Source organism: Bradyrhizobium ganzhouense, from assembly GCF_049949285.1.
GTDB lineage: Bacteria > Pseudomonadota > Alphaproteobacteria > Rhizobiales > Xanthobacteraceae > Bradyrhizobium > Bradyrhizobium ganzhouense.
The window spans coordinates 2,083,735-2,141,405 of record NZ_CP181318.1; the positions used below are offsets into that span (position 1 = coordinate 2,083,735).

Below are 57,671 nucleotides of genomic sequence, written 5' to 3' on the forward strand. Positions count from 1 at the left end.
CGTTCGGTGCTGACGGCGCCATTCGCAGTATTGACGCGTTGAACGATCCGGTGAAAGCGAATGGCGTCGGAGTGATGGAATCGTTCAATCGCGAGCCTGTTCAGGAGAAATGATGAAGTTGGTGAAGACCTCTGTAGTCGCATGTGTCCTTTCGGCTTTGCTTGCGGGCCAGGTGCTCGCACAAGACCTTTCGACCGACGCCAAGAGCCGCGGCGGCATGCAAGGCAAGAGCATACAGGGTGGCATGAGCGATGATGAGGGTTCGACTGCTCAGCTCGGCGCTGCGGACCGAAAGGCGGGGATGAAGCCGGTCAAGAGCACAAAGGGTGCAGCCGGCACCACCGGAATCGCCCCGAACAAGGGGGCAGCTGACGATTCCTCAGACAGCGGCACGCCGACTGCTGGCAAGCGCCACTAACGCGGGCGACTCTTATCGGCAAACCTCCGGTCGCGGCAGGCGGCCGGAGGTTTTTTCCGTGCGTAGTTCGATCTCGGCGCGAATGGCCCAGCAGCAAGCAATTAAGTTGATTGCTGCGTCAAGGCTGTCAGCGCCCCCTTGCGGCTCGTCCACTAAAATGAGTTGCGACATAGGGGCGGAAGCATTTGCCGTTGGTCTTGCCGCGGAAGAAAGCTACTTGAGCTGGTCCAGTTTGCGCTCCAACACGGCGTCACTTCAATCCGCGACTTGTCTGGCTTGATTATCAATTAATATTTCTGGTTTCTCCCGGCGCGAGCGCGGATGATATGTGTTGTCAGCCAGCGTTGGGTGCGCCCCCACTGCTGATGCTATCGCCTATCGAGGTCGCGCAGCGCCGAATGGTGCTGTTCGGGGCGACGCCTCAAGCTCTGCAGCGGAGTACGTCGAGCGGCCACCCGCATGGATGAGGTCGTCACAGTACGTTCCGGCAGGATATCGCTAGCTAGGCCGAAGCCATATCTGCCGAGCGGATGGCTTGCCTGGGTCCGCTATGCAACAATAGCGACCGAATTGCAGCGTTGCCGCGAAATGACGCGATGGGCCAAGTCCGGTCATCCGAACTCTCTCAAAACTCGCACATTTTCAGACAGAATCGCCATGAGCCGACTTCTTGAATTATGCACACCGCTCCCGGCCGTGACGTCGCCAAGGAGGCCGAATTGGCCTATATGGTGATGCGTCGGCATCGGGAGGTCTATCGGCAGGTCTAATCAACGCACAAGACACCAAGCGAGCCAATTGACAGCCCGACACGCGCGCCGGATCAGCGCGGGGGAAGGGCGAGCAAGCGTTGGTCAGCGGTGTACTACGCTCAATCCGGCGATCTGACGGCTGTCGTTGCGCAGCCTGCCGGCGAGTCCTGTCAGTGAGTTTTCCGCTGGTTGCGCGTGGGGCGCAGGGTCGAGATTATCGATGCCGGTCGCCACTACCGAGACGCGGACGATACCCTCCAGGCTTTCATCGAACGATGCCCCAATGATGATGGTGGCGTCCTGGTCGGCCTCGTCGCGAATGCGGGTAGCAGCTTCGTCGACCTCGAATAACATCAGGTCCTTGCCGCCAGTGATGGAGATTATGAGGCCGCTGGCACGCTTGATCGACGGGTCATCGATCAATGGATTGGAAATCGCGGCCACGGCGGCGGTGAGCACGCGGTTTGCGCCAGAAGCCTCGCCCCTGCCCATCATGGCTTTGCCCTTCTCGCGCATTACGGCGAGAACGTCGGCAAAATCGAGGTTGATCAGACCTTCCTTGACTATGAGGTCGCTGATGCAGGCCACACCCGAATAAAGCACCTGATCGGCCAACGCGAAGGCATTGGAGAACGTGGTTTTCTCGTTGGCCACCCGGAATAGGTTCTGGTTCGGGATGATCAGCAGAGTGTCCACCACCTTCAGCAGTTCCGCGATGCCGGCCTCGGCAAGGCGCATGCGGCGCTGGCCCTCGAAGTGGAATGGCTTAGTGACTACACCGATGGTGAGAATGCCAAGCTCACGCGCGGTCTTGGCGATAATGGGCGCTGCGCCGGTGCCGGTACCGCCGCCCATGCCCGCAGTAACGAACACCATGTGTGCATCGGTCAAATGATCGCGGATCGCGTCGATCGTGTCTTCAGCTGCGGCGCGCCCGACTTCAGGATGCGAGCCAGCGCCGAGACCTTCCGTCACCCGCGTGCCCATCTGGATGAGACGCTCGGCCTTCGACATGGTAAGCGCCTGTGCATCGGTATTGGCGACGATGAAGTCGACGCCTTGCAGCCCGGCCGCGATCATGTTGTTGACTGCGTTGCCACCGGCACCGCCGACCCCAAACACGGTAATGCGCGCCTTCATCTCGCGAATATCGGTAACGTTAGTCATTTTTGCCTCGCAATTGCTCCACCGAGCTGGGGGATGAGAGGACACGGATTGCCATGCACCCGGACCTTGCTCCGAAAGTCAGCGCGGCAAGCGCAGTCGCTTGGCAAGCGACGAGCGGCCACTGGCGAGATTTTCAGGCACGCACCTAGCGCGGCATATGTCAGCGTCTCGGCGGACACCGGTTGTTCTCCTAGAACGAACCGAGCGGCAATCGGCTGATGATGACCGGGCAATGATGGCAGGCTAGGCCGCGATGGTTAACGAACTCCTAACGGGCGAGCAGAGGTCTGCCACTTGAGTGTGACCGGCGGGGATTGCGTCCCACCATCTGACCTCATCTCGAAAGTGCGCCGGCCTCGCGTGCTTGCCGAACCAATCTGTAGGCGACTCCGCGCCAATCGGTCCCAAAGGTATGTCCCTTCCGGGTCAATCGCGTCGATTTGGCCCCCGGGGCTATGACTTCTGGTCAACCGCCAGTGAGCGGACATCTTCAGCGCCGACCGGAAAGTCTCAAACGGGCCAAGAGGCGACCTCGTTACTCCGTCTGATAGGCGGACAACTGAACGTCCATCCCTGCCTCACCCGCAGCCGCAGCTAGTTGGGCCGGAATGGTCAAAGTCTTAGACAACGACGAATGGGGCCGTCAACAAGGCGCGTGGGCAAACATTCCGCCGAAACGCAATCGCAAAGACCCGATCTGCTTCAGCCCGTATCTGTATTGCGCGCGCAACCTGATCGAACGGTTCTTCAATAAGATCAGGCAATGTCGGGGTGTTGCCACCCGATACGACAAACTCGCAGCCAACTACCTGGCCTTCGTCAAGCTCGCATCAATCCGCATTTGGCTGCGTGCTAACGAGTCCGCGCCTAGCTCGGCTGCCCGGCTCGGGAGTTGACAACTAGGATATCAGGCGTTCTTCGCGGATTTGCCGTCGAGCCGGATGCAGTGAAGAAGTAATCGCGGTTTTTCGCGCAACGGGGGCTTTTGCCCTTCCTCATGCCAATCCGCTTTGCGAGCTTCATGCCCAGGCTGTCAATCGGCCCTTTAATTGCGGATTGATGTCAACCCTCGTTTTGAAGCCATTCGGCAAGACGGTAGCGCTCGGCCCGTTGGAGCGGGTCGGGGTTGCGGAGACGGGACGAGCGCGGCTGGTAGATCGATAGCCAGCTCGGTAGTATTGGTCGATTAGCCCTCACCTAAATTTCAACAATCCGCTGCCCGTCGCTGAGGTCATGGTCCTTTCCGAGGTCGCAAGCGCCTCATGATGATGTCCGGATCGGGTGCCTCATCGTTTGCAACGGCGTGCGGACGAGCCGCCACCAGCCGATTGACCGAGGTCACCACGACCACCGTCCCAGCGGGACATCGCTGGCCCGGCGGACCGGGCCAGGAGCTTACAAAATAAGGTCAGGCCGGCGCGTGGCCCCAGTCGAACGACGTTCCATCGACCCAAATGCAGTGGAGGATCACTGCGATCTTGCGGGCAATGGCGACCTTTGCCTTTTTCATTCCGATCCGCTTCGCGAGCTTCATTCCCCAGGCCTTGAGGGAAGACCATTTTTTGGTCCGATAGAGAAGGACGGTCGCTGCCTCGAACAAGTAAGTTCGGAGAAGCCTGTCGCCCCATCTGGATATCTTGCCACTAGCGTCTATTTCACCAGACTGGTTGCGCCGAGGTGTGAGGCCGAGATAGGCGCCGACTGCCGAGGCCGATCGGAAGCGAGACGGGTCATCGATCGTATGTCGGAATGTCAAGGCAGTCACCACGCCAACACCAGGGACCGTCATCAGGCGACGCGTCGTCTCGTCAGACTTCGCCAATCGGCGGACCTCGTCGTCGAATTTGCTCTGCTGCTGGCAGATATGCTCGTGAATCGTCAGGAGCGGCCCGATCACGTTGAGGAGTTGATGATCTTCGCCCAATAGCTCGCCGACCTGGTTACGGAACTGTTGGCCAATCGCGCGAGGGAATAGTAACCCACATTCCTTGATCAGACTGCGGACCTGGTTCTCGATATCCCGGCGTATGGACACAAGGCGGAATCGCGCGACAAGGATCGCTCGAACCTTTTGGCTCTCCTCGCTCTTGATTTTGACCTCTCGATACCACCCAACCCGCACCAGTTCGGCAAGGCCCCGAGCATCATTCCGATCGCTCTTGTTTATGCGGACCGACAGTGCCGCGTGCGCATGCCTAGCATCGATGCAAACGACGGGGAGTTCAACCCTACGAAGCTCGTGCCAAAGCCAGCTTGCCATCGCGCCCGTCTCAAAGCCGATGCGCTCTGCCAATGGCGCATGTTTGCGAAGCAGCTTGGACAGATCGCCGGGATCAGACTTGGCCTTTCCTTCAAAAAGCGTTTGACCAGTCTCGTTGACCACGCAAACCGAAGTCTCTCTTTGCGAGACATCCAGGCCGACGTATTGCCTCATGACAGCTCCTCCGAATCGCTTGATTGCGAGAGCTCGACGATAACGGAGCTTTTGTGCCTCGAGCGCTGACCGCAATTACGTCATCGTATTCAAGTTGACCTCCCGCGGATTATTCGCAAGCTTGCGCCGCACTTCCGGATTTCCTCCGCCACGGCCTCGTAGCTCGGGAGCCTTGTCGGCGCATTTCCGACGTGACGGACAATTGCAGCCGAGGGAGTTTACCTGATGCAAGGCGATCCGACATCGCACGGACTCTGGGAACTGACGGCTCCCCAGGCACCTCAGACCGGTCGTCTGGCCGGCAAGATTGACGTCGATATCCTCGTCATCGGTGGCGGATATACCGGGCTTTCGTCGGCTCTCCACCTTGCAGAAGGAGGAGCGCGCGTCGCGGTCCTCGAGGCGTCTGAAATCGGCTTCGGCGGCTCCGGACGCAATGTCGGTCTCGTGAATGCCGGTATGTGGGTCATGCCGGACACTCTCGTAGCGACGCTGGGACAAACCCTCGGGGAGCGCCTGATCGATCTGCTCGGCCATGGGCCGCGACGGGTGTTCGATCTGATCGCGCAACATGACATTGAATGCGAGCAAGAGCCAACGGGAACGTTGCACTGTGCAGTCGGACCCAGGGGATTGGAAGAAATCGAGGCTCGTGCTGAACAATGGCAGCGACGTGGTGCGCCGGTCGAGATTCTCGATGCCGCGGAGACGCGCCGGAGGATCGGCGGTGGCGACTACGCCGGTGCACTGCTGGATAAACGCGCTGGTACAATTCAGCCGCTGGCCTATGTTCGTGGTTTGGCTCGTGCCGCGCTTGCTGCGGGCGCGAAAATATTCACCCAGAGTGCCGCTCTCACCGCCAGCGACGGCGGCTCGCGCTGGAAGGTCAATACGGCAGCCGGATCTGTGCGTGCAGATTGGGTGATTGTTGCCACCGACGCCTACGCGCGAGGACCCTGGTCGCAGGTTCGGCAGGAGCAGATCGAACTGCCTTACTTCAACTTTGCGACCCAACCTCTCTCGGATAATTTGAGAGCATCGATCCTGCCCGAACGCCAGGGAGCCTGGGATACGAAACAGGTGCTCAGTTCATTTCGCTTCGACCGTGCAGGTCGGCTGGTTTATGGCAGCATCGGTGCTCTCGAGCGGAGCAGTGCAGCAGTGCACAGGGCGTGGGCCATCCGCTCGCTGGGCAAGCTGTTTCCTCAGCTCGCCGACATCGAATTCGAGACCGGTTGGTTCGGGATGATCGGTATGACCTCGGACAACCTACCCCGCTTTCACAAGCTGGACCGCAATGTAATTGCGTTCAGTGGATACAACGGCCGCGGAATTGCGCCAGGCACGGTGTTCGGCGGCGTGCTCGCGTCCTACGTGCTGGGGCACCTTGCGGACCAAGACCTTCCGCTTCCGATCACACCGGTGGAGGAGCCGCGCTTCCGCGACACGCGGGAGGCGCTCTATCGCATCGGGGCGCAACTCGTTCATTTGACCGAAGCCCGGCTCTGATCCGTCAGCTCTCGTTTGTCCGCGAGTTTCACGCAAAGCACATTGCTGGCTTCTCGCCGACATATGGCAATTCCGCCGGCCTCGGAGACGGCTATTGCCAATCTCGCTCGATCGCTGACGTAAGATGCCGACAACATGGTCGAACTCCCGACAGCGTTCTCAACGTGCCCACGAGTTTGAAAGAAGGAACCGAGCCGACTCCAGTCGCGATCTCCGCAAGTCAATCAAGCGGATCAGCGATGTTTTCTCCCTCGATGAAACTGGACGTCCGTGCTCACGCGCCATGGATTTGGCGCAGATCGGCACGCTTTGGACAAGCGCAATGCGAGACGCGTCCGGTTTGAGTATGAATTCCAGGCGGCCCTTGCGACAGCGCGTGGTGCGATCATTGTGAGTTTGTCAGCTTTGGTACCATTGTCCATGAGCTGACGCTACGCACACTGATGCGAAGGGTCTATGAACCCAGCTGTTTTCGTCGCGGCACGCAGCTTGCTTTGGTGGGCATACCATCACCATTCCAGGGCTTGGTGATGCAGGGGCGGACCGGACGCATCACCTGCGTTTGAGTCCGTCCCGTCGATCTGCGAGGCGACATGAAACGGCCGCCGGAAGAACAACGCAACAATCAGGGAGTGCCCCAATGGAAATCGTCTTGGGACTTTGCGCCGGGCTCGTTTTCACCGGCATCCTGGTTGCGTGCTACTGGGCAGTGCGGTGACAAGGAGCCGCAACGCGTGTCTTTGCTTTTGAAATTGATCGAACCTGACCCGCGCCATAGCCTCCTGAAGCGAGCCTTGTCGCACGGCTCGCAAGCCTTTGGGCTCGTCAACAATAATCTTTGGTATCGTCTTCCGAATAGAGCGCTGCAAAGTGCGTTTCCTGGCGTTTCTATTCCGGAGGCTACATTGAGGGACCCGCGCGCAGCCAAAGCGCGAAAGATGCCCCGCCACCGCTATCAAGTCGATCATAGCGTACGTTTCCGCCCCGCTTATTCCGACGAGTAATGAGACGCGACAATGTGATGATCCGCTCGGCTTTGGCTGTTCCGCCCAGCTTTGGTCAACGCTGGATTGGAAATCATAGGACCCACGCTGCCCACGGGCATAGCAGGCCAATGTCACCTGGACTGGCCAGTCTTGCTGCTTGCGCCGACTCGCTGCCGCGGATCGCACAAGCGCGGCTAATGGAACGGGATGTCGCATCTCAGTCAGCCGAACGAGCTCTGTGCCGCAATGGGCTATGCTGACGTGCTCATTGCTTCAAAGAAGTAAACCATTGCGGGCCATATGAGTTGCCAGCTTACGGGAATGTCCGATGCCCCGACGATCGGTCGTGGCGTCAGTTCTCCTTGGCAACTCTGGCCGCGCGATCGAGGACATCCCGATGTCCGGAGCACCCTGCCGAGTAGGCTCTGAACGGAGAACGTGGAGAGGCGACTTGCATGGAACGGTACACTGTCTACATGGTCAGACGCGACGGGCATCTCGTAGGCTTTGTCGAGTTTATCTGTTCGGACGAAGGGACCGCCACGGAGCGGGTGCGGAAGCTTGCAAGCGACCACGCGGTTGAGCTTTGGCAGAACGATCGTAGGATCGCAGCATATGAAGGACGCCGGTGGCTCCGCAAAAAGGAGATCGATTGAGATGAGCACGCGACGAAATTATTCGACGTGGGGAGCTGGCCGCCCGCCCCAGAATCGGCAGATGTTCGATATCCGCTAGCTAAGCAGGTTGCTCTCCGCAGAGTTGTCGAACATGCTCGGCACACAAACAAAAACCCCGGCATCGCTGCCGGGGTTTCGCATTCCGTGGTTCGCCTGAGTGGCCGGACTCAGAAGTCCATGCCGCCCATGCCACCCATGCCGCCGCCCGGGGGCATCGCCGGACCGGCGCCGCCCTTCTTGGGCAGCTCGGCGACCATGGCTTCCGTGGTGATCAGCAGCGCCGCCACGGAGGAGGCGTTCTGGATCGCGGTGCGAACGACCTTCGTCGGATCGATGATGCCCTTGGTGACGAGGTTGCCGTACTCGCCGGTCTGCGAGTCGAAGCCATAGGCGTACTGATCTTTCTCCAGGATCTTGCCGACGATCACCGAGCCGTCTTCACCGGCGTTGATCGCGATCTGGCGAGCGGGCGCGGACAGCGCCTTGCGCACGATCTCGACGCCGGTCTTCTGGTCGTCGTTCTTGGTGCGCAGGCCCTTGAGCTGCTCGGAGGCACGGAGCAGCGCGACGCCGCCGCCCGGGACGATGCCTTCCTCGACCGCAGCGCGGGTCGCATGCATCGCGTCATCAACGCGATCCTTGCGCTCCTTCACCTCGACCTCGGTCGCGCCGCCGACGCGGATCACCGCGACACCGCCCGCGAGTTTGGCGAGACGCTCCTGGAGCTTCTCACGGTCATAGTCCGAGGTGGTCTCCTCGATCTGCGCCTTGATCTGGGCCACGCGCGCCTCGATGTCGGCCTTCTTGCCGGCGCCGCTGACGATCGTGGTGTTCTCCTTGTCGATCATCACCTTCTTGGCGCGACCGAGCATGTTGAGCGTGACGTTCTCGAGCTTGATGCCGAGATCTTCCGAGATCGCCTGGCCGCCGGTCAGGATCGCGATGTCCTGCAGCATGGCCTTGCGGCGATCGCCGAAGCCCGGAGCCTTCACGGCCGCGACCTTCAGACCACCGCGCAGACGGTTCACGACGAGGGTGGCGAGCGCTTCGCCTTCGACGTCTTCCGCGATAATCACAAGCGGCTTGCCGCTCTGCACCACGGCTTCCAACAAGGGAAGCAGTTCATTCAACTGAGATAGCTTTTTCTCATTGATCAGGACGTAGGCATCTTCCATTTCAACGCGCATCTTGTCGGCGTTGGTGACGAAGTAGGGCGAGATGTAGCCGCGGTCGAACTGCATGCCCTCGACAACTTCGAGTTCGGTCTCGAGCGACTTGGCTTCCTCGACGGTGATGACACCCTCGTTGCCGACCTTCTTCATAGCGTCAGAGAGGAACTTGCCGATTTCGGCATCGCCATTGGCCGAAATGGTGCCGACCTGGGCGATCTCGTCGTTCGAGGTGACCTTCTTGGAGTTCTTTTGCAGGTCCGCCACGACCGCGTCTACGGCGAGATCGATACCGCGCTTGAGGTCCATCGGGTTCATGCCGGCGGCGACCGCCTTGGCGCCTTCGCGGACGATCGCAGCCGCGAGCACGGTCGCGGTGGTGGTGCCGTCGCCGGCCGCGTCAGCGGACTTGGAGGCGACTTCGCGCACCATCTGCGCGCCCATGTTCTCGAACTTATCGTCGAGCTCGATGTCCTTGGCGACGGTGACGCCGTCCTTGGTGATGCGGGGCGCGCCGAACGACTTGTCGAGCACGACGTTGCGGCCCTTCGGACCGAGCGTGACCTTCACCGCGTTGTTGAGGATGTCGACGCCGCGCAGCATGCGGTCGCGGGCGTCGACGCCGAATTTGACTTCTTTGGCTGACATATTGGTTTCCCTGAGTTGATTGGTCTCATCTCACTCTTGAGGCGCCCGGCAGGCGCTCCTCAGGGGTGAGCGGTGCGAGCAGTCGGATTAGGCGGCCTTCTTCTTGGCCGACGCATCGGTGAGAACGCCCATGATGTCGCTCTCCTTCATGATCAACAGCTCCTGCCCGTCGATCTTGACCTCGGTCCCCGACCACTTGCCGAACAGCGCGCGGTCGCCGACCTGGACGTCGATCGGGATCAGCTTGCCGCTCTCGTCGCGGCCGCCCGGGCCGACGGCGACGACTTCGCCCTGAGACGGCTTTTCCTTGGCCGTGTCGGGAATAATGATGCCGCCAGCGGTCTTCTCTTCGGCGTCGATGCGCTTGACCACGACGCGGTCGTGAAGCGGACGGAATTTCATGGAGTCCTCCTAAGCAATTGCTTGGGTTGGTGATTTAGGTGGTTAGCAGTCGATGCCCACGAGTGCCAATGCGGGCGGAGCACAGGTAGGGCTGGTCTTTTCGGGAAGCAAGGGCTCCTCGTAGAAAAAAGGCGCTCAGGTATTCGCCGGCTGTTCGGGGGGCATACCGACGAATGACCGGACCGGCGATCTGCCCTTGGTGCCTAGGATTTTCCTCACTATCCCGCGCGGACGCGAACTCGTGATGGCTCGCTGGTGCGTGCCGAGCTCGTGGCGGGTTCTGTGGACGCCACCAAGAAGCTGGAAGCAAAGGGCAGGCCAATCGACTTCCAGCAGCTGCTGAGGATGAGCTCGATGGCGGCACGACCAACGTCCGGTAGTGAGCGCGCGCACTGGAAGCGCTGGCTCGATCCGCAGAGCTGCTGCCTGGTGCCGTTCACCTCATTCTCCGAGGACGACACCATCGATGGCAAGAAGGTGTCGGTCCGATTCGCTCCCGACGAGAGCCGGCCTGTTCTCGACGATGGAGTTGCAGCCGGCAAGACGGAATGCATTTCCGCCAACGCCGCTGTGAGGCGTGCCGAGGCGTTGTCCCGCAAGCCCGGCATCATGGGCGCGGTCGCCTTCTCTGTTACCGAAGGACCCATCGCGCGGCGACTTCGGCGACGCCAAGGTGATCCGGAAATGCGGCGACGTACCCGAAGATCTGAGCACGCTGATCGTCCCGACGTCCGACGTCGCCACACCGCGGCGGTGGCATCAGAGCGGAATTAGCCAGCGGACTCGCATTTGAGGCATCGCCGCATCGTGGCTCCCTGCTATCACGATTGGCGGCCAAGTCATGGACTTCCTGCAACAAGAGCAGACGCGAATGATGCTGGAACGTGGCGTTGGGCGACACGAAGAAGGCGAGAGATCAACTGCGAGGATCCGCCGGATGCTCGGCGAAACCAGATGAACCGGGCAAGCTCGAACCCGATCCCGCAGGCTCCTCCGCGGCGAGCTTTTCGACTTGTTCGACGAACTCGGACCGGGTGCGTTGATCGCGTATCCGGAGAAAAGCACGGATCAGCCTAAGTCCCTGCAGATCGCTTCGCGTTGAAGACGCGTTGTCGTTCATTTTCGAGCTCCCTGGCTTTCTGTAGGTGGTTCAAGTCCGCAAGTGCAAGAATGATCCGTATCACGCGTCGGTTGCAACATAAATCCTACCAAAATGGAGGTGTTCCGCCCGGGCCTGAACGCAGGTTCACACGGAGCCCGTGCGGGGTAGGATGCGGGCCACAGTTTGCCCTTCATAGCCTCCCATCCAGGTGCAGAGACGATGAAGCGAAGCGCAACTCAGCGACGAGAGCGGCCATATGCCCATACGTTCCAATACACCAATCTAGTTGTGCGCCTTTCGACATATTCGGATGGGACAACGCGGCGGATGCTAGCCACAAAATGTCGGAAGCCAGCCACAGAACACCGCAATGAAGTCGTAGCGATCAAGTGAAACGAAGGGAGCCAGTACCACGCATATCGAAGGCTCGCTGAGGTGATCGCGTTATCGGTGGGCGCAGGGTAAAATCAGACAGAGAGCATAAGGTCGTAGCCTGTGGCAATTAATCGTCGAGACTTCGCTGCAACCGGGTTTTCTACGCTCGTGTGCGGATCCGCACTGATGCATCCGGGACGGGCCATGCCGTCCAGGAGGACAGTGGTCGCCGGCTATCTCGCCCCGTGGAAGGTCCGGACGGGCGGTCCAAACATCAAGACGATCCCGGCTCGCGAGCTGACCCATTTGATGTACGCGTTCGGCACCGTTTCGGCAGAAGGACTGGCTGGGCTTTCGGATCGTTGCCTCGACGCAGGAGCCTGCGACGGAACCGCGCCGTCGACCCCGTTCGGCGGCAATTTCGCCCAACTCGCCGAATTGAAGCGGAGCAGTCCGGAGCTCCGGATCCTGATTTCGTTCGGCGGCTGGAGCGGGTCGAAATATTTCTCGGCCGCCGCTGCCACGCCGAGGTCGCGCGCGCGGTTCGCACAATCCGTTATCGAGGCGTTCTTTCGACCCTATCCGGGTCTGTTCGATGGTGTGGATGTCGATTGGGAGTTTCCTGTCTCAGGAGGACGTCCAGGGAATCTCGCGCGCCTCGAAGACCGTACGAATTTCACGCTCCTGATTGCGGAGCTTCGCCGAAGACTCACTGAGTTTTCCGCATTGGAGCGCAGGGAGCTGGAGCTCACCATTGCCGTATCGGCCGTCCCCAATAAGATTGTCAATCTGGAAGCGGCCGCTCTCGCCAAGCTGATCGACCGGATTCATCTAATGGCCTACGACTATCATGCGGGCTCGACATTTGCCGGCTTCAATGCTCCGCTGTTCGCCTGTGCCGGCGATCCAAGTCCCAATCTCAATGTCGATGCAAGTGTGAATGCCTTGATCCGGGCCGGGGTGCCGCGGGCCAAGGTCACGCTCGGCGTAGCCTTCTACGGCCGAGCTGTTGCGGGCGTTCCGCAGGAGAACGGGGGGCTCTTGCAAAAGGGGACGACGGCGAGCGAGGAGTGGGGAGGGAGCGACGGCATCGATTATCGCGATCTCGTTGTCCGGCGACCGGAAGAGCAGGGCTTTCGCCGGTATTGGAGTGATGAGGCTCAGGTGCCGTGGCTCTATGACGCCGAACGGCGGATATGGATCAGCTACGACGATCCGCTATCCATCGCACGCAAGACGATGTACGCGCGCGCCCATGGACTCGCCGGGATCATGATCTGGGACCTGTTCGCCGACGACGGTTCGCTGCTGCTGGCGGCGCTCCGCATCCTTCCTGTGCGAAGATCCGAATAGAAGCGTCGTCATTACGTCGCCTTGAAGCGCGTCATCTGTGTTCGCCTCGAGCGAAATCAGCCGCGAAACGCGTTCGATGCTGTGAGATCAGAGCCACGTCGAATTGAAAACGGCGATGTCGGAAATCTGACAACCGGCAGCGTCGTTCCGGAGGCATGCTGGCGGCAATGCGGGTTTTTCGTCGTGATGCGACGTGCGCACCGGATCCCATCCGGTTGATCGCGAGGCCGGACGACTCTTCGCGACGCCTCACGCGAAGGCTTGAGCAACCCTGACCTGAGCCATGTCTGTGTATCGGTGTGGGGTCCCGACCCCGATCGCGCCATAAGTCACTGATCCATGCAACATAGACGAGGCATGCTTCGGCGCCGATTCACACGTGACCCCCTGCAGTGAAGACGGTGGTCTCGCCAGCCGGCCCCGTTCCTTATCAGGCGAGACATCGGCAGAGTTGCGGCGGATGCTCTATTGGCCTGCTTCAGATGCGCCTCACGATGAAGCCGTCGGCGATAGCAACGTAGATTGTGAGTCTTGAGACAAATGTCAGCAACTTGACGCTAAACACCACTACGAAGTGCCTGCAGAAACCGCCGAATTCAATTGGCTCGCGGTTTGCTTTGCTGACGCCATCATTGCCAATCGCAAGCGGTGATTTTCGAGGCGGACTAGGGCGCGCGTCGCAAGCGTGTGGTCTGGCCCCGACGGCTTGCTGTGGCGACAAGTAAAGGCGCTCGGTTGTGGACGGCGCAGAATGCAGGAAGTGTTTGGAATGCGATCTGGAGTTCTTCTTTCGGGAGTCGCAACAATTGCGCTCGTCGCAAGCGGTGCAGCCAATGCGGTAGACCTTTGGCCAGACGTGAAATTGCCAGCGGCGGTGTGGAGCTGGTCCGGAGGCTATATCGGCGGGAACGTCGGCGGTGGGTATGGCCGAACCTCATTCAGCAATCCCTACGGTCCCCCAATCTATGGCGGCGTGGTTGACACCCCAATGTTCCTCGCAGGTGGCCAGATAGGCTATAACTGGCAGAAGAACAGCTGGGTCTTTGGCGTCGAACTCGATGTCAGCGGTGCTGTCTCCGACGGCACAAATACCTGCCTCGCCTCCTCCGGCTTTGTTGTGAGCGCAAATTGCACGGCAGGTCCCAACGTCTTTGCGACCGGGACCGGCCGGGTCGGTTACACCTTTGGCCCGCATGGCCACACGCTGGCCTATCTCAAGGGAGGCGTGGCTTGGCAAAACAATCGCGGCGATGTCGTCAACAACAACGAGTTCAATGGCCGCGGGACTCAGGAGAACACCAGTTTCGACTATGGTCGGGTCGGCGGCATCATCGGGCTGGGCGTCGAGCAAGCGCTGACGTCTGCATGGTCGCTCAAGGTCGAATATGACTATCTGCATTTCGGTGGGCCGAGTGTCGCAACGCCTCCGACGGTGCAGCTTCCGCCGTTCGCAATCCTTCCGGCGAATACAACGAGCCTGTCCAGCAGCTATCACATCGGAACGATCGGTCTGAATTACCATTTTGACGCCGACCCTTGGGGTGCGCAACCATCCGATGAGCCGTTGTTCACGAAAGCAACGGGCAGCGCGTCGCCGACGGCTGACACAGCCGGTTGGTCGTTCGAGGGCGGCTCGCGGCTCTGGCTCAGCCGCGGACGATTCCAATGGAATGACAGCGCTGTGCCCAATGAAATCCCTGCTGGAGATCCTAACATTCTTGTATCGAGGATCACCCACCACGGTCTCAACGGACTTTCCGGGGAATTATTTGGCCGGGTTGACAGCCCGTGGGGAGTGTTTCTGAAGAGCAACGTTGGCATCGGTCGCTTCGACAAAGGAAGCACCAACGATGAAGATTGGGGAATTGATCGCAGCCTCTCCTATATCAACACGAGATCAGGCCAGGCAAACGGGAGGTTCACCTATTACACCGCCGACGTAGGTTACGATTTCCTGCGCGGCGCCACCTACAAGGTCGGCGGCTTTATCGGCTGGACCTACTACGAACAGAGCTCCGACTCCATCGGATGTGTACAGATTGCCAACCCGATGGGTGGATGCTCGCGGCCAGATCGAGATGGTGACGACACAGTCGTTGGAAGCCAGAATTCCCAGTGGAATGCACCTCGTGCCGGCCTAAGCGCCGAAACTATGCTCACCGAGCGTTGGCGTTTGAGTACCGACGTCGCTTACCTGCCTTGGACCGATTTCAAAGGACGTGACAATCATCTTGTGCGCCCGACGACCACCTTCATTGATCAACGCGGGAACGGAGGCGGGGGTGTCCAACTCGAAGGCGTGTTGTCCTACTTCATTACCAAGAACTTCAGCGTCGGCATCGGCGCGCGCTATTGGGCCATGTGGACCAAAAAAGACAGTGAAATGACATGCACAGGCTGTGATGGCCCGGGAACCACTGGGACTGAGCTTGCGAAGTTCAGCACGGAGCGCTGGGGTACATTCTTTCAGGCCTCTTATAGGCTCGATTGAAAAGATCACCTACAGCCAGCTCCAAGCATTGCAGGGGGCGAATTCGACCAAGCCGCGTTCAACGCCCCTGGAAACCAGATGAGCTCCGAACGAGCCGTCTGGTCTTCATCGGGCGCGACTTCTCCGAGGGCGTCTTGGAGGCATCGTCGCGACCGGCCCCCGACGTTTGCCTTCGGAGGCACACTCGCTCGAGGTTTTTTACCTCCGGCACGCTCCGATACGAAAGCAGGCCTCTGGTGATGGCCAGGGCGATCACGCGATCGCCCGATTCGAGCTGGAGAACACGCTCGGCGGACGGTTCAGTCCATAATGTTCACGCAGCGTCGTGCCAGTGTAGTCGTGACGGAACAGACCGCGCTTGCGCAGGATCGGCACGACTTGCTCGGCGAAGAGATCGAAGCCGCCGGGCAGCCACGGCGGCATGACGTTGAAGCCGTCTGCCGCGCCGTTGTCGAACCAGGTCTGGATACTGTCGGCAATCTTCTCCGGCGGCCCGGCAATCACCCAGTGGCCACGCGCGCCGGCGAGGCGCTGCACGAGCTGTCGGATCGTCGGCTTTTCGCGATCGACGATGTCGACCACGAGCTTGAAACGGCTGGCGACGCCCTGCGCGCCGCTGGTGTCGATCAGATGCCGTTGAAAGGGACCATCGAGGTCGAATCCGGTGAGGTCAAGACCGGTCATCTGGCGAAGCTGGGTCAGCGAGAATTCCGGCTGGATCAGCGCGTTGAACTCCTCCTGCAGGCGGTCAGCCTCAACCTGAGTGCTGGCGATGAAGGGGCTGATGCCGGGCAGGATCTTAATCTGATCCGGACTGCGGTCGAACGCGCGCGCCTGACGCTTGATGTCGGCATAGAATTCCTGGGCGCTCGCCAATGTCTGGTGTGCGGTGAAGATGGCTTCCGCAAAGCGTGCGGCAAAGGCCCGTCCGTCCTCGGATGAGCCAGCCTGGACATAGACCGGCCGCCCCTGCGGCGGCCGTGACACGTTGAGCGGGCCGCGTACGCGAAAATGCTTTCCAATGTGGTCGATCGCGTGGATCTTGCTGGTGTCGGCGAAAATACCGGAGACAGGGTCGTTGACCAGCGCGTCGTCTTCCCAGCTGTCCCACAACTTGGTGATGACATCGAGATATTCCCGCGCCCGCTCATAGCGTTCGTGATGCGGCGGATGCTCAGGCAGCCCGAAATTCTGGGCCGCCTGCGGCGAACTCGTGGTCACGATGTTCCACCCGGCGCGCCCGCCGCTGATGTGATCCAGCGAGGCGAACAGCCGCGCAAGATTATAGGGCTCGGTGTAAGTCGTCGACGCGGTCGCGATCAGGCCGATATGCTTTGTGGCCGATGCGATCGCCGTAAGCAGGGTGATCGGCTCGAGCCGGAACCGCTGCGCGTAGCGGACGTTGTCGGCCAGCGCCGGACCGTCGGCGAAGAACACCGCGTCAAACTTGTGCGCTTCGGCGCGCTGCGCCAGCTCCTGGTAGTAAGTGACATCGAGGATGCGGTCCGTCGTCGCCGCCTTGTGACGCCAGGCTGCCTCGTGGTGACCGTCAGGATAGATGAAGAAGTTGAGAGAAAGTTGCCGGTTGCTCATGGCCTGACTCGCAAATGTTGGACGTTGTCGAATGTTTGCGTCGTGCTTGCGTGTTGGTCCGAATCTATGTCGGGGATCGCGAAGCTGTCGATGAAATGAATTTGCGTTGTTGCGGGCGAAGCGAGCATGAAGCGCGTGAGCTCGTCGCCGATCGGAGACGAGTGCGTTCGTCGTCACGAACAACCGCAGCAATTCGAGCTGTTTCGTACCTCGGCTGGGTTGATTTGGCTGGCTGTCACGCCGGTCACACGGCGTAACGGACCATCACCATCGCAAATATTTCCGTGTCCGCTTGGCGTGCGAAGCGATCATTGCGCGCCGCGCAAAACAAAGCTGGTTTCGTTTCATTGACTGGATCGCGATCGCATTTACGATCTGCACTGTCCAAGCGAGATCGTTCACCATGCGGCAATCCGATCCAACCGTCGTTCGCGAAGCAGCCCAGCTGATCTCGGCTCTGCGTGTGCGGTGCTGCGACGGCGCGATCGCGGAGAGCTGTACCGCCGGGATCCGTGGTGCCGCGGACCATCTAGCCGCCGACGTGATCCCCTAAGACCACATCCAAGACTTCATCATCATTCTTCGCCGCTGCTCGTACGACCGGCGCATGGCGGAGCTTTGTCCAGAACATCACAGGAAAGACCACGATCATGAGCACCACGACCACCACCATCGACAACGTCATCCCGCGCGCCGACATCGTGAAACGCGCGGCACGGCTCGGCGCCGAGATCAGGAACGTCAAGCTGTCGGGCGACCTGCCTGACGACGTCGTTCGCGCCATCAACCAGGTGCTGCTCGAGCACAAGGTCATTTTCTTCAGGGACCAGGGGCATCTCGACGACGCCGAGCAGGAGCGCTTTGCCGTCAGACTCGGAAAACTCGTGCCCCATCCGACGGTCGGTGCGACCAAGGGCACGTCGTCGATTTTGGAGCTCGACTCGGGTCGGGGCGGTGGCCGTGCCGACCAGTGGCACACGGACGTGACTTTCGTCGACGCCTATCCGAAGATTTCGGTTCTGCGAGGCGTGGTGATCCCGCCGTGCGGCGGTGACACCCTATGGTCGAGCACGGCGGCAGCCTATCTCGACCTGCCGGCGCCGCTGCGCAAGCTCGCGGATGAGCTCTGGGCGGTCCACAGCAACGCCTATGACTACGCCGTGAAGACGCGCGCGAGCGAGGCGGATAGAAAGCACTTCGACGAGGTGTTTACCGGCACGATCTACGAGACCGAGCATCCGGTGGTGCGCGTTCATCCCGAGACCAGCGAGCGCACGCTCGTGCTGGGCAATTTCGTGCAGCGCTTCGTCGGCCTGCCGAAATATGACGGGCAGAAGCTGTTCGAGCTGTTCCAATCCCACATCACTGCGCCGGAAAACACCGTGCGCTGGACTTGGCAGACCGGTGACGTAGCGATCTGGGACAACCGCGCAACCCAGCACTACGCCGTCAACGACTATGGCGACCAGCACCGCGTCGTTCGCCGCGCCACCATCGACGGCGAGGTACCGCTCAGTGTCGACGGTCGCCGTAGTGTGACGCGCATCAAAGCGTCGAAACCGCAGACGGCCAAGGCCGCCTGATCCCGCTTCACTGACAGGATTTATCAGGATGAACTCGCTATTTCGATTTGTTCGCGCACGGCATCGCGCCGCACGATTGGCGCTCGCTGGCGCCTTCATGCTGGGCCTCGCGGCTCCGGCCGCCGCCGAACCGCCGCTCGAAAAGACCGAAATCCGCTATCAGGGCTGGGCCGGGCAGGTGACCTTCATCGAGCTTGCCGACGACCTCGGCTATCTCGCGCCGCTCAAGCTCAAATGGGTCGGCAATACCATCAGCGGCCCGCAGGACATCCAGACCGTCGTGACCGGCGATATCGATGTCGGCGGCGCTTTCTACGGCGCGATCCTCAAGCTCATCGCCGCAAAGGCGCCGATCAAGGCCGTAGTCGGGTATTATGGCTCCGACGCCAACACCTATAATGGCTATTATGTGAAGGACGACGGTCTGATCAAGAGCGCACGCGACTTGATCGGCAAGAAGGTTGCCATCAACACGCTGGGCGCGCATCTGGATTTCGTGCTTCGAGAATATCTGGCCAGGGGTGGTCTCGGCGCTAGTGAAGCCAAGCAGGTGACGCTGGTTGCGGTCCCGCCGGTGACCGGCGAGCAGGCGCTGCGCCAAGGGCAAGTCGAAGTGAGCGCGCTCGGCGGCGTGCTGCGCGACAAGGCACTGGAGAGGGGTGGTATTCACTCACTGTTCAACGACACAGATCTATTCGGCCAGTTCACCGGTGGCTCCTATGTACTGCGGGACAAGTTCATCAAGGATAATCCTGAGGCTGCCCGCAGGCTGGTCGAGGGCATTTCGCGCGCGATTGACTGGGCGCAGACGACGCCCGCCGAAGAGGTGCGGGCCCGGTTCGACCGGATCATCGCCGAGCGCAAGCGCAACGAGGATGCCTCTTCGATCAAGTATTGGAAGAGCACCGGCGTCGCATCCAAGGGCGGCGTGATCTCGGACCGCGAAATCCAGCTGTGGATCGACGGGCTCGAGAAGGATGGCCTGTTCAAGCCCGGTCAGATCAAGGCCTCCGACACCTACACCAACGCGTTCAACTATTTCCGTCCGGGAAAGACGGCGGAGGTGCAATGACCCCGGTCAAGATCAGCTTCGAGCAGGTCCGCAAGGAATTCATCACGCGAGGTGAGGGCGCCCGCCCTGCAGGCCGCTTCACGGCCCTTGACGACATCACGCTCGACGTTCGCACCGGCGAGTTCCTGGTCTTGGTCGGCCCAAGCGGCTGCGGGAAATCGACCTTGCTCGATTTGCTGGGCGGACTGACGACGCCGACCAGCGGCCGCATCCTGCTCGACGGGCGCCCCATCGCCGGACCCGGACGCGACCGCGGAATCGTATTTCAGCAGTACGCCCTGTTTCCTTGGCGGACCGCCGCGGAGAACGTCGAATTCGGGCTCGAGATCGCCGGATTCAAGGCCAGGCAGCGGCTTGAGATCGCGCGGCATTTCCTCGACCTGGTCGGCTTGTCGGGCTTTGCCAATCGGTATCCGCACGAGCTGTCCGGCGGCATGAAGCAGCGCGTCGCGATCGCCCGAAGCCTCGCCTACGATCCGGAGGTGCTGCTGATGGATGAACCGTTCGCGGCGCTGGACGCTCAGACTCGCGAGACGCTCCAGGGTGAATTACTGCGGATCTGGCGCGCCACCGGCAAGACCATCGTCTTCATCACCCATGGCATCGACGAAGCCGTCGTGCTCGGCGAGCGCGTAGCCGTCATGACGTCGCGTCCGGGGCGGATCAAGCAAGTCATCGACCTCCCCGAGGTACTGCGCGACGAGGCAGACGATGTGCGCTCACTGCCGGAGTTCGGCCATGTACGCCATGAGGTCTGGAGCCTGTTGCGCGACGAGGTTCAGAAGGCCCAGCGGGGCCAGTTGAACGGAGGTGTCGGTGCGCGACATGTGGACCACGAGGTGAAGGAGATCGCCCATGTCTAGTCTGGAGACGCTGATACTGCTGGAGCTCGCGCACGGACGCCGAGAGGCGCTCACTGGCGTGCAACCTCAACCGTCGCCGGCGGTGAGTGGGGCCCGTGCCGCGATCCGCCAGTTGACTGTCCTTGGACACCGCTCCCTGTTACTGATTGCCCTGTTGTTGCTATGGGAAGCGGCTCCCAGGCTCGGCCTGATCGATGCGGTGTTCCTGCCGCCGTTCTCGGAGGTGATTGCCGCCGGCTGGCAGCTCGCGCAAAGCGGCGAGCTCTATGATGATGTCTCCGCCAGCTTGCTGCGCGCGCTGAGCGGGTTTCTGATATCGGTCGCACTGATTGTGCCGCTTGGCCTGGCGGTCGGCAGGTCAGCCCGGCTCGGTAATCTCCTGAACCAGTTCATCGAGATCTGCCGCAACACCGCGCCGCTCGCGCTGCTGCCGGTGTTCATCCTGCTGCTCGGGATCGGCGAGATGTCGAAGATCACGATGGTGATCTACAGCTGCGCCTGGCCACTCCTGCTGAACACCATCGCCGCGGTGAAGCAAGTCGATCCGCTCCTGATCAAATCGGCGCGGACCATGGGCGCGACACCGCAGCAACTGTTTCGCAAGGTGATTCTGCCGGCTGCGCTTCCGACCATCTTCGTCGGTATTCGCCTCGCGAGCGCATCCGCCATGCTCGTGCTGGTCGCGTCCGAGATGGTCGGCGCCAAGGCTGGTCTTGGCTATCTCATCATCAACAGCCAGTACAGCTTCCTGATCCCGCAGATGTATTTCGGCATCCTCAGCATCACGGTCATCGGGCTCGCGTGCAATGCTGTCCTCGAGGCGCTGGAGCGGCGCTTCATGCGGTGGAAGGCGCCGGTGACGGCATGAGCGTGCAGATATCGTCGCGACGCGAAGCACGATCGCAATCATCTGAACTGCGGACGTGAGTAATGACGACTGAAATCCATCGTGCAGACCAGAGGTCCCGCGGCGTCCGGTTCTGCGAAGTACGATGCCGATTTGGCTGGTGCTTGCCGGCGGCGGACTGGCAGTGATCGGGGCAGCGGCGAGTTGTGGGCGGCAGCAGTTTGCCGTAACGTGGAAACGGCAGGCTGCACTAATCTTACTCCGTCATACCGGTTTATCTCCTGATCCTCAGGAGCTTGCGCAGCAAGCGTCTCGAAGGACGAGGCCACCAGCGGGCTTCTTGGTTCGAGACGCGCTTCGCGCTCCTCACCATGAGGTCTTTCTGACGCAATAAGACTGATCCCTCCCTACGCAGCTGCGGCGACAAACTCGGCACCGCTCACCGCCTGCGCGCGGCGACTTTCCTCACTTTGGTGTCCGACCACGCCAGCGGCTTGCGGCTCTTCGACGGCAGCACGAGTTGCCCGACCGTCTGCCCGTCTGGTCCAGCAGCACCGAATGCGTCTCGCCGCGCGCATAGAGATGTGCCTCGCCCCATTGCCTTAAGGAGACCACGACCAGGAACAAGCCGTGGCCCCGTCTGGTCAGCACATGTTCCTGATAGGCGCTGCCGTCGGAGGCTGGTTTCGACCAGTCGCGCGTCGCGCCGTCAGCATGCCTCGTGCGAACTAGACCGGGCCCGTCGCTTTAAGCCATGTCACTCAGAGCAGTGCTGTGGCGGAAGCGGTTGGCGACCGGCGGCGCCTGAAGGTTAATTCTTCGCAATTGCAGCAGCGCCGTTAATGCCCGAGACACCAAGCACCTTTACGTGTCCTTCGCCTCTCTGTCCTAGCTTTGGAACGGCTGGGGCAATCTAAATGGGCATATTCGCGCGATTCCGTACCGCCTTCTCCGTGGGCGATCTGACCGACCCGCTCGGTCGTTCTCTGCTCGTGGAGCAGTTCCGTGTGCTCCGACAGCAGGTGCCGGTTCTCTACGCCGTGCTGCTCGTCGACAGTATCAGCGTAGGGCTGGTCCTCCCGTCCACGGTGTCGCCATGGCTGAGATTCGCGTTGCCGGCCGCTCTCCTTGCGATCTGTCTCGTCCGGCTGGTTCAGTGGATACGCCTGAGGCGGAGCGATTTCACGCCGGAGGAGGCGTACCGCGAGCTCGTCAGAACCCGCTTGGTGGCGGTGGTGCTCAACGCGGGCTTCGTGTTCTGGATCCTGGCGCTGTTTGGAGTTGTCGAGCCGGGCCTGCGCGCGCCTGTCGCGTTGCTCGTGTTCATGGGATGTATCGGCACCGCTTACTGCCTCGGCAGCTTCCCGCCGGCGTCGCGGCTGACGATGATCATCGCCGGTGCGCCGATCGCGACCGTGCTGCTCTTCTCCGGAGACGGGATGATGATCTCGCTCGGGATCAATCTGCTGCTGCTGCTCGTCTTGCTCGGTCGGATGATCAGCACGAACTTCCGGTCCTTCGTTCAACTGGTGGAGACCCATAGCCGACTGACCGAAGAAGGCGATCGTGCAAGGGTTGCAGAGCAGACCGCCACAGCTCTCGCCGAGCGGTTCGACAGAGCGCTCAACAACATGTCTCAGGGCCTTTGCTTCTTTGACGACGATCAGTGCCTGATCGTCTGCAATCGGCAGTACCTGGAAGTCTACGATCTCGATCCGGAAATCGTCCGGCCAGGCATGAAGTTGAACGATATTGTCGATCTCCGATATTCGGTCGGCAGCGCACCGAAGATGTCCAAGCAGGAATATCTGGTCTGGCGCAACAGCGCCCCGGTGATTGCCAAGAATTCGGATACGACCGTCGAGCTGACGAACGGGCGAATCGTGCGCATCCGGCATAGGCCGATGCAGGGCAACGGCTGGGTCGCCACCCACGAAGACATCACGGAGCGACACCGGACCGAAGTAGCTCTTGCGGAAGCCAAGGCCGCGGCCGAGCAGGCCGAAGCGACCGCGCGGGCCGCCCACACTCACCTGAGGGAAGCGCTGGACGTCGTGCCTGAAGGCCTCGCCATTTTCGGCAAGGACGATCGGCTGGTTCTTTGGAATAGGCAGTACACGGAATTCTACGCTGCCAGCCGGGACGCCCTCGCGGCGGGAGCTCCGTTCGAAGGCATCCTCCGCGCCGGTTTGGCCGCCGGACAGTACCCCGAAGCTGCAGGACGCGAGGAAGAGTGGCTCGCAGAGCGCATGGCCCGACATGCATTGCCCCGGCACTCTCATGAGCAGCATCTCGCCGGCGATCGATGGGTGCGCGTCGAGGAAAGACGGACGGCGGATGGGGGTAGCATAGGCGTTCGGATCGATATCACCGACCTCAAGCGGCGTGAGGCGTCGTTCCGGCTTCTTTTCGAAGAAAATCCGCTTCCGATGTGGGTGTCGGAGGCGAAGACGCGGCAAGTGATCGCGGTAAACGGGGCGATGTGCCGCCACTACGGCTTTTCCCGCGAAGCTCTCCTCAGCATGTTCGAGCCGCAGCTTGAGTGCGGAGATCCCGAGAGCGAAAGTCGTGATTTCGAGCTGCACCGGACGGCCAACGGCGAGGTGATTCAGGTCGTGATCGAGTCCCGGCCGCTCATCTACGAAGGCCGCGCCGCGCACGTTTCGGTCGCATTCGACGTGACGGATCGGAATCGGACGCAAGAGAAGATCAGCTACCTCGCTAGCCACGACGCGCTCACTGAATTGCCGAACAGGGCGGCCCTGGATCAGCACCTCGTCGCCGCGATCGAGCGGGCGCGCGCCAGCGAGGACGGGTTTGCGGTGCTCTGTATCGACCTCGATCACTTCAAGGAGATCAACGATCTGTTCGGCCATGCCGTCGGCGACGCCGTGCTGCGGGAGGCCTCAAGGCGCCTGCAGGAAGCCGCGCAAGGATCCTACGTTGCCCGTGTCGGCGGCGACGAGTTCATCGGCATCACTGATGAATTGCCGTTGCCGGCAAGCGCGGAACTACTCGCCACCAGGATGCGCGCGCAATTCGAACATCCAATCGAAGTCGACGGCCACGCCCTGCAGATCGATCTCTGCGTCGGAGTGGCCCTGTATCCGAGAGACGCTGACAATGCCGTCTCCCTGCTGGCGAACGCCGATGCCGCGCTCTATCGCGCGAAGCACGAAGGCAGGGGAGCGATCCGCCTGTTCACGAGCGCCATGGACCAGCAGTTGCGGGACCGCCGCGCCCTGGAGCACGATTTGCGGGTGGCTGTGGAGCGCGGCGAGCTCTATCTGGAGTACCAGCCGCAGCAGGACCGCCACGGTATCCTCAAGGCCTATGAGGCCCTCGTACGCTGGCGCCATCCGGTGCGCGGAATCATTGCTCCGGGGGAGTTCATTCCGGTCGCGGAGAAGAGCGGCTCGATCGCGCAGATCGATGACTGGGTTCTCATGGAGGCCTGCATGGAAGCGGCGTCGTGGCACCAGCCCTTGAGGGTGGCGGTCAACGTCTCGGCTGCACAGTTCCGCCGAGAAAATCTGGATGCCCACGTTCGCAAAGCACTGCGCGAGAGCGGGCTACGGGCTTCGCGCCTTGAGCTAGAGATTACTGAAGGCGTACTGATCGAGGACATTGCGCGCGCCAAAAGGACGATGCAGTCGCTCAAGGCTCTCGGGATCCATATCGCGCTCGACGATTTCGGAACTGGATACTCGTCGTTGTCCTATTTGGAGGCGTTTCCCCTCGACCGCATCAAGATCGACCGCTCCTTCGTCGCGGCGCTTGGCGAGAGCGAGCGGTCGCTGGCCATCGTTCGAGCCGTGATCGGCCTGGCCCACGGGCTTGGCGTGCCGGTGCTTGCCGAAGGTATCGAGACCGATGCTCAGATGTCGCTGCTACTGCAGGAGGGGTGCGACGAGATGCAGGGGTACTTGATAGGGCGGCCACGGAGCCTCGAGCCTGCCCCGCAAAGTAACAGGGTTCCTATTCGAGCGGCGTCTTGACCACCGGCGCTCCGCTCCGCGCGCGCGGGGAAGTCCGGGAGGAAGATCCCGCTCGAATCTGGTTCGTCAGCGGCCATGGCCGCTAGTTGCTGTTCTTGATGAAGCTTCATCGGAAACCTTGTTGTCCTCACCTGGTCCGGTAAATCGGTCAGTTCCGGTGGCAAGACGTGGCCAACCTCGAAACTGCAGTCTTTGCGGCGATCGAAGCGCTTCCCGAGCCGGTCCGTCTCGGCTTCGCGAAGTTCGCCGCATCGATTGCGGCCAGTTCGCCGGCGGGGCTCTGGCGAATGTCCGGGCACCGGCGGTCCTGCACGCCCTGCGCAACCACTTCTTTGACGCTCGCAGTCTCTTCCGAATAGTGGTTTCTGAGCTAGCTTAACTCAGTCGAACCGGCGCGGTATGGACCTGTGTATGCCAAGTGGTGTGGGAAGGGTGGCATCGCGCGAGGTCTCCCCTATCCCGATCAATCAAAGCACAAATTGCGGGCTAACCAGTTGGGACTTTTGCGGCAGCGTCGAACCACGACTATGCGAGCTTCGTAGGACGGACGCACTGATTTCCTCAAGGAGCTTTAGTCGCAAGCCACCGAGGGCGCGTTGTCGTGCTTGAGGTGTCGCTTCCGGATGTTGTAACTCACCAGCCAGATCACGCCGACCGCGATCGGCACAAAGGCTGCGGTTAGGAACGAGGGCTCCACACGTAGTCCGACATCGTGCGCGCCCTTGGCCAGATAGCTAAACAGGCTGACCACGTAATATCCGATCGCCCCGACCGATAATCCTTCGACTGTGCACTGCAGCCGGAGTTGCTGCCTCGCGCGCTCGTTGATAGCGTGCAAGAGGTCACGATGCTGTCGTTCAATCTCGACGTCGACACGGGTTCGCAACAGATCGGCGACACGCGCCAGCTTGACCGACAGGCTTGCCTGACGATCCTCGACGGTCGCGCAGGTTCGCATCGCCGGCGCCATGCGGCGCGCCAGAAACGACGACCAGGTCGGATAGCCCGCCACATCGTTGCCTTCAATGATGGACAGCCGCGATTGGACAAGCTCGTTATAGGCCCTGCTGGCGCCGAAGCGAAACAGGCTACCGGTCGCGCCTCTTTCGAAGGAGGCGGCCAACGCCGTCAGCTCGGCAAGCAGATGGTTGTTGAATTTCAGTCCCTCTGCGCCTTGCATTTCTTCGAGCGTCTCAACAAGACGCCGATCGATACGATCGACAGACGGCGCAAGCTCGAGGGCCGCCGACAGACCAAGCAGCGCCAACGGGCGGTAGGTTTCGATTTCCAGGAGCCGTTGCACCAGCGCTCCGAGATCGTGCGACGTCAACCCGAGGTCGCAGACGAGGATTTTTGTGAAGCCTTTTTCGTCCACGCGGAAGTCTGAGGCGGCAACGCCTGCACCGCTCCTTGTGGCAACCATGGCCAGGCTATTCTTGTCAAAAATCTGTTCGGCGCGCTTAGTCGGCGAGGGGTCCTGCTCCACTTCTAACCTGATCGCGACCAGCAATTGTCCGGACTGCCGCAACGCGCGGATCAGCGATCGGACGGCATCATCAACTTTGTCGAATTGGTGAGCGACAGGACCATTTGCGTTAGGCCAGAACCAGGTGAATGTTGTAAATTCCGAATGCTGCTCCCAGCGTAGCGTAGCAGGCCCGATGACAATCTGATGATGTTTCGCCGATTGCCCAGGCGGCGGAAGATTGCGGTCCAGGCAGAAATCGATAAAACGGCAGCGATCGCTTGCGGCCGCCTCACCTTGCGCAAGAAAGGCGAGGTGGATCACGCTGAATGGCGAAACAAGGCGCGTGAAAGGGCGCGCGTGCACTTCGTCGAGCACGGCGTCGCGTTGCGGATGGGGGTTGAAGGTTCGCAGATCCAGTTCATCGATCATGTATTGACGACTCGCTTCAGAGTGAGCAAGCAACCGTCAGCCTTGACGCTCGAGGCATCGGCGGTGCTGGAAAACGGGTGCGCGGCAAGGCGCCGATCAAGTCACGTTGACGATCGATACCGAGGTCGCCTTCGGCTCGACAAAGAGATCTTGCGGGAGCAGAATCAGGCCGAGCAGATTGAGCCGGAACAGCCTGATCCCGCTTTCGACTGACGCCGTCAAAGACGTCTGCGGGGTACGGTCCGGTGTCTATGGCGAAATGCTGGTATTGTGGATCAATGCTTCTAGCGGTACGCCAGCAAGCCGTTCCCCGACCTTGGGGGTGGCGTGCGACACCGTCCGACGAATGCCTAGATCGACGTGGGCATGGTTGTCTGCCTCCGAATCCCATGGACATCGCCCGCCACCGAAGGATTGCCGCGTGCAAGTGAAGATACGCCGGCCATCTTCTGAAAACAGGTTTCCGGTGGCATGACCGATGCCGCGCGAGGCCGTGGCAAACAGGAGCGTCTTCCGTTATCCCAGCGCGGTGCAGACAGGCGACCTCCGGTGCGGCAACCGCATTATCGATTGACAGATCGATGCCCAAACGCGACTCCATCTTGTTGCTGCCGCCCAACTTCCTGGCGCGGAGAGCCGGTGCAGGATTTGGGCCAGCACTGTTGAAGGGCCACGCTCGCGTCTTTTTTGGCGCAATGTGGTTTTCGAAGACATCGGAGGCGGGTTTCAGACATGAAGCGCGCTTGTATTCTGACAGAATGCGTACGTGAGGCAGGCCACAGGGAATTGCCTGTTCCGCAAGATGATGCCTCGCCGGCCGCTGCCATTGTCTCAGCGGCCACGCTAAGGTCGGATTTGTCGATCCAGAGCCCGGAGAGTGACCGCGCCCGGACCCGCGAGGCAAGGCTTAGCGACGGGCTCATAACGTCACATCGAGTGAGGTTGACTGGATCACGCACGCAGAGCGCTCGCCGTCCTCGTCTTTGAAGCGACACTCAGAGCAGCACCAGCCTCGCGGCTCGACCGAATATCGCAGGGAGGCAGATACGTGGCGATCGTTGTAAGTGATCGACCAAATAGCGGCGGATCACAGATACGGCCGACTACTCGAGTCATCGGGCGTATTGCCCGAGTACGGCCTCTTCGATGGATTGATCGGCCGAAGACCGGCTGAAGCCTCGACTGCCTATGGCGCAACTGCGGTACAACTTTCATCCCCTGTCGGCTGTGCCGTCGTTTCTTGCGAAACATGAAGGTTCCTCTTTTGCTGTCGAGCCCCTTCGGGGTGCGCCGCTGATCGCCTCCGGCCCGTCGATCACCATCGAGGCCGCAAGGTGCGAGCTCGGAAAACAGAGATCAAGGAGGCTGCCAATGGCTGAGGAGAACGATTTCCAGCCGCGGCCCGGCCGCATCCGCTCTTCGCGGGCCCAGCGGGCCAAGCCCTTCATCGGCCAGGCGGTCGCCGCCGCTGAGCGCGCCGGTCGTATCCCCAGTGATGGTGTAGCTCGGTAGAGCAAAGCAGTCCGTACGCGCGCCCTCAGATGGCGCCGTAGCGTGCGGCGAATCGTCTGCTCACCGGCCGCTCACGTCTGGTGATAATCAAGACCCGCGTCGTCCGGCATGAGGTGAGATCTGCGCCACTCGCCGCGCACCTCAGCCAATTCCGGCGCGAGGGCGTCACTCGGGACGGGAAGAAGGCCCACCTGTTTGCCCCCGACACCGAGGATGGCCGATCCCAAGGCCTTTGCAGAGTGCTGTCAGAATGACCGCCACCATTTTCGCTTCATCGCCTCGCCCGAAGACGCGCCGGAGATGGCCGACCTCAAGGCTTCGCCCGCGAGGTCGTTCGCCAGATAGAAGGACCTCGGCACCAAGCTCGACTGGGTGGGCGTCGATCAGTGAAACACTCAGCACCCCTACGTGCAGATCAACGTGCGCGGCGTCGCAGAAGACGGCCAGGACCTCGTCATCTCCGGCGACTACATCAAGGAGGGGATGCGCGCTCGCGCCCGGGACCTAGTCACACAGGAACTCGGACTGCGCTCCAATCTCGACATCCGCCGCTCGCTCGAGCGTCAGTTTGAGGCCGAGCACTGGACACAGCTCGACCGCCTGCTGGTTCGCGACGCAAACCTGCGCGGCCTTATCGACCTTACGCCAAATACGGTGTCGCAGCCTGATCAGTACCAGGCGTTGAAGGTCGGCTGGCTGCGGTGCTTGGAGAGCCTTGGGCTTGCGCATCAACTGGGGCCCGGTCAATGGTTCATGGACGAGGCCGCTGAGACGACACTGCGCGAGCTCGGTGAGCGTGGCGACATCATCAAGCGTATCCACCGCAGTCTGAGCGAACGCGGCATCGAGCGCAGGACCGCAAGCTACGTTCTGGCGGGCGAAAGCCTCGACGTCCCCGTCATCGGATACCTCGTCGATCTCGGTCTCGACGACGAAGTGATCCGCACACTTAGGGGACCCATCTGGCTCCGATGTGTTCTCCCCAAGAATGCCGCAACGAGATCGCAACGAAATGGGTGAAACGACCGTGAGCGGAAGCGCCTGCCACGGTAAGAAAAATCAACAACTTAGAAGAGGCTCACTGCGTTCGGGACGCAGGGGTCGCAGGTTCGAATCCTGCCACTCCGATCGAGATTTCAAACACTTATAAGATTAGCGATCTTGTTGCGCAATGAATTTGCGCCTTCGTCTCATATACTTCTCGTGGATTGCGTGTTTCGGGCATTTGAACACCCGATAAGTTGTGTCATCCAGTCGGGTTTCCGGCACAGCGGTGCCCCCGGGAGGCAGACATTGGCGGAAGATTTTCAGCGATTCGTTATTTTGAATCGGTTGGCGAGCATTTCGGTTTCCAGAGCCCCTGTTGCATTTAAGCCGCCGACGGTTGCCGGCTTCGAGCTTTTCAACGTTCTTCAGGAGCGGAATGAGGCGGGGTCAGCGATCGAGTTTTTTGGCGCCAGCGACACCGAAAAGGACGACGAGGAAACGGAAGACGAGCGCATTGCGCGGTGCGTCGGGCATAACTTCATTTGGCTGCGCCAGATCAAGGTCGTCACTGGCGGCGCGTACAGGTATGCTAGGCTGTTGCTGGAGTTTGTCGACCAGAGCAAGAAGAGCTTTTCTGTCGTCGATACTAGTAGCCTGAAAGGCCGGAATATTTCCGGTGGGAAGAACGAACGCGGCGGAGTTTCCTGCCATGTCGTGATTCGACTTCCCATCAAGCAGCACGATGACGGTGACTATCGCTGCGCAGTCGAGGTCGCACACACGATCAATCGCGGAATGATCGAGACGTTTTTCTGCAGGCAGCTTCGCCGCTGGGCCCATGCCGACGAGCTGACCTACGAGGTTCATCTGCCGGATCGTAAGGGGAAGGCGAGCATCAAGGAGTATAAGTATAGCCCACGCCTCGAACTTCTCGCTGATGTCGGCCGATCGCTTTCCTTTGCTACGGCTGGTGGTCGAGAGTTAGCGCATATGACCTTCACGAAGCGATCGACGAAGCAGTCAATCGGCGGGAAGGATCACGTGCTTCAAAAGGAGCTGATCGCTGATGTTGAGCTCAAGGTGAACGCGAAGCAGGGCCCCGAAGATCCGAAGGAGCGCATGGCCTGGCTGACGGCAATACGCTCTTTTTATGAAACCAACGGCTACCACACGAAACTAACCTATAGGCAGCTCAATGGCGGAACGGCTGTGACCGGTAAGATCCATCAGGCCCTCGCGGGAGCAACGGACCTGGTGATGTGTCAGAAGGAGCTCATGTCTTTAGAGCATGAGCCGCGCGAATGGTATTCCGAGATTAACGATGAAATCGCCGACCAAATGGCCACATTCCTCGACAAGGATCAGCTATGGCAGCGCGGCAAATAAAGATACTGGACGTAGACCACGGCGGGCACCAGTCTCGTCTGCGTCTGCTCGCGCCTTTGCGTTATCTCCAGATCCGCCATCCCGAGAAGCGCAGGTATGACCTTACAATCCCGATTGTGGTTGGCATCGCCGGCTGGGCGATTTATCTCGTGATCGACCCACGGCCGGCGCTGTTCGGCGACAACGGCCTGCTGCGATTTACCCGCGACCTTCTTGTCATGGCTGTCCCTTTCATGATCGGCGCGCTCGCTGCTGTCTCGATGGGCGCTCCTGGGCCGAACCTTGATCGCCGTCCTATCGGTGCAGAGCTTTGGCTCGACAACGATCCGCTCACGATGCGCCAGTTCTTGTGCTTCCTGCTCGGTTACCTGAGTTTTCTGGGGCTCGCGGTCTTGATCGGCGTCGTGGCCGCCGGACTGTTACGAGACGCCGTTCTCGCGTGGACAGCGGCACTACCTCCCGCACGCTTTGCCGTGCGAGCTGCAGGCTCACTAGCGCTGGCTCTCTCACTGTCGTTTCTGTCGGTTACGGTCCTGTGGTCCCTCTATTTTCTAACGGATGTGGCGAACAGGAAGGGCAGCTAGGATGGCGATCGACCTGAAAGCCTATAAAAGGGATGTCGAGGCGCAGATTGAGCAGATCCGAGAAGATCTCGCGCCGCTCGAGTCCGGTAAGATGACCGTTGGGGAGCGGGAAGGGAACGGCCCTTGGCGGGACGTTACCAATGACGTGATTGAACATCACAAGTCGTCGCTTCAGACCTACGAACTCATCCTGGTCGATTTGAACGCTAGGATCGAGCGCGGCGAGTAAAGGCCCGGGCTATCGCCTCCCCCCGAGAGCCTCCGCTGCTTCTTCCTGAAAGTCCGGGAGATGGTGCCCGTAGCCGTTCTCAAGCTGCTTCACCGTCATGCCAGCCAGCCGGCCGCTTGCCAGCGGTCGGTGCCTTGCTGCATCAGCCAGGTCGCGGCGGTGTGACGCAGCGAGTGGCGAACAACGTCCTCGCCTAGGCCGGCATCCTCAAGAATGCCTTCCCAGGCCGATCGGATCTTGCCGGCGAGCGGCTGGCCGTTGTGCATGCGATTGATGACGAAGCGGATCTCTTCGCCCGTCTTCATGATGCCGGCGGTGCGCAACTCGGCCGAGCGCTGCGCATCTAACTTGCGCAAGCGCGCCAGGTGCGGCCGCAGCCGATTGGCGATCCTTGCCGGCGGTCCGGCGCTTCTTGGTGCCGTGCTCCTCAGCGCCACGGCCCTGATAGATCATCGCGTCCATGTTAATCCACGGATCCGTCATGGTCACGAACCATTGTGTCCGCCGGATCGTCTCCTCGCGCCCGGCCGAATAAAGGCAACCAGAATGAAGCGCGCGGCCCGCCGTCGGCGGTTGATGATCCAACGCTCGCGGAGGACCAGGCGGCCGTTCTCACGCTTCCACGTCTTCTTCTCTCCATCCCAGACATAGCCAAGCGTGGCCGCGAGCAGGCGCGCGGCTTCGTTGCGCGTGAGCCAGCGCTGCTGGCCATCGGTCTTGATCGGCAATGTCACCCTGGGAGCGAAGCTCAGTGTATGCTCGGCGTGATAGGCGTTGATCGCGGCGCGCAAATCCTCCAGGCGGCGGCGCGCCGTCTGGTCAGAAACCACGCCCGCGCGCGACGAATGCCGGCGGCCTTGTTGTTGTTGTCGTTGGGAGTGCCGGTCGACCAGTCGACGAAGTCGCGGCAGAGCTGCGCCTTGATCGCACTCACAGTCTTGTTGCCAAAAAAGTTGTTGAGGTCGAGTAAGCAGATAAGCAGGAGATTCGTGCTGCGCCCAAGAGCGTTGGTCGCTCTTATCCTTGGGGCGCTTTGCAATTTCGTAGGCGGTAAGTACGTCAGCTATGGCGAGGACGCTGGGGTCGGTCGCGCCGACCGTGCTGTTATGTCGTTCGCCGATGTAGGTTTCGAGCGCCTTCGCAGCGCCGTTAATGCCGTCGCGGCTGCAGCCTGTGCGGATCTGGCGGCCGCGGTCGAGGATGATCCAGGCTTCATCGTCCTCTCTGAACCAGAGGCTTTGCGGCCCGGCATGACGGCTTGACCAATTTGCGATTGGCACGAGGGGTAGTCAGATATTTGCCCGCTAATTTGGTGATTTCAAGAGTCCCAGCTGCGGCTGCCCTACGTAGTGAGGATAGAGTCAATGGACCATGAGGAAAAAACACCGCGATAGCCTCGACTAGAGTCATCACTTCGTCCTCGTCCCATTGATTAGGAGCGGGTCGTGATTTAGCGCGAGCGAGCTTGTCGATGTTACGCTTTGGCATCTACGGACGCGGCATGACGAACTGCCGACACATTTGGTTCAGCCACTCGGCTCAATGCCTATTCAAAAATCGCCCGCCGCAAATCTTTATGCCCAAGCAAGAGAGGGAATTGGCGGCTTCGGAGTGCAAATCGGACGCTTCGCAGCTGCTAGACATCGGCGTGGCTTCCGGGAGGAGCCGCGCATATGGCGCTGCGCAAGACTTGTGCTTTGAGGGAGCTGAACGGCTTTGAGCGACGACGTCTCTAAGGGGCGATGATCGTGCGACGGATGCCGGTTTTCGCTCGGATAAGTTCAAGAATGCGACCGGGAAGTCATTGATGTTTCTTAACCCGTGGCTGTCTGTCGGCCATATTCGCACTTATGCGGCGATTGCGTGCGGTTTTTCACCGCAAAGGCAAGCAAATTCGCCGCATACCATACGGCGAATAAAGGCAACTATCTCTCCCAAAATTCGGCGGCCTTCGAACCCTTCATGAATGCTGAAAATCGCCCGCGCGTTTATCGATAGTTGGTCACAACACTCCGCTCGAGGTTGCGAGAGGACGCTTTTCGTGTTTCATGTTTTGTTCTAAATGGATTCAGCGGGCGCTTTGGTGAGCACTTTCCAATTTATCCATACCGGCGACATCCATCTGGACAGTCCGCTGAGAGGCCTGAGCGGACAGGAGGGGCCTGCGGCCGAGCGTATCCGAACGGCGACCCGAACTGCCTTTGAGGAACTCATTACTCACGCAATCGATAGGCAGGTGGCTTTCGTGGTCATCGCTGGCGATCTTTACGACGGCGATTGGCGCGATTTTCAAACCGGCCTCTTTTTCGTGCGGCAGATGGGGCGTTTGCGGGCGGCAAAAATCCCCGCCTTCGTGCTGCACGGCAATCACGACGCCGAAAGCCAAATCACAAAGCGGTTGACGCTCCCCGACAATGTTGAGGTGTTCGGCTATCGAAAGCCCCAGACTTTCAAGATCGATCATCGCCGCGTCGCCCTTCACGGTCAAAGTTTCCGCCTGCAGGCGACGACGAACAATCTGGCGGCGGCCTATCCCGCGCCGATCAAAGGCTATTTCAACATCGGCGTGCTGCATACCGCGCTCGGCGGAATGAATGGTCCTCACGAGAATTACGCGCCTTGCACGCTCGAAGAGCTGGTCAATAAGGGTTATGACTATTGGGCGCTCGCACATGTGCATCAGGGCCGCGTCCTGCATCAAAATCCGCACGTGGTGTTCTGCGGCAATCTGCAGGGGCGCCACATCCGTGAATCCGGCCCGAAATCGGCGCAGCTCATTTCGGTTCAGGACGGAGCGATCGAAGGCGCTGAGCCGCTATACACGGACGTCGTGCGATGGATGCATGTCGATGTACTGGTCAGTGATAGCGCGCGGATCGGGGATGTTATCGATCAAATCAAGCACTCGATCGGCGAGGCCGCAAAGAATGCAGAAGGCCGCCTGCTGGCTTGTCGCATCAAACTAAGTGGCCTGACGGCTCTTCACGGCGAACTGGTGGCTTCTGGGCCGCAATTGCTGGCTGAAGCGAGAGCCGCAGCACTGGCTCTCGGCGAAGAGGTAGCTTGGATCGAACGCGTCATCAATGCAACCGTGCCTGTGACGGCAGTTTCCATTCACTCAGAGGGCAATGCGATCAACGATCTCAAAGTCCTATTGGGTGAGGCCGCGGAGGATTTCGATCTCCAGGCGGAAATCGCGAACGACCTCGGCGACCTTGTCCGCAGGCTTCCTCACGAAGCGGCGCTTGATGTCGACGATTCTCTTCTCGAAGCAGTGATTGCGAAAGAATACCCGGCCGTGATCGAGCAGGCTGGCGCATATCTCAGCGCGCGTCTGACTGCGAAAAGGCGTTAATCGGTGCGTATCCGTTCTCTTGACCTGATCCGCTACGGGCACTTCACCGACACGACGCTTCAGTTCCCGTCAGGCGGACCTGACTTTCATATTGTGTACGGCGAGAACGAGGCTGGAAAGTCGACGACGATGTCGGCTATTGAAGATCTGCTGTTCGGCATTCCCGGGCAATCAACCCGTAATTTTCTTCATGATAATGCGGCGCTGCGCATCGCCGCCACCTTGGAACGCGATGGCGCGTCGCATTCGGTCCGGCGCCGCAAGGGCAACAAGGACACGCTTCTCGGCCCCGACGACCTGCCGCTTGCGGCCGGCGATGGCCTGCTCGCTCCCTTGCTCGGCGGAATGGACCGTGCGTTTTTCTGCCGGATGTTCTGTCTTGATCATGAGCGCCTGCGGGCCGGCGGGCGGGATATCATCCAGGCGAAGGATAATATCGGCGCGACATTGTTCGCCGCAGGCGCCGGGGTGTCAGGTCTCCGCGATCGGCTGGCTGCGATGCAGGAAGAGGCGGACGGGCTCTGGGCCGGCCGCAAGGCGGGCCACCGGAAATACTACCAAGCCGAGGATCGCCTTAAAGAGGCCGACGCAGCGCTACGTCAGCACACGGTGACCGCGAGCAAATGGCAGGAACTGAAATCCGCTTTCGAAGAGGCGCGTGGCCTTTCCAGTCATATCGAGAAGGAGATCGAAGAGCAGGTTGCCGAACTTGCGAAGATTTCTCGAGTCCGGCGCGTATATCGCAGTGTGCGTCGGATTCATGAGATCGAAGCCGAGATAGCCGCCCTCGGCGCGGTGGTCGAATTGCCTTCCGACGCAGCTACGCAATTTGAAAAGGCCTCGGCGGATAACGCTGCTGCGGAAGTGCGGATAAACACATTCCGCGAACATATCGCAGCAATCAGCGTCGAAATTTCCGCGCTCGTGGTCGATGATAACGTACTTCTCTACCAAGCGGAAATTGAACGCCTTTCGAAGCGTAGCATACAGCTCTCTTCAGGCCGGGCCGACTTGCCGAAGCGGCGAGTCGAACTCGCCGCAGCGGAAGAGGTCCTGAAGCGCGCGGCGATTGAACTGGGCTGGACAGGTCCCACCACCAACCTGGTCGAGAGAATTCCGCCGCGGGCCAAGGTTTCGGCGGTCCGCGGATTGTCGACATCGCGCGGTAGCCGATTTGCGGCAGTCGGAAGCGCTCAAGCGGCGCTTGAGGATGCCAGCGAAAAACTCGCTGATATTCAGGCGCGGATCGAAGCGCTCGGAATGCAGAAAGACCTCTCGGGGCTGGCTGGCGTCGTCAAGTCCATTCGCGCCTTTGGTGATCTCGATGCGCGTCTCCTGAGTATCCAACAAGAGTATCAAGCGGCGGAAAGATCATGTCAGCGGCAAATGGCTGAGATGAATCCGCCCCTCGCAAGCGAAGAGAGTTTGCATGCCGTAAAAATCCCGGGGGAGGCCGTGGTAAGGGCCCATCGCGATGCTGTTCGCGAACTTGAGGCACGTATTCAACGCCAGCAAACTGCGACGCGCGAGTTGATGCGTACTATCGAAAACAATGGAAAGTCCTATGCTCGTCTTGTGTCGGATGAAAAAATCGTCGCCGCGGAGGAATTGAAAAAGCTGCGCGAACGGCGTGATGCCGGATGGTCCATCATAAGGCGTCGACATGTCGACAATATCGTGGTGCCGGAGTCGGAAGAGCTCGCTTTCACAAATGGCGACCCGCTGCTCAATGCCTATGAAGCGGCCATCGACCGGGCCGACGTGGCGGCGGACCGTCGTTTTCAAAATGCACAGTCGACCGCTGCGGCCATGGTGCTGGCTCGGCAAATCGCCGAACAGCAAGACGCTCTTGACTGCACGAAGCAGGAGCTTCTTTCGTCAACCGAAGAGCAGAACACGTTGACCGCAGCTTGGGTGGCCCAGTGGAAAGAGGTCACCGAAAACCCGCGCTCTCCGGACGAAATGCTGGACTGGCTCACCGCGAGGGCAAGCGTGCTTGATCAGATCGCCAAGCGCGACGCCGCGCTTCATGCAGAGTCCTCGCTCCAGCAGCAAATGTCAAAGGCGAAGCAACAGCTCGTCTGCCTGATGGCGGACGCGGCGATGGCGTCCTCGGCAGACGGTCTGCCGCTGAACGGCATTCTTGGGGCGGCGGAAGCGCGCCTCCGCACGGAGGAAGGCAACACGCAAAAGAGGAGTGAGCTTTCGCTCGAGGAGCGGAAAGGTACAGCGGAAGTCGAACGCAGGCGCGCAGCTGTCGAAATCGCTGCGAAGGAACGTGATGTTTGGAACATGCAGTGGAACGAGGCCTTGGCGGCTCTCAATCTGTCACCCGAAGCCCCGATTGAAACCGTTCAGGAGCAAATCGAAGCGATCGATCAGATGCGGGAGACGTCTGCCAAGATCGCGGACCTGGAGCATGAGCGCATTGGAAAGATCGAGCGGGATATCAGGGCGTTTGCCGAGGATATCGAAAAGCTCGTGAATGCAATCGCGCCGCAGTTTTCGGGGCGGGATCCAGATGAAGCAATCCTCCAGCTCCATGCGCAATTGAGTGCGGCGAAGCAGACCGTTGTGTCCCGCGACGAAAGGGATGAAGCGGTGCAGGGCCTGCAGAAGAAACTGGAAGAATGCGACAGGTCCAGAAGGGACGCCACCGCCGCAATAGACGTCCTCAAAAACGCCGCAGCCGTCGATTCGATCGACGGATTGCGACTGGCTATTCGCCAGTCCGATCTGCAACGCGCGCTGAAGGATGAGTGGTTGCGCTTGCGACGCGCGCTAGATGCTGATGGTGATGGGCTTGGCGTCGAACAGCTCGACGAAGAATGCCGCAGCGCCGATCCAGATCACGCAGCGGCTCGGGAGCAAACACTGACGGCAACACTCAAAGAGACTCGGGAACGCCAGCTGAGCGCAATTCAGAATCGTAACGACGCTCAGCGTTTTTTCGAGGCTGTCGGCGGAGACGCTGCTGCCGCCAAAGCTGCTGCTGATCGTCAGGTGGCTTTGACCGAAATGAAGGAGGCGGCGGCGCAGTATGCGCGCGTTCGCTCCGCAACCCTTATCCTAAGATGGGCCATCGAGCGGTTTAGGCGCGAAAAGCAGGCGCCATTGCTCAAACGAGCGGGAGAGCTGTTCTCTATTCTGACTGGTGGCTCGTTCCAACGGCTTGCGCTCGAATACGACGAGAAGGATGTCCCACATTTGGCGGGCGTACGTGGAGACGGCGGGGCGGTCCCAGTGTCAGGTCTCAGCGAAGGGGCTGCCGATCAGCTCTTTGTCGCGCTGCGAATCGCTGCCGTTGAAGACTATCTGATGCATGCCGTGCCGGTGCCATTTATCGCCGATGATCTTTTCATCAATTACGACGATGCGCGCGCGGCTGCTGGCTTCAGGGTGCTGCAACTGCTTGCGGAGAAAACCCAGGTGCTCTTCTTTACGCATCACCATCACCTGCTTGATGTGGCGCATACTGCATTTGGCAAGACTGTTTCAACGAAAATGCTGGAGCGTCGTCCGCATCAGATGAAGAGCGTTGCTTAGCTGGTTTGCAGAATGCATATTTCGAAGATCAATATCTCTAACCTTCAAAGGCCCTCCGAAGCGAATGTATGCGACACGCTTCTCCTTCTCGTTGGGGAAATCGTCTCGATGCCAAGCGTAGCGTGATCGGCTAAGGGCCAGTTTCAGATATAGGCGTGGATGCGATCCTCGGCCGAAATTGATCAACTCACTGAATCCCATTAGAGAGGACGCGGGCTGTCACGGATACGGTCGGTGTTGGCCGGGAGGGGACTGTATGGCGGCCAAGAGTGCGCCGGAGATCGCGCAGGAATTTGCGCAGGCGGCGCTCAGCGCCACACCGGTGGTCATTCTGGGCAGCGGCGCCTCGGCCGCGCACGGCGTGCCCGGCATGGGAGGCTTGGCGTTGCAGCTGTCCGCTGTCACCCCGCCCGCGGGCTGGACAGCAGACGAGCGAAGCGAATGGGATAAGTTCCTCGCGCGGCTTGCAACCGGCGATGATCTCGAAAGCGCCCTCCAAGCCGTGCGCCCGACGGAACGCCAAACTCAGTTCATCGCCACCGAGACCCGCGCGTTTCTCTTGCCGCACGATCTCGACATCTTCCAGGCGCTGTTGGCCGATCGGCGGGCGCTGCCGCTCTCGCGGCTGTACCGCCATCTCTTCGACAGCACGCACAAGACCGTCCATGTGGTCACGCCGAACTACGATCGGCTTGCGGAATATGCCGCGGACGCCGTCGATGTAAGCACGTTCACAGGCTTCAACTACGGTTATCTGCAATCGCGCGCCCGCGATTCCAACACGCGCATTTTCGTCAATAAGCAAGAGACCCGTACGGTTGCCGTCTGGAAAGTGCATGGTTCTCTCGACTGGTTCCAGGATTCGGCCGGCCAGATCATCGGTGTCCGTGGAATTCCGGACGTGCCGCCCGGATACGTGCCGCTGATGATCACGCCGGGCATCGACAAATATCGCCTGACGCATGGCGAGCCATTCCGAACAATCCTAAGCTGCAGCGATGCCGCGCTTGATAGCGCCCGCGCCTATTTCTGCGTCGGTTATGGCTTCAACGACGAGCACGTTCAAACCAAGCTGATCGAGCGTTGCGACCGAGAGTCCGTGCCGCTGGTCGTGATCACCAAGGAGCTGACGACGTCCGCCCGGACCTTCCTCGGCGGCGGACGCTGCCGGCGCTATCTCGCGATCGAGGAGGGGACGATGGGCGGGCGCGCCTATATGCACGATATGCCCAACGGGTTCGACTTAGATCAACCGATCTGGCGGCTCGACCGCTTTCTCGACGAAATGACAGGAGTCCCTAGGTGAGCATATTGAATTTCGCAGACGGAGAAGCGCTGGGCCGCGTCCAATCGGTTGACACGGCCACGGTCATCGTTCGCGTCGATGATGTCGAGGCGCTCCGAGCGCTTCAGGTGAACCGGTTGGTCGCGCTCCAAAGCAGCCTCGCTGGTCACAAGTTGATCGGCGTGATCCAAAAGATCACCCGTACAGCGCTCGAGGAAGCGAAGGTCGCCGATATCGAGCTATCCGAATCTGCGCATCCCGAAGTCAATCTGGTACGGATCACATTGATTGGCACGCTGCTCGATCGGGATGGACCGCGTGCCAACGTCTTCCGCCGGACGCTGGAGACTGTCCCGGAGATCGATGCCTGCTGCTTCGCGCTCGAAGGCGAGCGACTTACGCGCTTTATGGGGGTGATTTCGGAAGTAATGGGCGGCGCGCAGCGCCTGTCGCTTGGCGCTTATACGCTCGATCCGAACGCTCAGGCGTTCGTCAACGGCAATCGGTTGTTCCAGCGTCACGCGCTTATCGTCGGCAGCACCGGCTCGGGCAAGTCGTGGACGACTGCCCGCCTGCTCGAGCAAATCGCCGAGCTCGACAGCGCCAATGCCATCGTATTCGACATGCACGGGGAATATGCATCGATGGCTGGCGACGGTTTCGTCCATCTGCGCGTAGCGGGTCCAAGCGACATCGAAGCCGGGAAGGGGCTGGCCGATGGTGTGCTACATTTGCCCTATTGGCTCATGAGCTACGAGGCGCTTGTCTCGATGTTTGTTGACCGCACCGATCAGTCAGCGCCGAACCAGGCCATGATCATGTCGCGTGCAGTGGTCGACGCCAAGACCGGCTTCCTGAAAGACGGCGGTCATACCGAAGTGCTCGCCAACTTCACGATCGACAGTCCGGTACCTTTCAGGATGGAAACCGTGCTCGGCGAGCTCGATCGGATCAACGCCGAGATGGTGCCGGGAGCCAAGGCGGGCACCGAGAAGCAGGGCGATTTCCACGGCAAGCTCAGCCGATTAATCCAGCGCCTCGAGGGCAAACGCACCGATCGGCGCCTTGGCTTCCTATTCCCTGCGTCCGGCGTGGCAGACAGCTATGATTGGCTCGATCGCGCAGTTGAGCTGCTGCTCGGTGGCAGGGCGGCCAAAGGTGGCCATGGTGGCGTCAAGATCATCGACTTCTCCGAAGTTCCCTCCGACATTCTGCCGCTGATCGTCGGCATGGTCGCGCGCATGGCCTTCCATGTGCAGCAGTGGAGCACGCAGGGGCTTCGCCATCCGGTGGCACTGTTCTGCGACGAGGCGCATCTTTATATTCCACAGGATCCGACCTCGGGCGCCGCCGAGAATGCGATCGCCACCTTCGAGCGCATCGCCAAGGAGGGACGGAAATATGGCGTTGGGTTGGTCGTGATCAGCCAACGCCCCGCCGAAGTGAATCGTACGGTCGCCAGCCAGTGCAACAATCTCATCGCGATGCGGCTCACCAACGGTGACGACCAAGCCGTCGTGCGGCGGCTTCTGCCTGACAGCCTCGGTGGCTTCGGCGACCTGCTTCCGGTTCTCGACACAGGCGAGGCGCTCGTCGTCGGCGATGCAATTCTGCTGCCGACGCGTATCCGCATTGCCAAGCCGATCAATGAACCGCTCAGCGGCACGATCCAGTTCTGGGATCGTTGGGCCGACCCCGCGTCAGCGGCGACGCTCGACAAGGCTGTCGAGAGCTGGCGCCGTCAGACGCTTGTCAAATAGTTGCCTCCGCCAGGCCCGATAGTCTCAGGCGTCAGGGCTGGAGCCAATTCAAAGGGCGCTCTCAAAGGTGTATCCTCGGCGCTTGTCGAAAAGGTTCGCTCTCTGCCGGCCGTGTTTGACTCATACCGGTCATTCTGGCAGTTGGCCGAACCGATTCGGCGACCGACATGAGGTACACCAAAGCCGTCTGACGTCCGCCTCCGCATCGATCGCCACGGTGCACCAAGCCGAGAAGGCAGTCCGTCGGCCGCACCCCGGCACTGTTTACCTGTGGTACCCGAGATAGGCTGCGAGACTTTCCATCTGCACCGCTATTTTCCGGCCGGTCTCCTCATCCACGATGACGCTCTCGCCATTGATGGTGAAGTACATCAAATTTTTCCCGTAGTAGGACGAGCGGCCGAACTCGAGCTCGATCTTCGCGTCCTTCTTTTGGAGATCCGAGATTGTCTCTTCGAAAAAACAGGTAGTAGCCATTGGTGCCGCTCGATCAGTTACTGCTTGTTATGACGACTGAGCTCGGCGCGAACGAACATCGGTGAGCTGGTGTTGACGATCCGATCAGGCGTCACGCCGTTTCGAATCTTGATCAATGGCATGTCGACCGACACGACCACCCAATCAGAGTAGCCTTCGCTGCCGCCCTCGATCATGTGGATCTCGTATCGCGTCCCAACCTCAAACATGAGCACCTCGCTGGTATTCGGTGATATGCCAGTACTCGGAAATCAATCTAGAGCGATTCGACATACGATCTTAGCAGATCAACCGTCTCTAGAAGCTCCGCAGCCTCCATTGCCAGCAATAGTGCTTCAGCTGTCATCTCTGGCTTCTTGAAGCGTTCGCGCATGCGCCGGATCGCTGCAACGGCACGAGCTTCATCGAGTGCAATGGTAGGGGCTGATTTGGGCCAGCCTCTTATCGATGATCTCTGCGCTCACGCGTCTGACCGCTCAATTTCGAGAGCGGATGCAAGTGCAGCCTGGGAACGACTTACCGCGTCGGCGAGCTTTTCGATCTCGTCTCGAAGCGCGGCGATTTGGCCCTCAAGAGAAGATATCCGGCTGAGCGATTTTTGCCCAAGGCGCGTTGTGCCCCTGCTGTGCCCCTACTTTTCCGGGGCACACTTCGAGGGAACAAGATCTCTAACTTATTGATTAAATGGGATAAATGGTGGGCGCACAAGGGATCGAACCTTGGACCTCTCCCGTGTGAAGGGAACGCTCTCCCGCTGAGCTATGCGCCCGGGACCATCATGCAGACGGCCGGACTTTTGGGCCGGCCGGCGCATCGGAGCCCGCGATTTAGAAGTGCGGGCCCAAGGTGTCAAGTTTTCAGGCGCCCTGAGGCCGGAAAACCTTGCCGCAGTGTCGCAATTCGGCGGCGAGGCCGGATTTGGGGCCGCTCAGGCGCCCTGCTGGCGGGCGCGGGAGGCGTGGGCCTGCAGCGCGCGGATGCGCTCGGCGAGCGTTCCGCCGCCTTCGGGGAGGGCGGCGGCCGCGCCATTGGTCGCGACGCCATTGGCCGGGCGGGCGGCCTGCTTCGGCGGCTGGCCGGCCTCGGCCGCCAGCAGCGCCTCGATCGGCGAGTTCGGGCCCTCGAGCTGCATCGCGAGTTTCGCCACTTCGGCTGCGATGTCGTTGATGCGCTCGCGCAGCAGCGCGTTCTCCATGCGCTCGGTCGCCCAGGAGCTCTCCGCCTGCTGCTGGATCGCATTGATGTCGCGCTGGAGTTTGGCGCGCTCGTCGCGCGCGGTGCCGAGCTGCTCTTCCAGCGCGGCCTTTTCCGCGCGCATCGCCTCGAACGCAGCCGACGACTTGCCGCCGCTCAGTGCAGCGATCTCGACACGCAATTCCTTGATGGTGCGCTCGGAGCCCTCATTGGTCTGGCGGAGCTGGTTGTTCTCGTAGTCGCGCTCGGCAAGCAGCTTGCCTTGCGTGGCGAGGCGGCCTTCGAGGTCGGCGACGCGGCCGGACAGCATCTCGGCCTCCTTGACCTGCACGATGAGCTGGCGGTCGAGCTCCGTGACGCGCTGGCTCAGATTCTCGACGCGGCCGCGCGCATCGCCAAGCTCGCGCGAGGCGGTCTCCGACTCGACACGCTCCTGCGTCAGCCGCGTCTGCGTGGCGGTGAATTCTTTCTCGGCATCGCCGACGCGGTTCTTCAATTCCTCGATCTGGGCACGCACCGCGACCAGCTCGACCTGGCGACTCTCCGCCATCATTGAGCGGTCGGTGAGCTCCGAGTTGATCTTGGCGAGCTCGCCCTGCTTGTTGCTGAGCGCAATCCCGGCCTCGCGCAATGCTTCGGTCTTGGCGTTGAATTCCTCTTCGGTGGCGCGGAGCTGTTCCTTGACCGCCTTCTCGCGCGCCTCCAGCGCGAAGATCGTGGCGTTCTTCTCGCCGAGCTCGATCTTCATGCGGTTGATGGCGTCGCTCTTCTTGCCGAGCTCGGCGAGCTGGCTCGTGGTCTTGCTCTTGAGCTGGTCGACGCTCATCTCCAGCCGGCGTGCCGACATGGCGAATTCGGCGCGGAGCTGGTCCTTGTCGGCCTGGATCTCCGCCATCGACAGCGGCGTGGCCGCCTCGAGCCGGCGCGTGGTCAGGCGCACCGCGCGGTTATGCACCAGCGGCACGATGGCAAGCCCGCACAACATCGAGAGCAGGAAACCGATCGCCAGGTACATGATCGGTTCGACCATGGATCAGAACTCCGACAGCTAAGGAAAAATTTACCAAGGACAATGCATGGCGAGCCGGCAAAAAGCCAGCCCTGCCCTGTTGTTAACGTGAATCCGGAACGGAGGGGAGGAGGGGACCTAGAACGGGTTCCAGGTCGCTCGCGGCGTGTATTTGAGATAGCCGATATTGGCGCCCAGGCGCAGCCCGAGGCCGGAGCGGATCGGCACCAGCACGATGTTGTTGGCGGTGAGCGCCGTCATGCCGAAGCCGCCGATGATGTAGGCCGAGCCGTCGATGCCGGCGAAGCGCTGGTAGATCGCGTTGGTGGCGGGCAGGTTATAGACCAGCGTCATGGTGCGCGCGCCGTCGCCGCCCCAGTCGAAGCCGAGTGACGGACCCTGCCAGTAGACCCGCAGGTCGCCGGCATTCTTTGTGTAGAGCGTGCCTTCGCCGTAACGAAGCCCGGCGACGAACGCGCCGGAGCCTTCCTCACCCAGGATGTAGCCGTTCGGCAGGCCCCATTGGCTGACCGCTTTCTCGATGATCGAGGCGAGCCCACGCGAGACGTTGCCGAAGAAGCGGTGGCCGGCGGTGACGAGCTCGTCTGGCCCATAGGTGTTGGGCGTCGGGGTCCGCTGCGGCGGCGGCAGGTCCGGCGGTGGCGCAGCCGTCTGGGCGGAGGCCGGCACGATCCAGCCAGCCAGCGCTACGAGCGCCACTGCGGCAAGGCGTGATGCGAAAGTCATAAAAGAACCCCTGGTATCGATTCCGGTCCGCTTCCCTTAACCTGACGCCAACAGGCACGGTCCTAGGTTGCGCCGGATGTCCCCTCGACTCGGATGTTATCCGCAGCAACTATGACGGCACAACGGCAGGAAGATAGCCCTTTGCGCCCCGGAATTGCCTTGATCGGCCGTCTGGTCTGCCTGCTGGCAGGCATTTGGCTCGCCTGCTCAGCGGGGCCGATGCAGGCTGCCACCACCGAGCGGATCGTCGTCAATCGCTTCTCGGGCGTCGCCATCGAAGGCTTCGATCCCGTGGCCTATTTCGTCGATGGCGGCCCGGGGCAGGGGACGGCGGAGTTCGAGGCCAACCTATGGGGCGCGGTCTGGCGGTTCCGGAACGAGGGCAACCGGGCCTCCTTCCTGGCCCATCCCGAGGTCTACGGCCCGCAGTTCGGCGGCTACGACCCGGCCGACATCGCGCGCGGCGTCGTCGTCGCCGGCAATCCCCGCTTCTTCGTGATCGCGGAGCAGCGCCTCTATCTGTTCAGCCGCGAAGACAATCGCGACGCCTTCGCCGCCAATCCCGAGCGCTTCCTGTATGAAGTCGGCAAGCGCTGGCCGGCGCTTCAGGACCAGCTCAGTCAATAGGCATGACCGCCGCGGCATCGCCCCACGCCACGAACGCCGGGATGATGAAACCGGTATCGCCACGCTCGCCGAACCGGATCGCGCCGCCCTTGCCGTCGGTCACCTTGCCGCCGGCTGCCGTGACCACGGCGCAACCCGCCCCGACGTCCCATTCCGAGGTCGGCCCGAAGCGGGGATAGATGTCGGCGCTGCCCTCGGCGATCCGTCCGAATTTGACCGCCGAGCCACAGGTCTTACGAACGGCGTTGGGCCGGCTGTCGATGAAGGCTTCGCTTTTGGGATCGCCGTGAGAGCGACTCACCGCCGCGACCCAGGGCTCGCCGCGCCCCGGCAATCTGCGGGTTCGGATCGGCTCGGCAGCGCCGATGGTGGTTCCGTCAAACGTCACGCGCTCGGCGCCGCGGCCGACGATGCCGCGCCAGAGCAGCCCGAGCGCGGGTGCGGCTACGATGCCGAGCAGCGGCACGCCCTCGGTCACGAGGGCGAGGTTGACGGTGAACTCGTCGCGCCCGGCGACGAACTCCTTGGTGCCGTCGAGCGGGTCGATCAGGAAGAAGCTGCCGCGAAACGGCGGCGAGGCGAGCTGGCACCGCTCCTCCGAGAGCGATGGCACGTCGTTCGCTAGCCTGGCGAGCCCCTCCGCAATGATTCGGTCGGCGGCGAGGTCGGCCTCGGTGACCGGCGAGCCGTCCTGCTTGCCGTCGACCCGCATCGCCGCGCGGTTGACCGCGAGGATCGCCTCGCCGGCCTGAACCACCAGCGCGGTCAGGGGCTCCATCAGCCGGGATGCGGCCTCGCCGTCGATAATCCTCACCTGCGTGCCTCATTCATTAGCAAGTCTCGCTCTCTTCACTTGATTCGCCCGCGTGCCTTATGGCCGCTTCGAACCTATCGCAAGCTAGCTGCCACGGGCTGGTGAATGTTAGAACCCGCAGCATCCGTCAAGCATGCGTGATTCGCCGCGTCCGTGCCGTGCAATTCCAGGAACCCTTTATGTCTGACGCTCCGTCGCCCGGTACCGCCACCGCTCCAGATGCGCTCGAACTCGCAGCGCTGCTGTGTTCGCGGGTCTGTCATGATCTCATCAGCCCGGTCGGCGCCATCGTCAATGGGCTCGAGGTGCTCGATGACGATCCCAAGCCCGAGGACCGCGAATTCGCGCTCGACCTGATACGCAAGAGTGCGAAGACGGCCTCCGCCCGCCTGCAATTCTGCCGCCTCGCCTTCGGCGCGGCCGGCTCCTCCGGCGCGCAGATCGACCTTGGCGATGCCCAGACCATGGCGCGCGGCCACATCGAGGACGGCAAGTGCACGATCACGTGGAATCTGCCGCGGCTGCTGCTGCCGAAGAATCGCGTCAAGCTGCTGCTCAATATGCTTGTCGTGTCCCAGCACACGATCCCGCGCGGCGGCATGCTCACGATCGATCCGGTCGGCGAGGGCGAGACGATGAGCTTCCGCATCACTGCGACCGGACACAACGCCCGCCTGCCGCAGAACATCTCCGAGCTTCTGAGCGGTGAACGCGGGCCGGCTGCGGACGCGCATGCGATCCAGCCTTATTATACGCGGCTCCTGGCGCAGGCATGCGGGCTTACCGTGACGCTCAAGCTAGAGGGCGAAGCCATCATCATTACCGCTTCGTAAACGCGCCCGTCGCTCTCAGAGGTTAATCGAATCTGTACGAGGCGCTTCGGCTTGTCCGGAGCGCCTTATCTCTTTGTTGGTTCCGTTCTTTTGCACTTACTCAACCATTATTAAACGCTTTGCGGTGAAGCTGGCCCCATTCTGAAATGGCGCATCACAGTTCGTGCGTGCCCTCCCTGTATGAAGGCCTGTTTTCATGGATGATCTGTTGCGGGAGTTTCTGACGGAGACCAGCGAGAGCCTGGACACCGTGGACAATCAGCTGGTGAAGTTCGAGCAGGAGCCGAACAACGCCAAGATCCTGGATAACATCTTCCGCCTGGTCCACACCATCAAGGGTACGTGCGGCTTCCTCGGCCTGCCGCGGCTCGAAGCGCTGGCGCATGCCGGCGAGACGCTGATGGGCAAATTCCGCGACGGCATGCCGGTGACGGGACCGGCCGTGACGCTGATCCTGTCCTCGATCGACCGCATCAAGGAGATCCTGGCCGGCCTCGAGGCAACCGAAGCCGAGCCCGAGGGCACCGACCGCGACCTCATCGACAAGCTGGAAGCGATGGTCGCGCAGGGCATGGCGGCGATGGCCGCCAGCGCCGCGGCACCCGTTGTTGCTGCCGTCGCTGAAGCGCCGCCGCTGGTGCCGGAAGCACCGGTTGCGGCTGCTCCCGCAAAAGAGATGACCACGGGCTCGCTGATCGACCAGACCCTGGAGCGCCCGCTGCGTCCGGGCGAGGTCTCGCTCGACGAGCTCGAGCGCGCCTTCCGCGAGACCGCGATCGAAGCCCCGGCGCCGGTTGCCGAGGTCAAGGCCGCGCCCGTCGCTGAAGCGCCGGCGCCCGCTGCCGCCAAGGAAGTCGCCAAAGAGAAGGCGCCCAAGGAGAAGGCCGCGCCGAAGAAGTCGATGGCCGACGAGGGGGCCTCCGAAGGCGACCGCATCGCCAACCAGTCGATCCGCGTCAACGTGGATACGCTGGAGCATCTGATGACCATGGTCTCCGAGCTGGTGCTGACCCGCAACCAGCTGCTGGAGATCTCCCGCCGCAACGAGGACACCGAGTTCAAGGTGCCGTTGCAGCGCCTCTCCAACGTCACCGCCGAGCTGCAGGAAGGCGTCATGAAGACGCGCATGCAGCCGATCGGCAATGCCTGGCAGAAGCTGCCCCGCATCGTCCGCGATCTGTCGAGCGAACTCGGCAAGCAGATCGATCTGGAGATGCACGGCGCCGACACCGAGCTCGACCGCCAGGTGCTCGACCTGATCAAGGACCCGCTCACCCACATGGTGCGCAACTCCGCCGATCATGGCCTGGAGACCCCCGCCGAGCGTCTTGCCAGCGGCAAGGGCGAGCAGGGCACCATTCGCCTGTCCGCCTATCATGAAGGCGGCCACATCATCATCTGCATCGCCGACAACGGCCGCGGCCTCAACACCGAGAAGATCAAGGCCAAGGCGATCTCCTCAGGTCTCGTCACCGAGGCTGAGCTGGAGAAGATGTCGGAAGCCCAGATCCACAAGTTCATCTTTGCCCCGGGCTTCTCCACCGCGGCCGCCATCACCTCGGTCTCCGGCCGTGGCGTCGGCATGGACGTGGTCCGCACCAATATCGACCAGATCGGCGGCACCATCGACATCAAGTCGGTCGCCGGCGAGGGCTCAAGCGTCACCATCAAGATCCCGCTGACCCTGGCCATCGTCTCCGCGCTGATCGTTGAAGCCGCCGGCGATCGCTTTGCGATCCCGCAGCTCTCGGTGGTCGAGCTGGTCCGTGCCCGCGCCAACTCGGAGCACCGCATCGAGCGGATCAAGGACACCGCGGTGCTGCGGCTGCGCAACAAGCTGCTGCCGCTGATCCACCTGAAGAAGCTGCTGAAGATCGACGACGGCGCCGCCAGCGATCCCGAGAACGGCTTCATCGTGGTCACTCAAGTGGGCAGCCAGACCTTCGGTATCGTCGTCGACGGCGTGTTCCACACCGAAGAAATCGTGGTCAAGCCGATGTCGACGAAACTGCGTCACATCGACATGTTCTCGGGCAATACGATCCTGGGCGATGGCGCGGTCATCATGATCATCGACCCCAACGGCATTGCCAAGGCGCTCGGCGCCGCCGGCTCCTCGGCCCATGACATGGCCGACGACAACGGCGCGCTTCACATCGGCTCGGGCGAGCAGACCACCTCGCTGCTGGTGTTCCGCGCCGGCTCGTCCCAGCCCAAGGCGGTCCCGCTCGGGCTGGTCACCCGCCTGGAGGAGCTGCCCTCCGACAAGATCGAGTTCTCCAACGGCCGCTACATGGTGCAGTACCGCGAGCAGCTGATGCCGCTGGTGGCCATGGACGGCGTCACCGTTGCCACCCAGGGCGCGCAGCCGATCCTGGTGTTCGCCGACGACGGCCGCTCCATGGGCCTCGTCGTCGACGAGATCATCGACATCGTCGAGGAACGGCTCAACATCGAGGTCGGCGGCTCCGCCTCCGGCATCCTGGGCTCGGCCGTGATCAAGGGCCAGGCCACCGAGGTGATCGACGTCGGCCACTTCCTCCCGATGGCGTTTGCCGACTGGTTCACCCGCAAGGAGATGAAGCCGTCGATGCATTCGCAGTCGGTGCTGCTGGTCGACGACTCGGCGTTCTTCCGCAACATGCTGGCCCCCGTGCTCAAGGCCGCCGGCTACCGCGTCCGCACCGCGCCGACCGCGCAGGAGGGTCTGGCGGCGCTCCGCGCCCAAAACTTCGACGTGGTCCTGACCGACATCGAGATGCCCGACATGAACGGGTTCGAGTTCGCCGAAGTGATCCGCTCCGACAGCAATCTGGGCGCGATGCCGATCATCGGCCTCTCGGCGCTGGTGTCGCCGGCCGCGATCGAGCGCGGCCGTCAGGCCGGCTTCCACGACTATGTCGCCAAGTTCGACCGTCCCGGTCTGATCGCGGCGCTGAAGGAACAGACCGCGGGTGCCGCCGGCGCCTCCGAGCTGAGCCGGGCAGCGGCGTAAGGGCCAGGAATTAAGGCCAGGGATCAGGAGCCACTGAAATGAGCAAGAAGACCCAGTCCACCGAAGGCGCCATGGTCGAGTACGTCACCGCGATGATCGGCGGCCAGCTGTTCGGCCTGCCGATCTCCCGCGTCCAGGACGTGTTCATGCCCGAGCGTGTCACCCGCGTTCCCTTGTCCTCGCGCGAGATCGCGGGCGTGCTGAACCTGCGCGGCCGCATCGTCACCGTGGTCGACATGCGCGCCCGCCTCGGCCTGCCCAAGCCCGAGGACGGCAAGACGGCGATGGCGGTCGGCGTCGACCTGCGCGGTGAATCCTACGGCCTCCTGATCGACCAGATCGGCGAGGTGCTGCGCCTGCCCGAGGACAGCAAGGAAGACAACCCGGTCAACCTCGACCCCCGCATGGCCAAGCTCGCCGGCGGTGTCCACCGTCTCGACGGCCAGCTCATGGTCGTCCTCGACGTCGATCGCGTCCTCGAGCTCGCGCCCGAGATGATGGCGGCCTGATACGGCGGCATCGCCGCCGACGTGCCTGCAATTGGAAGTGTCCCCGCAAAGGGGATCAGAAGCAGAGGTTCACATGCGAACTTGTCTCGTCGTTGATGATTCCAGCGTCATCCGCAAGGTTGCGCGCCGGATCCTGGAAGGCCTCGACTTCCAGATTCTCGAAGCTGAGGACGGTGAGAAGGCACTTGAGGCCTGCAAGCGCGGGCTGCCCGACGCCGTGCTGCTCGACTGGAACATGCCGGTCATGGATGGTTACGAGTTCCTCGGCCATCTGCGCCGCATGCCCGGCGGCGACCAGCCCAAGGTGGTGTTCTGCACCACCGAGAACGACGTGGCCCATATTGCGCGCGCGCTGCACGCCGGTGCCAACGAGTACATCATGAAGCCGTTCGACAAGGACATCGTGACGGCGAAGTTCCAGGAAGTCGGCTTGATCTGAGCGAACACCGGAGGCTGAACGGCTCCTTCGGCGTTTGTTTTCAACTAAACCGTTTCAGTCTGAGTTGGTGAGTTAATGAGTGTTGCGTTCGCAGGTAATTCGACCACGGGCTCGTCGCGTGGAGCGGGACCGCTGCGGGTGATGGTCGTCGACGACTCCGTCGTCATTCGCGGTCTGATCTCGCGCTGGATCGGCGCCGAGCACGACATGGAGGTCGCGGCCTCGCTGCGCACCGGGCTTGAGGCCGTCAACCAGCTCGAACGCATCAATCCCGACGTCGCCGTCCTCGACATCGAAATGCCCGAGCTCGACGGTATCTCGGCGCTGCCGCAGCTCTTGGCGAAGAAGCGCGATCTCGTCATCATCATGGCCTCGACGCTGACCCGCCGCAACGCCGAGATCAGCTTCAAGGCGCTGTCGCTCGGCGCTGCCGATTACATTCCGAAGCCGGAGTCGACGCGCGAAGCCTCTGCCGCGGACATCTTCCATCACGACCTGATCCAGAAAATCCGCCATCTCGGCGCACGGCTGCGCCGCAGGCCCGCGGTTGCGAGCCCGCCGCTGGCGCCCGCGAGCCCGGCCCCGGCCGCACGTGGACCGGTTGTCGCGCGGCCTGCCGCGCCCGCCCCGACCCTGCATGCCCTGTCGTCGGGGCCGCTGACCACGCGTCCATTCTCGACCCAGGTGCCGAAGGTGCTGCTGATCGGCTCCTCGACTGGCGGCCCGCAGGCGCTGATGACGCTAGTCACCGAGCTCGGCCCGGTGATCGACCGCGTTCCGGTGCTGATCACCCAGCACATGCCGCCGACCTTCACCACCATTCTCGCCGAGCATCTGGCGCGGTCGAGCCGCAAGCCGGCAGCCGAGGCCGTCGACGGCGAGCCGGTGAAGCCCGGCCGCATCTACCTCGCGCCCGGCGGCAAGCACATGCGCGTCGTGCGCAGCGGCGCCGACGTGGCGATCGCGCTCGACGACGGCCCTGCCGTCAATTTCTGCAAGCCTGCGGTCGATCCGCTGTTCACCTCGGCCATCGACATCTGGCACGGCAGCATCCTCTCAGTGATTCTGACCGGCATGGGCTCGGATGGCATGCGCGGCGGCAAGGACATCGTCGCCGCCGGCGGCAGTGTGATCGCGCAGGACGAAGCCACGAGCGTGGTGTGGGGCATGCCGGGTGCGGCTGCCCACGCCGGCATCTGCGCGGCGATCCTGCCGCTCAACCAGATCGGCGCGAAGGTCAACCGCCTGTTCGCGGGAGACCGCTCGTGACGCCCACGGACTATGAGTATCTGCGTAAGTTCCTGAAAGAGCGCTCTGGTCTCGATCTCTCGCCCGACAAGCAGTATCTCGTCGAAAGCCGGCTGCTGCCGCTCGCCCGCAAGGCGAGCCTGCCTGGCATCCCCGATCTCGTTCTCAAGATCAGGAACGGTGATGGAAGGCTTGCGACCGACGTGGTCGAGGCGATGACCACCAACGAGACCTTCTTCTATCGCGACAAGATCCCGTTCGATCATCTGCGCGAGACGATCCTGCCGGGCCTGATCCAGGCGCGCGCCGCGCGCAAGTCGCTTCGCATCTGGTCGGCCGCGTCGTCGACGGGGCAGGAGCCCTATTCGATCGCGATGTGCGTCAAGGAGATGGGCGCGGCCTTGGCCGGCTGGCGCATCGAGATCGTCGCCACCGATCTGTCGCAGGAGGTGCTGGAGAAATCCAAGGCCGGCCTCTACAGCCAGTTCGAAGTGCAGCGCGGCCTGCCGATCCAGCACTTGATGAAGTACTTCACGCAATCGGGCGAAGTCTGGCAGCTCAATGCCGACATTCGCGCGATGGTGCAGTTCCGGCAGCTCAATCTGCTGCAGGATTTCTCCCATCTCGGCTCGTTCGACGTGATCTTCTGCCGCAACGTGCTGATCTATTTCGATCAGGACACCAAGGCCGTGGTCTTCGAGCGCATGGCGAGGGGCCTGGAAGCGGATGGCACGCTGTTGTTGGGCGCTGCCGAATCCGTCGTCGGCATCACCGACGCGTTCCGCCCGATCTCTGACCGGCGCGGGCTCTACCAGCTCAATCCGGCGCGCTCCGGCCGCCCGATGGGTGGCCTGATGCCGCAGCCACTGAAGGTCGCCGCGGCGAGGTGAACGTCATTCCGGGGCCGTGCGTCCGCGCGGAGCCCGGAATCCAAAACCACAGGCCATCGAAATGGGCAGGCGGTTAGACGTAGGGCCGTTCGATCTGCTTGTGGTTATGGATTCCGGGTTCGCGACTACGTCGCGCCCCCGGAATGACGGATGCCTCACAAAATCGCATGCGGCAGAAACCGCGAGCTGTTGCCGGTGATCGGGCTCTCGTCCTCGCGGATCGAAAGCCCGCACGGCTCGTGGTTCACCAGCCAGCTTCCGATCACGGGATAGCAGCCCGAAAAGTTCGGCAGCGGCGACAGCGCCTGGCGGACAAAGCCTTCGGCGCCGTAGGGGCCTTCGTGTTCGTCGAGCGAAACACCGCCCGACACCAGCGTGACATTGGCGCCTTCGCGCGACAGCAGCGGCTTGCGGACATAGGAGCTGCCGAGCTCGGCTGCGCGCGGATCGTCCTCGAAGAAGGCCGGCAGCAGATTGGGATGGTTCGGAAACATCTCCCAGAGCAGCGGCAGAATGCCCTTGTTGGAGAGCACCGCCTTCCATGGCGGCTCGATCCAGCGCGTCGGAGCCTCCTTCAGCTTCGCGCCAAAAGCGTCGTGGAACATCCACTCCCAGGGATAGAGCTTGAAGACCAGCTCCATGTCACGGTTGTCGAGATCGACGAAGCCGCCCACATCGCGCCAGCCTATCTCCTCGATGTCGAGCAGCGTGGTCGCGAGGCCGGCCTGATGCGCGGTGTCTTCAAGATAAGCCAGCGTGCCCGCGTCTTCTTCGTTACCAGTCGCGCCTGTGAGATGCAGGTGTCCGCCCGCGCCGATCGCTTTCCACGCCTCGATCAGCCGCTCGTGAATGGAATTGAACTGGTCTGCGCGCGCAGGAATGATGCGCCGCTCGATCGCCTGCTCGAGCCAGGTCCATTGAAACACCGCGGCCTCGAAGATCGAGGTCGGCGTGTCCGCGTTGTACTCGAGCAGCTTTGCGGGCGCCTCGCCGTCAAATTTGAGATCGAGCCGGCCGTAAAGGCTGCGGTCATCGCGTTCCCAGCTCTCTGCGATGAGATCCCAAAACGCTTCCGGAATCTTCAAACGCCGTAAGTGCTGCTCGTCGCCGATCACGCGGTCGGCAAGCTCGAGGCACATCGCATCGATCTCGCCGGTCGGCGTTTCGATCGAGCGCTCGATCTCGTCGAGCGAGAATGCGTAATAGGCGCGCTCGTCCCAATAACGCTCGCCGTCAATGGTGTGAAAGGCGAAGCCGCATTGCTCGGCAGTCTGCTGCCAGTCGTCGCGCTCGGGACAAATGATGCGTTGCATGAGTCAGCCGCCGCCGTGGCCGCCATGACCATGACCGCCATGACCTTGACCGGAATGACCTTGACCGGAATGCCCACCGTGCATGTGATGCAGCGTGCCGCCGAAGCCGCCATAGCTCGGCCGGCAATACGGCTTGCCGTCGATGCCGGGCACGGCTTCGAGCCCGGATCCGCAAGGACGCTCGCGCTTCACAAATCCCATCGAGACCGCGCTGGCCGCGGCAGTGCCCATCAAGGTGAGCACGATCCTCCGCGAGCGTTTCATGTCGCATCCTCCCGCGCCGTCACCTAAGCAGACCAGCACGCGGCGTTGAATTCACAAAACCGCGCCTCATTCGCCGCCCGAGAAGCCATGGCCAAAGGAGCCGAAGCCGCCGCGCGTGACGCCGCCAGAGCCCGAGTCGGACGAGCCACCCGACGAGGAATGGCTCGAGGAGTCGCTGCTGAAGAAGCTCGATCGCGAGGACGAGTGGCCTCCGCCGCTGCCGCCGGATGAGCTGCTGCTACAGGTGGTGTTCGTTGGCGCAGGTGCCGTTGCGCCGGGGACTGACGCCCCGGGGACTGTCGCCCCGGGAGGCATGGGATCGCAGTTTCGCCGCGGCATCAACATGAAGGCGGTGGTGCCGACCGCGATCGTGCCCATCACCAGCAGCGCGACATGGCCCGAGCGCTTGACCGGCTCGCGCGGGGCCGGCGGCGCGGGGGCGGGCCTGCGCTTGCCGAATTCCTTAGGCGGAGGCTTGGCGGCCATATCAGTAGATCATGCAGGCGGCGTTCAAAAGGCCGGCGGCGAGCGAGGACAGGCCGAGCCAGATCGCAGGCGCCAGCTCACCGGCGGCGATCCGCCCTGACAGGTTCGGCACCGGTATTTTCACAATGTAGAACACGGCGACCTGCACGATCAGCGCAATGAAGGCCCAGATCAGGCAGTCCAGCACGTTGGCCGAATGCGCGATCGCGCTGAACAGCGGCGCCACGAAGCCGAGCAGGCTGAGGCCGAGCGCAATTGCCGCCGCAGGGTCGTTGTCGCGAATGAGCTGGAACTCGTTGTGCGGCGTGATCCGCGTGTAAACGAACAGATATGCCACTATCGCGATCAACCCGGTGCAGAAATAGACCAAGAAGGCGGGCAGGCCGGCGAGCGATTGCAGGATCATGGGGAGGTCCGAAATTGACGCCGGGAATTCTGGCACGATCGCTTAGTCACGGCACCGGGCCAATGGGTTCGATCCCCAAGAAGAATCCAGCTTTCGGTGCGCGCAGGGCACTGCACAAAATTTCTGGTCGCATGAGACATGCTTCACAAATGCGTCTCGAGGTTGTGTGTGATAGTCTGAGGCATTGTCTTGCGGCCGCCGTGATTTCGACCGGTCGCGCTCATTCGAGGGATGCTTCGTTCAGATCAAGATCTTGTTGAGTGAGGCTCAAAATGCCTGTTGCCGAATACGAAGATTTCGAGCTCGAGATCGGCTCCGATCTGCCCGTGGGTGGCGGCCCTCAGCAATATTATGGTCGCGTCGTCAGGTCGCCGGCCGGCGAAGCGCCGAAGAGCCAGGTGAAGTTCTGGTTCTCCGCGCCCGGTGAACTGGCCAAGCTGCGCGGCGAGCTGGAAAACGCTGTCCTTGAGATCGACGAGAAGAATCGCCAGGGACCGACCACGCGCGGCGAGCAGGTGCTGCGCGATTTCGGCCGCGGGGTGTTTCGCAGCGTCTTCACCGACGTGCCGTCGATCCAGCGCATCTATGAGCGCAGCAAGGGCGCGGCGCAGGATCTGAGAATCAAGCTGCGCATCGAGACGGCCGACCTTGCCGGACTGCCCTGGGAATATCTCTACGACGAAGACGACATGCCCGGCTTCGTCAGCCTCACGCGCCCCATCGTGCGCTATCTCGAAACGGCGGGCGGCGTCGGCCGGATGGGCGTCAAGGGACCCTTGCGCATCCTCGGCATGATCTCCGATCCCTCGACCAGCGAATGGCCGAAGCTCAACGTCGTCAAGGAGCGTGACCGCATCAACAAGGGCATCGATGCGCTCCAGCACGAGGGCAAGGTCGATTTTCAATGGGTCCCCGGAGGGACCGGCAAAGATCTGATGAAGAAGCTGCTGGAAGGCCAGTGGCACATCTTCCACTTCATCGGGCATGGCGGCGTCGAGGAAGCCTTGCCCGGCGCCGGCGCCAGCGGCTTCGTCGTCATGGTCGACGAGGACGGCAAGCCGGTGAAGAAGTTCGCCTCCGACCTTGCGATGATGCTGACGGGAGCACGGCGCAGCCTGCGCCTGATCGTGCTGAATTGCTGCGAGAGCGCAAGGATCAATGTCGGCGACCGCTTCGGCAATCCGGCAATCGGGCTGATGAAGACGGGGTGGCTGCCCGCCGTGGTGGCGATGCAGTTTCCGATCACCGACAACGCTGCGATCTCGATGTCGGAAGGATTTTACGCAGCGCTCGCCGGCAATCGTCCGATCGACGATGCCGTGACGCTCGCGCGCAAATTCATCCAGGAAAAGTCCCGGGTCGAGTGGGGAATTCCGGTCCTCTATATGCGCTCGCCGGACGGCCGGATCTTTGACGTCGAAGCGCCGCAGCCGCCTGTGC

Annotated in this window: 46 protein-coding genes, 2 tRNA genes and 4 pseudogenes (2 of these 52 only partly in view); 31 read left to right on the plus strand and 21 right to left on the minus strand. The window is 61.6% G+C overall.

The features are described 5' to 3' along the window. On the plus strand, positions 1-113 hold the 3' portion of the coding sequence (locus tag ACLFLU_RS09545) for a hypothetical protein (RefSeq protein WP_426411948.1). The gene continues 16 nt to the left of window position 1, outside the view; only the last 113 of its 129 coding nucleotides appear in the window; its start codon lies off the left edge, out of view; its stop codon occupies positions 111-113. After that, positions 110-418 (plus strand): hypothetical protein, encoded by a 309-nt coding sequence (locus ACLFLU_RS09550; protein WP_426411949.1) that lies wholly within the window; start codon positions 110-112, stop codon positions 416-418. Before ACLFLU_RS09545 ends, ACLFLU_RS09550 begins: the two co-directional genes overlap by 4 nt. 854 nt (positions 419-1,272) lie before the next feature. Here the strand turns inward: ACLFLU_RS09550 and ftsZ are convergent. Beyond that, positions 1,273-2,337: a cell division protein FtsZ gene (gene ftsZ, locus ACLFLU_RS09555; protein ID WP_426411950.1), complete on the minus strand. Its 1,065-nt coding sequence runs from the start codon at positions 2,335-2,337 to the stop codon at positions 1,273-1,275. 647 nt (positions 2,338-2,984) lie between these two features. Between ftsZ and ACLFLU_RS09560 the strand changes: the two are divergent. Continuing rightward, positions 2,985-3,233: pseudogene (locus ACLFLU_RS09560) on the plus strand (IS5/IS1182 family transposase); the annotation flags it as partial. A gap of 512 nt (positions 3,234-3,745) precedes the next feature. Here the strand turns inward: ACLFLU_RS09560 and ACLFLU_RS09565 are convergent. Beyond that, positions 3,746-4,771: an IS110 family transposase gene (locus ACLFLU_RS09565; protein ID WP_426411951.1), complete on the minus strand. Its 1,026-nt coding sequence runs from the start codon at positions 4,769-4,771 to the stop codon at positions 3,746-3,748. A gap of 225 nt (positions 4,772-4,996) precedes the next feature. Between ACLFLU_RS09565 and ACLFLU_RS09570 the strand changes: the two genes are divergently transcribed. Continuing rightward, positions 4,997-6,280 (plus strand): NAD(P)/FAD-dependent oxidoreductase, encoded by a 1,284-nt coding sequence (locus ACLFLU_RS09570; RefSeq protein ID WP_426411952.1) that lies wholly within the window; start codon positions 4,997-4,999, stop codon positions 6,278-6,280. A 593-nt stretch (positions 6,281-6,873) separates the two neighbouring features. Beyond that, positions 6,874-7,284, plus strand: coding sequence for a hypothetical protein (locus tag ACLFLU_RS09575; RefSeq protein WP_426411953.1), 411 nt, complete (start codon positions 6,874-6,876; stop codon positions 7,282-7,284). A gap of 826 nt (positions 7,285-8,110) precedes the next feature. On the opposite strand, the gene groL is transcribed toward ACLFLU_RS09575, so the two are convergent. Further along, positions 8,111-9,760 carry a chaperonin GroEL gene (groL, locus tag ACLFLU_RS09580; RefSeq protein WP_234685026.1) on the minus strand — a complete coding sequence of 550 codons (1,650 nt, stop codon included), beginning with the start codon at positions 9,758-9,760 and terminating at the stop codon, positions 8,111-8,113. Between the two features lie 87 nt (positions 9,761-9,847). After that, positions 9,848-10,162 carry a co-chaperone GroES gene (locus ACLFLU_RS09585; RefSeq protein WP_426411954.1) on the minus strand — a complete coding sequence of 105 codons (315 nt, stop codon included), beginning with the start codon at positions 10,160-10,162 and terminating at the stop codon, positions 9,848-9,850. Positions 10,163-10,639: 477 nt separating this feature from the next. Here ACLFLU_RS09585 and ACLFLU_RS09590 point away from each other — a divergent pair. Then, a pseudogene (locus ACLFLU_RS09590) lies at positions 10,640-10,880 on the plus strand (hypothetical protein); the annotation flags it as partial. A 198-nt stretch (positions 10,881-11,078) separates the two neighbouring features. On the opposite strand, the gene ACLFLU_RS09595 reads toward ACLFLU_RS09590, so the two are convergent. After that, complete coding sequence (locus tag ACLFLU_RS09595) at positions 11,079-11,282, minus strand: hypothetical protein (RefSeq protein ID WP_426411955.1); 204 nt, start codon at positions 11,280-11,282, stop codon at positions 11,079-11,081. Between the two features lie 579 nt (positions 11,283-11,861). Between ACLFLU_RS09595 and ACLFLU_RS09600 the strand changes: the two genes are divergently transcribed. From ACLFLU_RS09600 to ACLFLU_RS09610, 3 genes and pseudogenes are all read left to right on the plus strand, one after another. Beyond that, the gene (locus ACLFLU_RS09600) at positions 11,862-12,992 is read left to right on the plus strand and encodes a glycoside hydrolase family 18 protein (protein ID WP_426411956.1); all 1,131 of its coding nucleotides are present in this window, start codon (positions 11,862-11,864) and stop codon (positions 12,990-12,992) included. 751 nt (positions 12,993-13,743) lie between these two features. After that, positions 13,744-15,483: an outer membrane protein gene (locus tag ACLFLU_RS09605; protein ID WP_426411957.1), complete on the plus strand. Its 1,740-nt coding sequence runs from the start codon at positions 13,744-13,746 to the stop codon at positions 15,481-15,483. Continuing rightward, positions 15,480-15,572: pseudogene (locus ACLFLU_RS09610) on the plus strand (hypothetical protein); the annotation flags it as partial. The gene ACLFLU_RS09605 and the pseudogene ACLFLU_RS09610, both read left to right, overlap by 4 nt. 163 nt (positions 15,573-15,735) lie before the next feature. On the opposite strand, the gene ACLFLU_RS09615 reads toward ACLFLU_RS09610, so the two are convergent. Together ACLFLU_RS09615 and ACLFLU_RS09620 are read right to left on the minus strand one after the other, a co-directional pair. Further along, the gene (locus ACLFLU_RS09615) at positions 15,736-17,076 is read right to left on the minus strand and encodes an LLM class flavin-dependent oxidoreductase (RefSeq protein ID WP_426411958.1); all 1,341 of its coding nucleotides are present in this window, start codon (positions 17,074-17,076) and stop codon (positions 15,736-15,738) included. 529 nt (positions 17,077-17,605) lie between these two features. Beyond that, positions 17,606-17,749: a hypothetical protein gene (locus tag ACLFLU_RS09620; protein WP_426411959.1), complete on the minus strand. Its 144-nt coding sequence runs from the start codon at positions 17,747-17,749 to the stop codon at positions 17,606-17,608. Here ACLFLU_RS09620 and ACLFLU_RS09625 point away from each other — a divergent pair. From ACLFLU_RS09625 to ACLFLU_RS09645, 5 genes are all read left to right on the plus strand, one after another. Beyond that, a complete protein-coding gene (locus ACLFLU_RS09625; protein ID WP_426411960.1) occupies positions 17,727-18,659 on the plus strand; it encodes a TauD/TfdA dioxygenase family protein in 933 nt (310 codons plus the stop codon). The genes ACLFLU_RS09620 and ACLFLU_RS09625 overlap by 23 nt on opposite strands. Positions 18,660-18,687: 28 nt before the next feature. Continuing rightward, entirely contained in the window at positions 18,688-19,731 is a 1,044-nt protein-coding gene (locus ACLFLU_RS09630) for an ABC transporter substrate-binding protein (RefSeq protein WP_426411961.1), read from the plus strand. Next, on the plus strand, positions 19,728-20,594 hold the full coding sequence (locus ACLFLU_RS09635) for an ABC transporter ATP-binding protein (protein WP_426411962.1): 867 nt from the start codon (positions 19,728-19,730) through the stop codon (positions 20,592-20,594). The genes ACLFLU_RS09630 and ACLFLU_RS09635 overlap by 4 nt, the downstream gene beginning before the upstream one ends. Further along, complete coding sequence (locus ACLFLU_RS09640) at positions 20,587-21,462, plus strand: ABC transporter permease (protein ID WP_027548161.1); 876 nt, start codon at positions 20,587-20,589, stop codon at positions 21,460-21,462. Before ACLFLU_RS09635 ends, ACLFLU_RS09640 begins: the two co-directional genes overlap by 8 nt. Before the next feature lie 896 nt (positions 21,463-22,358). Next, a complete protein-coding gene (locus ACLFLU_RS09645; RefSeq protein WP_426411963.1) occupies positions 22,359-25,439 on the plus strand; it encodes an EAL domain-containing protein in 3,081 nt (1,026 codons plus the stop codon). A 571-nt stretch (positions 25,440-26,010) separates the two neighbouring features. Here ACLFLU_RS09645 and ACLFLU_RS09650 read toward each other — a convergent pair. Together ACLFLU_RS09650 and ACLFLU_RS09655 are read right to left on the minus strand one after the other, a co-directional pair. Continuing rightward, positions 26,011-27,336, minus strand: a complete 1,326-nt coding sequence (locus ACLFLU_RS09650) for a DUF3422 family protein (RefSeq protein ID WP_426411964.1) — start codon at positions 27,334-27,336, stop codon at positions 26,011-26,013. Positions 27,337-27,432: 96 nt separating this feature from the next. Then, positions 27,433-27,558, minus strand: coding sequence for a hypothetical protein (locus tag ACLFLU_RS09655; RefSeq protein WP_256374910.1), 126 nt, complete (start codon positions 27,556-27,558; stop codon positions 27,433-27,435). A gap of 1,149 nt (positions 27,559-28,707) precedes the next feature. On the opposite strand from ACLFLU_RS09655, the pseudogene ACLFLU_RS09660 reads away from it, so the two are divergent. The 5 genes and pseudogenes from ACLFLU_RS09660 to ACLFLU_RS09680 form a co-directional block, all read left to right on the plus strand. After that, a pseudogene (locus ACLFLU_RS09660) lies at positions 28,708-29,787 on the plus strand (DUF3363 domain-containing protein); the annotation flags it as partial. Between the two features lie 87 nt (positions 29,788-29,874). Further along, positions 29,875-29,976 (plus strand) — tRNA-Pro (locus ACLFLU_RS09665). 165 nt (positions 29,977-30,141) lie between these two features. Next, the gene (locus tag ACLFLU_RS09670) at positions 30,142-31,221 is read left to right on the plus strand and encodes a hypothetical protein (protein ID WP_426411965.1); all 1,080 of its coding nucleotides are present in this window, start codon (positions 30,142-30,144) and stop codon (positions 31,219-31,221) included. Then, positions 31,203-31,805, plus strand: a complete 603-nt coding sequence (locus tag ACLFLU_RS09675) for a hypothetical protein (RefSeq protein ID WP_426411966.1) — start codon at positions 31,203-31,205, stop codon at positions 31,803-31,805. The genes ACLFLU_RS09670 and ACLFLU_RS09675 overlap by 19 nt, the downstream gene beginning before the upstream one ends. Before the next feature lies 1 nt (position 31,806). After that, the gene (locus ACLFLU_RS09680) at positions 31,807-32,034 is read left to right on the plus strand and encodes a hypothetical protein (RefSeq protein ID WP_426411967.1); all 228 of its coding nucleotides are present in this window, start codon (positions 31,807-31,809) and stop codon (positions 32,032-32,034) included. A 95-nt stretch (positions 32,035-32,129) separates the two neighbouring features. Here ACLFLU_RS09680 and ACLFLU_RS09685 read toward each other — a convergent pair whose 3' ends face one another. Both ACLFLU_RS09685 and ACLFLU_RS09690 read right to left on the minus strand, forming a co-directional pair. Beyond that, positions 32,130-32,471, minus strand: a complete 342-nt coding sequence (locus ACLFLU_RS09685) for a tyrosine-type recombinase/integrase (RefSeq protein ID WP_426411968.1) — start codon at positions 32,469-32,471, stop codon at positions 32,130-32,132. A 48-nt stretch (positions 32,472-32,519) separates the two neighbouring features. After that, the gene (locus ACLFLU_RS09690; protein ID WP_426411969.1) at positions 32,520-33,314 is read right to left on the minus strand and encodes a hypothetical protein; all 795 of its coding nucleotides are present in this window, start codon (positions 33,312-33,314) and stop codon (positions 32,520-32,522) included. An 803-nt stretch (positions 33,315-34,117) separates the two neighbouring features. Between ACLFLU_RS09690 and ACLFLU_RS09695 the strand changes: the two genes are divergently transcribed. The 4 genes from ACLFLU_RS09695 to ACLFLU_RS09710 all read left to right on the plus strand — a co-directional run bounded on the left by ACLFLU_RS09695 (position 34,118) and on the right by ACLFLU_RS09710 (position 41,980). After that, on the plus strand, positions 34,118-35,389 hold the full coding sequence (locus tag ACLFLU_RS09695) for a metallophosphoesterase family protein (protein ID WP_426411970.1): 1,272 nt from the start codon (positions 34,118-34,120) through the stop codon (positions 35,387-35,389). 3 nt (positions 35,390-35,392) lie between these two features. Beyond that, positions 35,393-38,935, plus strand: a complete 3,543-nt coding sequence (locus tag ACLFLU_RS09700; RefSeq protein WP_426411971.1) for an AAA family ATPase — start codon at positions 35,393-35,395, stop codon at positions 38,933-38,935. Between the two features lie 256 nt (positions 38,936-39,191). Then, entirely contained in the window at positions 39,192-40,241 is a 1,050-nt protein-coding gene (locus tag ACLFLU_RS09705; protein ID WP_426411972.1) for an SIR2 family protein, read from the plus strand. Beyond that, complete coding sequence (locus ACLFLU_RS09710; RefSeq protein WP_426411973.1) at positions 40,238-41,980, plus strand: ATP-binding protein; 1,743 nt, start codon at positions 40,238-40,240, stop codon at positions 41,978-41,980. Before ACLFLU_RS09705 ends, ACLFLU_RS09710 begins: the two co-directional genes overlap by 4 nt. A gap of 264 nt (positions 41,981-42,244) precedes the next feature. Here the strand turns inward: ACLFLU_RS09710 and ACLFLU_RS09715 are convergent, their stop codons facing one another. The 5 genes from ACLFLU_RS09715 to ACLFLU_RS09735 all read right to left on the minus strand — a co-directional run bounded on the left by ACLFLU_RS09715 (position 42,245) and on the right by ACLFLU_RS09735 (position 45,407). Beyond that, positions 42,245-42,457 (minus strand): hypothetical protein, encoded by a 213-nt coding sequence (locus ACLFLU_RS09715; protein WP_426411974.1) that lies wholly within the window; start codon positions 42,455-42,457, stop codon positions 42,245-42,247. Positions 42,458-42,474: 17 nt separating this feature from the next. Beyond that, a complete protein-coding gene (locus tag ACLFLU_RS09720; protein WP_426411975.1) occupies positions 42,475-42,633 on the minus strand; it encodes a hypothetical protein in 159 nt (52 codons plus the stop codon). A gap of 518 nt (positions 42,634-43,151) precedes the next feature. Next, positions 43,152-43,226: transfer RNA gene (locus tag ACLFLU_RS09725), tRNA-Val, on the minus strand. Positions 43,227-43,385: 159 nt separating this feature from the next. Then, entirely contained in the window at positions 43,386-44,681 is a 1,296-nt protein-coding gene (locus tag ACLFLU_RS09730; RefSeq protein ID WP_426411976.1) for a hypothetical protein, read from the minus strand. A 117-nt stretch (positions 44,682-44,798) separates the two neighbouring features. Continuing rightward, on the minus strand, positions 44,799-45,407 hold the full coding sequence (locus ACLFLU_RS09735) for a DUF1134 domain-containing protein (protein WP_426411977.1): 609 nt from the start codon (positions 45,405-45,407) through the stop codon (positions 44,799-44,801). A gap of 141 nt (positions 45,408-45,548) precedes the next feature. Here ACLFLU_RS09735 and ACLFLU_RS09740 point away from each other — a divergent pair, with 141 nt between their 5' ends. After that, positions 45,549-46,034: a YHS domain-containing (seleno)protein gene (locus tag ACLFLU_RS09740; protein WP_426411978.1), complete on the plus strand. Its 486-nt coding sequence runs from the start codon at positions 45,549-45,551 to the stop codon at positions 46,032-46,034. On the opposite strand, the gene ACLFLU_RS09745 is transcribed toward ACLFLU_RS09740, so the two are convergent. Further along, positions 46,024-46,812: a 3'(2'),5'-bisphosphate nucleotidase CysQ family protein gene (locus tag ACLFLU_RS09745; protein WP_426413957.1), complete on the minus strand. Its 789-nt coding sequence runs from the start codon at positions 46,810-46,812 to the stop codon at positions 46,024-46,026. The two genes, ACLFLU_RS09740 and ACLFLU_RS09745, sit on opposite strands and share 11 nt — an antisense overlap. A 215-nt stretch (positions 46,813-47,027) precedes the next feature. Between ACLFLU_RS09745 and chpT the strand changes: the two genes are divergently transcribed. From chpT to ACLFLU_RS09775, 6 genes are all read left to right on the plus strand, one after another. Further along, positions 47,028-47,681 (plus strand): histidine phosphotransferase ChpT, encoded by a 654-nt coding sequence (chpT, locus tag ACLFLU_RS09750; protein ID WP_426411979.1) that lies wholly within the window; start codon positions 47,028-47,030, stop codon positions 47,679-47,681. 196 nt (positions 47,682-47,877) lie between these two features. Further along, complete coding sequence (locus ACLFLU_RS09755) at positions 47,878-50,676, plus strand: hybrid sensor histidine kinase/response regulator (protein WP_426411980.1); 2,799 nt, start codon at positions 47,878-47,880, stop codon at positions 50,674-50,676. A 38-nt stretch (positions 50,677-50,714) separates the two neighbouring features. Beyond that, positions 50,715-51,185, plus strand: coding sequence for a chemotaxis protein CheW (locus ACLFLU_RS09760; RefSeq protein ID WP_426411981.1), 471 nt, complete (start codon positions 50,715-50,717; stop codon positions 51,183-51,185). A gap of 73 nt (positions 51,186-51,258) precedes the next feature. Then, positions 51,259-51,624: a response regulator gene (locus ACLFLU_RS09765; RefSeq protein ID WP_007600538.1), complete on the plus strand. Its 366-nt coding sequence runs from the start codon at positions 51,259-51,261 to the stop codon at positions 51,622-51,624. 75 nt (positions 51,625-51,699) lie between these two features. After that, entirely contained in the window at positions 51,700-52,893 is a 1,194-nt protein-coding gene (locus tag ACLFLU_RS09770; RefSeq protein ID WP_426411982.1) for a protein-glutamate methylesterase/protein-glutamine glutaminase, read from the plus strand. After that, complete coding sequence (locus ACLFLU_RS09775; RefSeq protein WP_426411983.1) at positions 52,890-53,762, plus strand: CheR family methyltransferase; 873 nt, start codon at positions 52,890-52,892, stop codon at positions 53,760-53,762. The genes ACLFLU_RS09770 and ACLFLU_RS09775 overlap by 4 nt, the downstream gene beginning before the upstream one ends. A gap of 155 nt (positions 53,763-53,917) precedes the next feature. Here the strand turns inward: ACLFLU_RS09775 and ACLFLU_RS09780 are convergent, their stop codons facing one another. From ACLFLU_RS09780 to ACLFLU_RS09795, 4 genes are all read right to left on the minus strand, one after another. Beyond that, positions 53,918-55,075, minus strand: coding sequence for a glutathionylspermidine synthase family protein (locus tag ACLFLU_RS09780; protein ID WP_426411984.1), 1,158 nt, complete (start codon positions 55,073-55,075; stop codon positions 53,918-53,920). Between the two features lie 3 nt (positions 55,076-55,078). Then, positions 55,079-55,339 (minus strand): hypothetical protein, encoded by a 261-nt coding sequence (locus tag ACLFLU_RS09785; protein WP_426411985.1) that lies wholly within the window; start codon positions 55,337-55,339, stop codon positions 55,079-55,081. Positions 55,340-55,405: 66 nt separating this feature from the next. Continuing rightward, the gene (locus ACLFLU_RS09790; protein WP_426411986.1) at positions 55,406-55,825 is read right to left on the minus strand and encodes a hypothetical protein; all 420 of its coding nucleotides are present in this window, start codon (positions 55,823-55,825) and stop codon (positions 55,406-55,408) included. 1 nt (position 55,826) lies between these two features. Next, entirely contained in the window at positions 55,827-56,231 is a 405-nt protein-coding gene (locus ACLFLU_RS09795) for a DUF350 domain-containing protein (protein ID WP_298872587.1), read from the minus strand. A 272-nt stretch (positions 56,232-56,503) separates the two neighbouring features. Here ACLFLU_RS09795 and ACLFLU_RS09800 point away from each other — a divergent pair, with 272 nt between their 5' ends. Then, positions 56,504-57,671 carry the 5' portion of a CHAT domain-containing tetratricopeptide repeat protein gene (locus ACLFLU_RS09800; RefSeq protein ID WP_426411987.1) on the plus strand. It continues 650 nt past the right edge of the window, so only the first 1,168 of its 1,818 coding nucleotides appear in the window; it begins with the start codon at positions 56,504-56,506; the stop codon falls past the right edge of the window.

Coding starts and splice junctions, on each gene's coding strand:
- ACLFLU_RS09745 (WP_426413957.1), bottom strand. CDS start 46,812: ATGGAGCCCCTGACCGCGCTGGTGGTTCAGGCCGGCGAGGCGATCCTC.
- ACLFLU_RS09790 (WP_426411986.1), bottom strand. CDS start 55,825: ATGGCCGCCAAGCCTCCGCCTAAGGAATTCGGCAAGCGCAGGCCCGCC.
- ACLFLU_RS09645 (WP_426411963.1), top strand. CDS start 22,359: ATGGGCATATTCGCGCGATTCCGTACCGCCTTCTCCGTGGGCGATCTG.
- groL (WP_234685026.1), bottom strand. CDS start 9,760: ATGTCAGCCAAAGAAGTCAAATTCGGCGTCGACGCCCGCGACCGCATG.
- ACLFLU_RS09735 (WP_426411977.1), bottom strand. CDS start 45,407: ATGACTTTCGCATCACGCCTTGCCGCAGTGGCGCTCGTAGCGCTGGCT.
- ftsZ (WP_426411950.1), bottom strand. CDS start 2,337: ATGACTAACGTTACCGATATTCGCGAGATGAAGGCGCGCATTACCGTG.
- ACLFLU_RS09550 (WP_426411949.1), top strand. CDS start 110: ATGATGAAGTTGGTGAAGACCTCTGTAGTCGCATGTGTCCTTTCGGCT.
- ACLFLU_RS09630 (WP_426411961.1), top strand. CDS start 18,688: ATGAACTCGCTATTTCGATTTGTTCGCGCACGGCATCGCGCCGCACGA.
- ACLFLU_RS09575 (WP_426411953.1), top strand. CDS start 6,874: ATGAAACGGCCGCCGGAAGAACAACGCAACAATCAGGGAGTGCCCCAA.
- ACLFLU_RS09785 (WP_426411985.1), bottom strand. CDS start 55,339: ATGAAACGCTCGCGGAGGATCGTGCTCACCTTGATGGGCACTGCCGCG.
- ACLFLU_RS09595 (WP_426411955.1), bottom strand. CDS start 11,282: ATGAACGACAACGCGTCTTCAACGCGAAGCGATCTGCAGGGACTTAGG.
- ACLFLU_RS09680 (WP_426411967.1), top strand. CDS start 31,807: ATGGCGATCGACCTGAAAGCCTATAAAAGGGATGTCGAGGCGCAGATT.
- ACLFLU_RS09705 (WP_426411972.1), top strand. CDS start 39,192: ATGGCGGCCAAGAGTGCGCCGGAGATCGCGCAGGAATTTGCGCAGGCG.
- chpT (WP_426411979.1), top strand. CDS start 47,028: ATGTCTGACGCTCCGTCGCCCGGTACCGCCACCGCTCCAGATGCGCTC.
- ACLFLU_RS09650 (WP_426411964.1), bottom strand. CDS start 27,336: ATGATCGATGAACTGGATCTGCGAACCTTCAACCCCCATCCGCAACGC.
- ACLFLU_RS09615 (WP_426411958.1), bottom strand. CDS start 17,076: ATGAGCAACCGGCAACTTTCTCTCAACTTCTTCATCTATCCTGACGGT.
- ACLFLU_RS09715 (WP_426411974.1), bottom strand. CDS start 42,457: ATGGCTACTACCTGTTTTTTCGAAGAGACAATCTCGGATCTCCAAAAG.
- ACLFLU_RS09605 (WP_426411957.1), top strand. CDS start 13,744: ATGCAGGAAGTGTTTGGAATGCGATCTGGAGTTCTTCTTTCGGGAGTC.
- ACLFLU_RS09795 (WP_298872587.1), bottom strand. CDS start 56,231: ATGATCCTGCAATCGCTCGCCGGCCTGCCCGCCTTCTTGGTCTATTTC.
- ACLFLU_RS09625 (WP_426411960.1), top strand. CDS start 17,727: ATGAGCACCACGACCACCACCATCGACAACGTCATCCCGCGCGCCGAC.
- ACLFLU_RS09570 (WP_426411952.1), top strand. CDS start 4,997: ATGCAAGGCGATCCGACATCGCACGGACTCTGGGAACTGACGGCTCCC.
- ACLFLU_RS09565 (WP_426411951.1), bottom strand. CDS start 4,771: ATGAGGCAATACGTCGGCCTGGATGTCTCGCAAAGAGAGACTTCGGTT.
- ACLFLU_RS09730 (WP_426411976.1), bottom strand. CDS start 44,681: ATGGTCGAACCGATCATGTACCTGGCGATCGGTTTCCTGCTCTCGATG.
- ACLFLU_RS09620 (WP_426411959.1), bottom strand. CDS start 17,749: ATGGTGGTGGTCGTGGTGCTCATGATCGTGGTCTTTCCTGTGATGTTC.
- ACLFLU_RS09755 (WP_426411980.1), top strand. CDS start 47,878: ATGGATGATCTGTTGCGGGAGTTTCTGACGGAGACCAGCGAGAGCCTG.
- ACLFLU_RS09635 (WP_426411962.1), top strand. CDS start 19,728: ATGACCCCGGTCAAGATCAGCTTCGAGCAGGTCCGCAAGGAATTCATC.
- ACLFLU_RS09640 (WP_027548161.1), top strand. CDS start 20,587: ATGTCTAGTCTGGAGACGCTGATACTGCTGGAGCTCGCGCACGGACGC.
- ACLFLU_RS09765 (WP_007600538.1), top strand. CDS start 51,259: ATGCGAACTTGTCTCGTCGTTGATGATTCCAGCGTCATCCGCAAGGTT.
- ACLFLU_RS09760 (WP_426411981.1), top strand. CDS start 50,715: ATGAGCAAGAAGACCCAGTCCACCGAAGGCGCCATGGTCGAGTACGTC.
- ACLFLU_RS09585 (WP_426411954.1), bottom strand. CDS start 10,162: ATGAAATTCCGTCCGCTTCACGACCGCGTCGTGGTCAAGCGCATCGAC.
- ACLFLU_RS09675 (WP_426411966.1), top strand. CDS start 31,203: ATGGCAGCGCGGCAAATAAAGATACTGGACGTAGACCACGGCGGGCAC.
- ACLFLU_RS09780 (WP_426411984.1), bottom strand. CDS start 55,075: ATGCAACGCATCATTTGTCCCGAGCGCGACGACTGGCAGCAGACTGCC.
- ACLFLU_RS09770 (WP_426411982.1), top strand. CDS start 51,700: ATGAGTGTTGCGTTCGCAGGTAATTCGACCACGGGCTCGTCGCGTGGA.
- ACLFLU_RS09720 (WP_426411975.1), bottom strand. CDS start 42,633: ATGATCGAGGGCGGCAGCGAAGGCTACTCTGATTGGGTGGTCGTGTCG.